Here is a 55,970-nt window from a genome sequence, read left to right as displayed (position 1 = left end):
TGCGCTGTTCCGGGCGCGCGCCGACGTGATCCATGTCTCACCACCTCTCGCTGCTCTCCGTGCTTCTCGCCACCACCGCTCTGGCCGGTCCCGCGGCGGCGCAGGGTGGCACCGTTCAGCTCAACGAGATCTCGGTCGAGGCGGCAGGACCCGGTAGCTCCGCCCCGGGGCCGGTCGGCTCCGGCGGCCTCAACGTCAGCGCCGGCGACGGTGGTACGGGCGCCACCAGCGGCGGTGGTGGTGGTCCGTCCGGGATTACAGGCTACACGGCGCGGGTCGTCACGACGGCAACGAAAACCAACACCCCGCTGATCGAAGTCCCACAGTCGGTCTCGGTGGTCACGCGCGAGCAGCTCAACGACCGCAACGTTCAGACCTTGAGCGATGCGATCAACTACGTCCCGGGCGCCATATCGGCCCGATCGGGCTTCGACCCACGCTTCGATCAGATCTTCATCCGCGGCTTCGACGTGCTCACCAATCAAGGCATCTACCGCGACGGCTTGCGCGTAATCGGCACCGGCTTCGCCTACCCGAAAAGCGAGCCCTACGGTGCAGAGTCGCTCACCATCCTGCGCGGGCCTGCCTCCGGCCTCTACGGCCTCGGCTCGCCTGGCGGCATTCTCGACATCACGAGCAAGCGTCCCGTCTTCGTGCCGTTTGGCGAGGTGCAGTTCCAAGCCGGCAACTTCGACCGCTTCCAGGGCAACTTCGACATCGGCGGTCCGATCGAGGGTTCCGGCGGCACCATGGCTTACCGTCTAACCGGCGTGCGCCGCGAGGCGGGCACCTTCATTGGTCTCGGCACAACCGACGACCAGCTCTACCTCGCTCCCGCCTTCACCTGGAAGCCGTCGGCCGACACCACATTTACGTTCCTGAGCGAGTTCCAGGTCACCAACACGCCGGCGGCGACGTTCTTCTACAACGACCCGGGCTTCCGGGTGTCCAAATTCTACCAGGGTGATCCGCGCTTCATTGGGCTTGACCAGACGCAGTACCGGGTTGGCTACGCCTTCGAGCACTTCATCACGCCAGACCTCGTGTTCCGTCAGAACTTCCGGCACTACGGGCTGTTCCTGAGCGGCAAGTACGTCGACATCAACAACATCAACGAAGCGCGCACGATCGGCACGCGTGACACCGGCTACATCCGTGAAGGCCTGGTGCAGCAGACGCTGGACAACCAGCTCGAGGCGCGTTTCGCCACCGGTCCGGTCGCCCACACTGTGGTCGGCGGCGTCGACTACGCTCGGTACAGCCTGAGCGCGCGCTTCGGCTTTGGCCTAGCCCCGGACCTGAACCTCATCACGCGCAACTACGGCCAGCAGTTTATCCCGACGCCTACCCTAGCGCCCGCTTCACGCCAGACCCAGGATCAGATCGGGGTCTACCTGCAGGATCAGGCCAAGTTCGGCGATTTCATCCTGACGCTCAACGGACGCCACGACTGGGTCTTCCAGGACAACTACGCCACCCCCGACAGCGCGGTCTCGCGCCAGGACAATAGCGCCTTCACCGGCCGCGTCGGCCTCGGTTACATCCTGGCGCCTGGGCTCGTGCCGTACGCGAGCTATGCCACGACTTTCACCCCGCAGGTCGGCCAAGACCGGAACGGCCAGGCGTTCAAGCCGGCGACCGGCGACCAGATCGAAGCGGGGGTGAAGTACCTGATCCCCGGCACCAACATCCAGACGGCGTTTGCCGGCTTCGACATCAACCAGTCGAGCATCCTGATCCCCGACGCGGGCAACCTCGCATTCCAGACCGCTGGCGGCGCCGTGCGCTCGAAGGGCTTCGAGGCCGAGGCGACTGCCAACCTCGCGCCCGGCACGAACCTGACCATCGCCTACACGCACGTCGACATCCGGTTCGTGAACTCGGTCTCGGCCACCGGTCAGTCGATTGCTGGGAACCGCGTGTCCGGTATCCCCAGCGACACCTACGCATCGTTCCTGACCTACGCGTTCCCGCCTTCCTCGCTCCTGCGCGGTCTTCAGATCGGCGGCGGCATCCGCTTCATCGGTACGAGCTTCGCCGACGACCAGAATACGGTGCGCAATACTGCAGTCACACTCTACGATGCGCTAGTGGCCTACGATTTTGCGGCGCTCGATCCGAAGTACAAAGGCTTCCGCGCGCAGATCAACGCCTACAATATCTTTGACCGGAACTACACGACCTGCTCGTTCGGTTTCTGCAATTTCAACCAGCCGGCGAGGGTCATAGGCAGCCTGATCTATCGGTGGTGAGAGGGTCCGTCTCCGGCGGCTGGGTGTTTGGGTGCCGAGCTGCCACACCGGCACGACGAACGTAGCCTGTTACATGGCAGGCTGCGGTTGAAACGCCATGGGCGTAAGAGGTCGACTTGCACGAAATTGATCTGGCTCCGACCTACCAAGATACCCTCCGACTTGCTCAACTTCGGAAACAGGCGAAGCGCCTCGGCCTGAAACTGTCGAGATCATGCTGGCATCAGCCTTATGTCTGGAACCGTCGTGGCTTGATCCTTCTCGACAACCGGGACGAAGTCGTCGCGGGTGCTGGTTACTTGTAGGTGAGCACCTCCATGGTGATGAGGCGATCCCCGGACGCCCGTGCGCTTCGGCGAGCCAGATGCCCGAGTAGCCGAAGGACGTGCCGAGTTCGAGGTTGGTCGGCGCCTGAGAGCTGCGCGCCAGGATGTTGAGAAGCTGACCGGTCTGCGACTCCACGGCCCGCATGCGCTGGTCCTGCCCACCATCCCGGACCCCAGGCGCCTGACGGGGCTGCATCCGTTCCTGCTGAATTGTCTGGTGGTAGGCGTCGAGTACCGCTGCGATCTTCTCGTCTATCAAGCGCGGTCCACGGACAGGGCTGCTGCATCAAGAGCAGCCGCGATCTTCTGCGCCGCCGCTTGATCGATCGATCCGCTTCTGAGGCGCAGGCACTGTCGGCAGCGACGGGTTCGAGACCGGCATCCGATGCCTCCTCGGTTCGGATGAGGATCAACGTGCGGAAGAACGATCCGACACCCTCAGCACCGAAAGTGCGGATAAACCAATGACTAACGCTGTTTGACAGCCTGAAGTCGCCCATCAAACTTCGAGGGCCGTGTCACCGCCTCTCGTTCCGTACCTGGATGGCCGAGGTCGCGATTTGGCCCGATTCGAGCGGGGGTGAGGCTTGTTACGAACGGCGTGTCAGCTCGCGATCAGCGATCGTAGCGCACGGACATCCGCCAGGTTTTCGAGGTCGTTGAGGCGGGCGATCAGTTCGTCCGCCCGCGACGCCCCGAGCACCGGCACGATCAGGTCGCGCACCTTCGCGTTGACACGCTCGGTGCTCAAGGGGTTCTCCTTCGTTCCAGGGGGGAACTTCGTGAAGTGCTCCAGCCTGCGACCGTCGGCGAGGATGACCTCGACCCGTGCGCTGCGCGGGGCATCCCGCGTCATCAGTGCCGGATCGCCCATGACCTCGACCTTTTCGCGAAGGGCGCGGATCGTGGGCTCCTGCAGCAGGCTCGCATCGTGGCTGTCGGCGAAGGAGACGGCTCCCCTCACGAGTGCCAAGGCGACGAGGTGCTGGCAGTTCACGTCCGGCATGGCACTGTGTCCGACGATACCGATCGCATCGGTCGGCAGATGCACCAACACCTGCCGGACATCTTCATCGCGCACGTCATGCCGGTTGCGTAGGGTCAGCACAGCGTCGAGCGGCGACTGGATCGGATAGCCGACCGAAAACGTCTTGATCGCCGTCTCGGTGACGAAGAAGCGGCTGCCGAGACCCTCCAGCATCGCCTCGGGCTTCGGATCGGTGGAGAGCGCGATGAAGAGGTTGTGCGTGCCGTCGAGGACGTCAGAGACGCCGGTCAGGCCGGCTTGGACCATGGAGACCGCGGTGACGCCGTTGCGGGCGCCCATGCCGGCGAAATCGAACGCCTTCTCGATGTGGTCCTCGTCCTTCACCCAACTCCATAGGCCGGAGACCTGCTGCGCGGCGTAGGACAGCGCGAAGCGCATGCCGCGTTCGTCGAAGCGCGCGAGCGCGGCGGCGGCACCGAGCGCTCCGAACGTAGAACTTGTCCCCTCGGCGCTCCGATGCGTGCCGCGTACGAGGTCCGGCCCGAGCGCCAGCAGCAGGCGGCAGCTGAGGTCGTATCCAAGAGCAACGGCGCGGATCATCTCAGCACCCGAGCGGCCTTCCTTCTCGGCCATGGCAAAGGCCGCGGGCACGGTCGCGGAGCCCGGATGCGCCTTGGTGACCGGCTCGAAGTCGTCCGTCTCGTCGGCATGGGCACACATTGCGTTGGCGAGTGCCGCGTCGATCGCAGTCGTACGCAGGTCCGACGCGACGACCGAGGCTTGGGCGACGCCCCCGATGCTGCGGACATACGACGTCGCCATCTCGCCTGGACGCATCCGGGCGCCGGAGACCATGGCACCGAAGGTGTCGAGGATGCGATGCTTGCAGGCCAGCAGGACCTCGGGCGGCAGGGGCCTGTCGCGTGCCTCGACCATGTAGCGGGCGAGCCGTCCGGTGACGTCGCTCCCGGCGGAAACGGCGTGGGCAGGGAAGGTGGAGGCGGCCAGCAGGCTGCCGCCCCCCTGAAGGAACCGGCGGCGATGGGTGGTACCCCCCAATGCTTCCCACATCATTCTCGTACTTCCCTTGGGCTACTCATTGCGCAGTCATGCTTCGGGGTCGAGCTTACGCCGAGGCGATCCTTGGCGACCTTTCATCCTGGCCTGCCATCATATCCTGGTCGATCCCCTTGCCGTGCAGGTCGGCTCCTGCCGTCTCCGGCAGGAACAGCGCCGCGCAGAAGGCCGTACCGTAGGCACACAGGGCGCAGATGCCCATCGCCGTCCCGAGCGGCACGGTCGCGGCCAGGATGCCCACCGTGGCGGGAACCACCGAGCCGAACCCACGCCCGCCACCGAGGCAGAAGCCCTGGCCGCTCGCCCGGATCGTGGTCGGGAATAGCTCCGCGAAGGTCGGCAGCATGCCAGAGGCGAGGGCTCCCTGGAACGCGCCGAGGAAGAAACTCAGTACGATGGTGGTATCGAGGCCGATCGGCGCGAGCAGGAGGATGGCGACGTTGCTCGATTGCAGGACGAGGAAGGTCATGAAGGCCGGGCGGCGCCCGATCCGGTCTGACAGCCAGCCGAAGAGCAACGGCCCGACGAGCGATCCTAGGATGTTCATCGCGAGGTAGCCCGTGCTCGACTTGATCGATAGACCGAGGGCGATCCGCAGGTAGCTCGGCAGCCAAGTGATCATCACGTAGGCACCGCCGAAGATGCCGGTCGACATGATCGCCGCCGCAATCGTGCGTCGCAGGTACGAGCCGGTGAAGATGGTCCAGAACGGCGGCGGGACGGTGCCGGCGAGCTCCGCCGCGCGGGCTTCGGTGTAGATGCCGGACTCCGGCACGAGCCTACGGATGAAGAACACGAGCACGGCTGGGATGATGCCGATGGCGAAGAACACCCGCCAGCCCATCTCCTCAGAGAACAGCGCGGCGATGACGGGTAAGAGGCTCACCGAGATCGCGTAACCCACCGCGTAGCTGCTCTGGACCGAGGCCGCGACCCGGCCGCGGAGCGCCGGGCGGATGACCTCGCTGATCAGCACCCCGCCGACGGCCGCTTCTCCGCCGTAGCCGAGGCCCTGGAGGAAGCGGACGGCGGCGAGCGACCAGAAATCGCTCATGAACGCGGCCAGGCAGGTGAAACCGGCGACCATGAGGATGGTGACCTGCAGGATACGCACCCGACCCAGCCGGTCGGCCAGGATGCCGGCAGCCCAGCCGCCGACCGCGGCGCCCGCAAGTGATGCGGTGGCGAGGTATCCGGCCTCGGCTTGGCTAAAGCCGAGGGTCGCGATCAGCGCCGGGATGACGAGGGCGTAGATCGTGGTGTCCATGGCGTCGAGGCCGAAGCCGGCAAAACAGGCCCAGTAGGTCCGCCGTTCCGTTTGGTCGAGTTTCGAGTACCATCCGAGCTTAATCATGGGGCGTTTCCTCCAGCCGTGCGGGATCGTGCCCGCGCGACGCCGCCGGGCGGGACGTGTCGGTCGGAGCCGCCTCTTTCCGGGTGGCTTGCCGACCGGGAACTCAGGCAGTGTCAGTCCGCGAGGTCGTCGAGGTATTCGAGCCCGGCCGCGGCCAGGGTCTCGCGCATCCGGTAGAGGTCGAGCCCGAGCTCACCCGACGCCAGGCGGTCGCGCTTGGCGATCTCGTTGGCGGCGCGGGCATCCGCCTTGGCGGCCACGTCCACGGCATCCCAATGGGGCACCACCACGACGCCGTCGTCGTCGGCCACGACAGCGTCACCCGGACGGATCAGAGCCCCGGCGCACACCACGGGAACGTTCACGCTGCCAAGCGTCGCCTTCACCGTGCCTTTGGCCGAGATCGCGCGCGACCAGACCGGGAAGTTCATCTCCTTGAGGGTGCGGACATCGCGGCAACCCGCGTCGATGACGAGGCCGATGCCGCCGCGCGCCTTGAGGGATGTCGCGAGAAGGTCACCAAACATGCCGTCCGTGTTGTCGGTCGTGCAGGCCACCACCAGCACGTCGCCGGGGCGGCATTGCTCGATGGCCACATGCAGCATCCAGTTGTCGCCCGGTTGCGCCAGGACGGTCACGGCGCTGCCGGCCACGCTCGCGCCGGGCCAGATCGGGCGCATGTAGGGCTTGAGCAGGCCGACGCGCCCTTGCGCTTCGTGGACGGTGGAGACGCCATGCTCGGCCAGTGTCGCCGCCACCTCGGGCGCGATCCTGGGTATGTTGCGGACGACGACGGTCCTCATGCCAGTTCCCCCACGGTCATCGGGAACAGCCGCTGGTAGGCCTCGCCGTAGGTCATCGTCGTCCCGGAGTTGCGGGCCCCCTGGACGCCGCGGTTGAGGGCGACGCGGTCGTAGTATTCCCAGAGGTGCTTCTGGGCGGCGAGCACCTGGAACGCGCGGAACTTGGTCTGCCAGACCGCGTCGATGTTCAGGATGACCTGGGGCTTGAAGTTGCACTGCTCCGGCTGGTGCGGCTCGAACAGGAAAACCGGCGGGGCGCTGTAGCTGCGGTCCGGGTCGGGCTTGTGCCCTGCGGCCTGGGCGATCACCCGGGCCTCCTGTGCGACGTGGGCGGCGACGGGATGGTCGAAGTTGTAGGGGTCCTCCAGCGCGTGCGTCAGCACAAAGGACGGCTTCGTCTCGCGATAGACATCGACCAGTCGGTCGAGAACCGCCTCTCCGACGCGCAAGGGATAGTCGCCGACGTCCAGGAACTCGATCTCGGCGCCGAGGATGCCGGCCGCTTCCTCTGCCTCGGCGCGGCGCTGCGCCTTGACGTCCTCGATGCGCACGCCGGCCTTCTTCCAGGCCCACTGGCTCTCGCCGCGCTCGCCGTAGGAGAGGCAGACGATCTTCATGCGGTAGCCCTTGCTGGCGTGCAGGGCGATGGCGCCGCCGGCGCGCCAGACGAAGTCGCCCGGGTGTGCCGTCACGACGAGGCCAGCTTTCGCTTGCGTTGTCATGTCCGTCCTGTCCTCCCAGTATTGCGGCGAGGCCCTCGGGCACACGCACTATTGTGCATTCATCGGTAGCTCCAACGCCAAACTGAAACAAATGAATAGATTGCGGCTTTTCATTCATTTTATCGAACAATTAGCTTGGCCGGGATCATGCGGTCTCATGGCCGCTGAACCGCATCGAGCCGCACATACCTCGATTGCCGAGGACGCTCAGAGGGTGCCGAAATAGTTCCGGATCGCCCGCGACAGGCTCTCGGCGAGAGGCGACAGCGTGTGGCCCCGCCGTGTGACGATGCCGATGGTGCGCGAGATGCTCGGTCCCCGGACTGGAACGGCGACGATCCCGCCTTCCTGCGCCGACTGGAATGCGAGGCGCGGAACGACGGTGACACCTAGCCCGCCCGACACCATGCCGATGGCCGTGGCGACGCGGTGCACCTCGTAGACCCAACGCATGTCCGCGTAGCGCCCACCCAAGCCGGCGGCGATGAGCAAGTTATTGCCGGTCTGCTCCCCGATCTTGATCATCACCTCGTCCTGCAACTCGGACCAAGTCACCGCCTTCGCAACCGACAGCCGGTGGCCGGCCGGGCACACCAGCACGAACGACTCCTGATGGATCGGCGCGATGTCGAGGTCGTAGTGCTGGGCCGACATGATGGTGATGCCGAACTCCGCATCGCCGGCCCTGACGCGCTCGACGATGGCGGTGGCCGAATGGTCGATGACGCGGAACAGGACGCCCGGGTGGGAGGCGTCGAAGCCCCGCAGGATGATCGGCAGGTGGTAGGTGGCGATCGTCGGTAGGCAGCCGAACCGGACGACATCCTGGTTCTCGCGTCCTTGCTTCCGCAACGTCCCGAATAGTTGGGACAGTTCCTCAACGATGCGTCGCGCGCTCGGGAGGAGTTCGACCCCGGCGGGCGTCAGGGTCACCTGCCGCGTCGTGCGGGCGACCAGCTTGACCCCGAGTTCGTCCTCCAGCTTCTTCAGGCGGTGGCTCAGCGCCGCCTGCGACAGGTTCAGGCTCGCGGCCGCACGGTTGAAGCTCCCCCAGTTGGCGATGCTCAGGAACGCCTGGAGCCCAAGAAACTCGATACGCTCCACGGCCTGGCCTCGCTCCCATCCGAGTGTCCGGGAAACGCCCGCCGGTGCCGAGGGTGGCTCCGGCGGTCGGACAATTCAATCCCGACCCGATGGGGGCGGCCTTCAGCGGGTGATGTCGTCTCCGACACGTTCGTCCCATGGACTGCCGAGATACGGATAGAGCGCCGAGCGGAAGCTCCGCACGTAATCCGCTTCGCCATGGCTGTCGTACGCGGCCCTGGTCGCGAACGCCTGGATCAGGATGAAGTGGTTGAGCGACCCGCTCTGCCGCACCAGCGTGGCCGAGAGGACGGTGGGGTCCTTGCGGACGCCCTGGATGTAGTCGGTCAGCATACGTGTGCCGTCGGCCTGCTTGCTAGGCATCAGATCGACGTTGACGACGGAATGCAGGATCTCCTCCGCCATCGCCGGCAGGGCGATGGCGAGCATGACGACTGCGGTAAGTACACGAAGGAGCATGGTCGGCCCTCAGGACTTCAGGAAAGCAAGGAGGTCGGACTTGAACCGGTCGGGCATTTCCAGATGTGGCACGTGACCGACATCCGGCAACGAGACGAAGCGCGCGGCGCCTGGTTCACCCATCGCTTCCTGGGCGGCTTGGTGGATGCCTGGCATCCGTGCCTTCACCAGCGTCTCGGTCTCCTGCGGTGCGATGTAGGCGCGGTAGTCGACCAGGCCAATCGGGTCTTCCAGCACGAGTTGTTCAACCCGTTCGGGAGCCATGGTCGCCAGGCGAACCGCGAGTGCGCCTCCTGTCGAGTGGCCCGGCACGGTGATACGCCCGAGCGAGAGCGCGTCCGCCAGGGCGAGGGTGTTCCGGGCAATGGCTTCGAAGGAGCAGTCGACGTCGGGCTCGGACGATTCGTCGAATCCGATCTGGTCCGGCACGATCACGGCGCTTTCAACCCGATGAGCATGGCTGAGAGTGGAAGCAAGCCGTGCCCTTTCCTCCGCAGGGGTTTGGTGCTGACATCAATTAAGTGCCCCCATCCCACGCGGAGCGGGTCCACCTTCCGCCGATAGTTTCCTGGAGCGTTCGATCTGATGCCGGGCCGCATTCCGGCTGCGTGCCGTCAGAGGCCATTCCGAGCGGTGAATGAGCTAGAGGGTATCCACGACGGGCTCGTCCCATTCGACGACACGGATCGCTTCCGGCTTGCCGAAGGCGCGTCGGGCATAGCGTGGGATCACCGTGAAGCCGAAGCCACGGGCGACCGGCTCCAGGATCAGGCCGACCTGATTGCTGAAGCCGCGAAGGGGTAGGCCACGAACGTCACGGTGACCGGCGAAGCGGCGGCTCAGCAGGCGGGATGCCATGGCGTGACAGTCCGGATGGTCGACGAAGCCGATCCGCTCCACGTCCGACCACTTCCGAACCTCCTCGCCGACCGGGACGACGAGTTCGAGGGCTTCCTCTGCGAACTCGCTTGCCGCCAGGCGCGGATCGTCCGGTCTCACCGTTGTGACGCCAAGCTCGAACCAGTTGTTCAGCACGGCGTCCAGCACCTCGTGGTCGGGTGCGAAGCGGTGCCATATGACGAGGCCGCGCTCGGCCGCCTGCATGTCGAGAAGCAGGGGATTGAGGAACAGTCCGATGCTTCCCGGTGTGATCAGGCCGACCTCGCCTGTCGCCGCATCCGCATCTGCGAGGCGGGCTCGCATGCGTCGGTCGGATTGCTCGACCTCCCGACAGTAGTCGAGGAGGGCCGAGCCCGCCGGAGTAAGTTCGAGACGGCGTGGACGGCGGAGGAGTAGAGGCCCGAGTTCCGCCTCCAGGTACCGGACGTGCTGCCTAACCGCGGCCTGGGTCAGGCCCAGGCTCTCCCCCGCGCGGGTGAAGCTCCCGAGGTCGGCCAGGACCGCGATGGTCCGCGCCCATTGAGCGTTCAGCATTACGATAATTTATCATCGTGATAAGTTGGGCCCGCTTCACCTTATGCGGTTGCATCCTCCACGTAGGCGCGGGTGTCCTCCCGGTCCGGGCGGACATTGTCCGCGACCAGCATTGCGCCGGGATTGAGCTTGAGCATCACCGCCTCCAGGCACGGTACGTAGAGTTCCTTCCAGAGGTCCATCAGGAAGAAGTCGATGCCCTCGAGCAGCTCGCTGATTATGCGCACGGCGTCACCGACCCGGAAGTCAATATGCTCGGCGAGTCCCGCCTTTTCCCGCGTGAAGGCGGACTTGTAGGCGTGCAGCTCCATGGTGATGAGCCGGACCGCCCGCCTGTGCTCCGGCAAAGCTATCCGTGAGCGCCGCGGCCAGCCCAGGACGACATCACGAAAGGGAGAGTGACGAACGTCCCAATCGCCTTCTCCCGGTGCAGCCGCGCCCAGGAGGCCGCCTTCTGCAAACGGCAACCGGTCAAATGATGCGATGTCGGGTCGCAACCAAACGACTTAACCTGTGTTGCGATCCCATGACGACGAAACGCTCCATGGAAGCATCGGCCGTCCTCGTCGTCGAGGATGACGACCTCGTGCGCCTGTGCGCCGTCGAAATGCTGGAGGATGCCGGTTTCGAGATCGTCGAGGCACGCCATGCCGACGAGGCTTGGTTCATCCTGCACGAGCGCTCCGACATCGGTGTCCTGTTCACCGACGTCGACATGCCGGGCTCGATGTGCGGAGTGACCCTGGCCGGACGCGTACACGATGCCTGGCCTGACATCCGCCTGGTCGTGACCTCGGGTCGGCAACGTCTGGGCGACGGGGATATCCCGGACCACGGCCTGTTCGTGTCCAAGCCGTACAGCGTGGATCAGGTCGTCGACGCCATCCACGACGCTACCTGATCGGGTCGGCCCGACACGGTGCCTCTTCGCGTTGGGCGAGATTAAAATGTTTTCGGTCTGACTTGCATTCGAATCGGCCTGATCGGCTCGGGGCGGGATCTCGCGGATCGTTCCGCATAATTCCACCCCGTCGCCTGTCCTTGGTCATTGCGACCCAAGAGGGGCCCCTAGCAGTCCCTTCGGATCACATGCGGTGGTGGCGATGACCATGGCCATGGCGCATCATGTAACCGCGGTGATGATGGTGCCGCATCATGTGACCGCGGTGATGGTGATGGCGCATGTGATGACCGCTGTGGCCATGCATGCCGTCCATGCGGACGTCGACGATGTTGGTGGTGGCATCGACGGCGCCGATTATGCCGGGGGCGGCCGAGGCGGGGGCGGCGATGCCGATGGCGCCGAGCGCGGCCAGGGCTGCGGCGGCGATAAGGGACTTCCTCATGGGGGCTTCCTCGTGAATTATTGGTGGCCTGGACCGGGTCGGAGACCGATCCGGCGGCATCGAGGAACGGCCATGCTTCCAAGACCGTTCCGCGGGGTGCGTACTTCCAAGCCGGGCATGGATAAGGAAATGCCCTTCCGTGGTGCCGGCTCGGTCGGGGGCACGGCACGACCCGGCGTTCGCATGGGCACCCCGTGGGATCCCTTATGGCGGTGGGCGAGCGATAGCATCGCCGGCCATCCTTAATCCGGGCCGGGCGCACGCCGAAGCAAGCTTCCGAGGCGGCGCGGCGAACCGAGATCATGGCGCCCGCTGGATGACGTAGGTCATGACAATCGCGTCGTTGAGGCAGGTGCTCATTACGTTCGTCGAGGCGAGCTAATGGGACACAACATGCTGACGTTATGGCCCCCCCCGCTAATCAACGGCTTCAGGCTTTAGATGAGCCTCTGGAAGTTGTGACGCGCTACGTCGGCAACCGGTTATTCATCCGCGGTGGATTAGAACTCAAGCCTACGTCCGCTTTTGGGCTTCTTTCGTAGTAAATTATATGACTAGGTTGGGTCGCAACAGGACTGTCCTGTGTGGATGGCTCCCGCATTGCAAGCGGCGAATTGAGCTTCTGACGCTTTGGTCGGGTGCAGTCTTGTGTCCGGCCTGTTGATGCAGTCGTTCATGTTGACCGCTGGCCCTGATGGTATCCGCGAGCTGGGTCCCACTCTGCTTTGCGGGCTATGATGCCCTGGACATTCAGCGGGGTGTCCCGGCTCCCGGTCTGACCGGTTCGCCATCAACTCTCATCGTCCTCGCAACCTGGAAAAACCTCCGCGCCGTGCGGTCAGGCGGCCGTGGCCGCGGGTGCGCGGTAGGTGCCGCCGCGTGTCATGATCGCCCAGGCGACCCGCGCCGTGCGATTGGCGGCCGCAACGGTCACGACGCGCACCGGCTTGCGCTGGAGAAGGGCCGGCAGCCGCGAGTCGACCGACGTCGGCGCGGCCTTCGCGCGCCGGACCAGAGAAGTCATGCCGACTACGAGCAGGCGGCGCAGGTAGCGGTCGCCCATGCGCGAGATCCGACCCAGGCGCTCCTTGCCGCCGCTACAGTTCTGCAGCGGTGTCAGTCCCAACGAGGCGGCGAACTGCCGACCGGAGCGGAAGCGCTCGGGCTCGCTCACCGAGGCGGCCAGCGCCGTTGCCGAGACGATACCGACACCGGGGATCGTCGCCAGGCGCTGCGACAGGTCGTTTTCCCGATGCCAAGCGAGCAACTCCTTCTCCAGGCGGGTGAGCTGGATCTGCAAGGCGCCGATCTGGTCGGCCAGCCCGGTCACCACGCGTTGCGCCAGTGGTGGCACCTCGGCTGCGTCTCCGGCCGAGAGCCGGGCTGCCAGTTCGAGCGCGTGCCGCAGGCCCCGCGCCATCTCGATCCCGAACTCGGCGAGCAGGCCGCGGATCATGTTCACCAACTGCGTGCGTTGCTTGACCAGCAGGTCGCGCGTCCGGTGCAGCGCCAGCGCCGCCTGCTGCTCGGTCGACTTCACCGGCACGAAGCGCATGCTCGGGCGCGTCACCGCCTCGCAGATGGCAGCGGCGTCGTTCGCATCGGTCTTACCGCGCTTCACATACGGCTTCACGTAAGCGGGCGGCATCAGCCGAACCTCATGGCCGAGCTTCGTCAGTTCCCGGGCCCAGTGATGGGACGTGCCGCACTGGCCTGCCCCCATTCGGTGGCCCAGGTTCGAAGTTAGTGCATCGTCGGTCGCGTGACGATGGCGGGGTGAGCGAGCGGCCCTGAGCCGCTCGGTTCGGTTGGCCAGATGACGACCTCGGGCGCAGGTGGCTGGTAGCCGAGTGAGGAGTGTGGCCGGATGCTGTTGTAGTGCCTCCGCCATTGCTCGATCACGACGCTGGCCTCTTTGAGGGTGTAGAACACCTCGCCGTTGAGAAGTTCATCCCGCAGCTTCGCGTTGAAGCTCTCGCAATAGCCGTTCTCCCACGGACTGCCCGGCTCGATGTAGGCGGTCGCTGATCCAACCGCCGCGATCCAGTCCTGAACGGCCTTGGCGATGAACTCCGGCCCGTTGTCCGAGCGGATATGCCCTGGCACCCCGCGCAGGCTGAACAGGTCCGAGAGTACATCGATCACGTCCAATGCCTTCAGCTTACGAGATACGCGGATGGCCAGGCACTCGCGTGTGAACTCGTCGATGACGTTCAGCATCCGGTACTTGCGTCCATTGTGCGTGCGGTGCTCGACGAAGTCGTAGGACCAGACGTGGTCGGGACGCTCGGGCCGTAAGCGAAGGCAGGAGCCGTCGTTGAGCCAGAGGCGCGACCGCTTCGGCTGGCGAGCGGGAACCTTGAGGCCCTCGCGGCGCCAGATCCGTTCGACCCGCTTCACGTTCACCGTCCAGCCATCGCGCCGGAGCATCGCGGTGATCCGACGGTAGCCGTAGCGCCCATACTGCAGAGCCAGGGCGACGATAGCAGCCGTCAAAGCAGCCTCGTCCTCGACCATCACGGCGACTTTGCGCTGCGTCGAACGATGCTGACCCAGGACACGGCAAGCGAAGCGTTCGGACACACCGTGCTCGGCAACGACGTAGTCGACACAAGCCCGGCGGCGAGCCGGGCTCAGAAGTTTCCCGAAGCTGCCTCCTTCAAAATGAGCTTCTCCAGCGTCAGGTCCGAGATCGCCCGACGCAGACGCAGGTTCTCCGTCTCCAAGGACTTCAGCCGCTTGACCTGATCACCCTTCAGACCGCCGTACTCGGAACGCCAACGGTAATACGTAACCTCGGTCACCTCGATCGACCGGATTGCTTCAGCAACCTTGCGACCCTGCGAGACCAGGACATCGACCTGCCGCAGCTTAGCGACGATCTCTTCAGCCGTATGCTTCTTCCGTCCCATAAAAACATCCTCCAAATGGCCCAAAGCCATACATCAGGGAGGACCACTTTTCAGGGGGCAGGCCATCCTTAGCGCCGCCGAGCAGACGTGCGCAATGGATCCCACGCATACGGAGCAGATCCAAGATCGAGTACCCCCTATTGCCGGGAGCACTCGCGTGGTCTGGCAGCTAACTTGCTTCATACAGTGGCCGGCGGCGGCAATCGTACGATCGTGAACCGACGCCATCGCACGTCTGCGGCAATCGACCGATCGCCTCCTCGCGTCTCGCGGAGTTCGTATGCCTCAATCCTGGTCGCCACTGCTTGGTAGGCGCTCGATCCTGAAAGGTCTGGCCGGCCTAGCGGTCGGTGCGCCGCTGGCGCCGACGGCCGCGCGCGCCGCGGGCCTCAAGACCGTCCGCTTCAGCGAGGCCGTCCACAACCTCGGCTACATCAATCTCTACGTCGGAATGCACGCCGGCATCTTCGAGAAGAACGGCCTCGACATGCAGGTGAGTGCTGCCGGCGGCGACACGCAGACCTTCGCGGCCGTGCTCGGCGGCTCGTCAGATTTCGCCATCGGCGATCCGACGATGGCGGTGATCTCGCGCGAGAACGGCGGTCCCGGGATGGTCGTCGGCACCGTCGTTCAGCGGGCCCACTACTTTGCAGTCTCGAAGACGGTCGAGGCCTTCACCGATCCGAAGGGCTTCAAGGGCAAGCGGATCGCCACATCGCCGGAGCCCAACACCAACTTCAGCGTCACCAAGCGTCTCGTCGAGAGCAACGGGATGAAGCTCGGCGTCGACGCGACGATCGTGCCGGTAAGTCCCGGATCCGAGATCGCCGCCATGCTCGCGGGCGCGGCCGATATCGCGGTCGCCTTCCAGCCCGGCGTGGCGCAGGCCGTGGCGCAGGGCGCCAAGATCGTGTTCGATTTCTCGAACTATGTCGGGCCCTTCTGCAACACCGGGATCATGGTCCTACCCACAACCATGCAGAAGGATCCCACGACCGTCCAGGCCCTAGTGACGGCCTTTGAGGAGGCTGGGCGCAGGACCTACAGCGATCCCGACTACGCCAAGAAGGTCGCGCGGCTGGAGTTTCCGGACCTGCCTGAGAATGTAGTTGACGCGGCAATCGATGCCGAGCTGAAGTACAAGATCCCAGCCTCCAGCGTCGTGACGGAGAAGGACGCCTGGGAAAGCCTAATGGACATGCAAAAGTATCTTGGAAATATCAAGGGCACGCTCTCTTTCGATCAGATCGTCGACAATACGTTTGCCGACAAGGCCGCGAAGCGCGCCGGTTGACTGGTGCCCTGTGTCCGAAGGCCTCCTGCACGCCGCGACCAACCCCACGCCTCCTCTCGCCGTCGAGCGCCTCGCCAAGGCGTATCGGACGGGCAGTCACGTCCTGCCCGTCGTCGGCGATCTCACCTTCGCGCTCGCTCGCCGGGAGATCGTCGCGATTGTCGGGCCCTCTGGCTGCGGGAAGACCACGCTCCTCAATGCCGTCTGCGGTCTGACACCGGTGGATGCCGGGCGCATCCTCTGGAATGGCTTGCCCCTCGACCGACGTGGTCGGCCGCCGAGCGGGATCGGCTACATGCTGCAGAAGGATCTCCTGCTGCCCTGGCGCACGGCCCTCGACAACGTGAAACTCGGGACCGAACTGCGCGGGATGCCCCGTGGGTTAGCGGATGAGCGGGCACGCGCGCTCCTTGACCAGCTCGGTCTGCACGGGTTCGCCGGTGCCTATCCCGCGACCCTATCCGGCGGCATGCGCCAGCGCGTGGCCCTCGCACGCACACTGATCAACGATCCGGACGTCCTGCTGTTCGACGAGCCCTTCGCGGCGCTCGACTTCCAGACGAAGCTGCTGATCGAGGCCGACACGGTGCGGCTCGTGCGCGACGGCGGCAAATCCGTGCTTCTGATCACGCATGACATTGAGGAAGCCGTCTCGGTGGCCGACCGCGTCCTCGTGCTGAGCGGGCGGCCGACCACCGTCAAGGCCTCCTACACGATCGACCTCGACTGCGCGCCCGATGACATGATCGGGGCCCGGGAGAGCGTCGGGTTTGGCGACTACGTCCGCCAGATCTGGGCCGATCTCGATATCCCACGCACTACGATCGGCGGCGCAGGTCGTGGGATCAGCCGCGCTGCAGCGAGGTCCTGAAATGTCGGATGCTGTGACCGGACCGGCAACGGAGGCCGGGACGAGCTGGGCTGTCCCATCTGCACCGCTGCGCGACGGCCCACGCCTGCGCTCGGGCGCGCTCGTCCTGCTCGTGCAGATCACACTGCTCGCGGCCCTGTTGGCGGCCTGGGAATGGCAGACGCGCCAAAGCCCGCAATCGTCTTTCCTGTTCGGCTCGCCCTCGGCGATCGGCCGGTTCCTCTGGCAGGGTCTTGCCGACGGCACGCTCTTGCGCGACGCGGGCGTCACCGCCCTCGAAACGGGGCTCGGGTTCCTCATCGGCAACGTCGTGGGCACGCTCGCCGGTCTTTCTCTCTGGTACTCGACCTTCGTCTCGCGGGTCGTCCAGCCCTTCATCGTTGCGGTAGGCTCGATCCCGATCATCGCGCTCGCCCCGATCATCATCATCTGGTTCGGCACGGGGCTCGCCTCGAAGGTCGCGATGTCGACGCTGTCCGTCGTCGTGGTCGCCCTCGTGACCTCCTACAAGGGCGCGCTCGGCGTCGACCCGGACCAGATCAACCTCCTGCGGACTCTCGGTGCACGAAAGCCGCAGATCTTCACCAAGCTCGTCGTGCCGTCGAGCCTCGCCGACATCTTCGCCGGCTTGAAGCTCACTGTCGGCTTCGCGCTGATCGGCGCCATCGTCGGCGAGTTCATGTCGTCGTCCGTGGGGCTGGGCCACGCAATCTTCCAAGCGGGATCCCTCTACGCGATCCCGAAGGTCTTCGCCGCGCTGGTCGGCACGATCGCGCTGGCCCTCGTTCTGACTTTCCTAGTCGGCCGGGCCGAACGGGCGCTCATGCCTTGGCGGGATCATCTCTGACCCACGCCCCCTCGATACCACCGACATCGCCAAAGGAGTTCCATGTGACGCAGCGCATCAGCAAACAAGGAACGATCAAATACGCCCTCTCGGGCGACGAGCCCTTCGTCGCGACGATCGCACCCGGCGAGATCGTCACGGTTGAATGCGTGATCAACATTGGTGACGGGGTCATAAAGGAACTCGGGCAGAACCTGACCGAGGCCGACGTTACCTTCCCGTTCGTGAATGGGGCGACGGGGCCGATCGAAGTCGCGGGCGCGAAGCCGGGCGACATGCTGAAGGTCGAAATCCTCGACATGGAACTGGGCCAACGCGGCTACAGCTCCCTCTGGCCCGGGCACGGCATGTTTCCGGACTGGGTGCGCCGCAAGGAATGGGGCATCCGGACAAAGATCGTCGATGTAAACGACGGTCATGTCATCTGGAATGACCGTCTCCGGCTGCCGGTGAAGCCGATGGCCGGCGTCATCGGCGTCGCGCCCGTCCATGGTGCAGTCCTCACGGTCGACAACGGCACGCATGGCGGCAACCTCGACGTTCAGGAGGTCACTACCGGCAACATGGTGATGCTGCGGGTCGAGAAGGCCGGCGCGCATTTCTTCATCGGCGATTGTCACGCGCTCCAGGGCGACGGCGAAGCGGTTGGGATGGGGGCGATCGAAATCGGTGCGAACGTGACCCTGCGGGTGAGCCTCGTGCCCGCGCCGGCGCGGCTCGGCCACCCGCGGATCGAGACGCCCACGCATATCTGCACGCTCGGCTGCGCCCGTCCGCTTGAGGACGCGATGCGCATCGCGTTCGCCGACATGATCTACTGGCTTGCGGACGAGTGGAACATCCCCGAACCGGAGGGTTACCTTCTGCTCGCACAGATCGCCGAGGCGCGCTGCACGCAGATGGTCAATCCGAAATACACGTACATCTGCAAGGTGCCGAAGGTGATCCTCGCGGCTTTCCAGTGAGTCGAGCCGCAGACCTGCAATCCGGTCAATCGCCGGATCCGATCCTACCGAGCCAAGCAGTTCGGCCTGTAGATGCCGGCGTCGCCCTCGATGTCCGTCGAGATCAGGTCGCACATCAATCAGGCCCCGAGGATGTCGGCCCAGCTGGGCAGAAGTTCGGTCAGCGCGTGTCGCGTGTGGCCGGCTCGACCCGTCACCGTCTCGGCCCGCCACAGGGCATGGATGATCGCCTGCTCGATTCCGTCGGCGGCGGCCTCGAACAACGGATCGAGCTCCGCGTCGTGAAGCAGGACGGGCATGGGCGCTGGGCGTGTGGGATCGTGCGGCACGGTGTAGGCGGTCGTGAAAGCGAGAGCGATGTCGCCGCTACCGTGGCCGAACACCGACCCGGTCCGGGCAAGGCCCGCGCCGGCGCGCCGGGCGACCCGACGCAACTGGCGCGCGTCGAGCGGCGCATCGGTGGCGACGATCATGATGATCGATCCCTTCTCCGGGGTTTCCGCGCCTGCTACCTCGTCCTCTGAAGCGGTCCTGAGGTAGGGCGCAAGCGGCTTGCCGCAGACTCGGATCTGAGACGGCTTGCCGAAGTTCGACAAGACGAGCGTGCCCACAGTGAATCGGCCGCGCGCTGGCGTGCGGATCCGCCGGGAGGCGGTACCGATGCCACCCTTGAACCCGAAACTCGACATCCCGCGCCCGGCACCGACCGACCCTTCCGCCACGGTGGTCCCGGCCGCGCCGACCGCGTCGCGATAATGAGCCGGTTCGACCGCCATGCGCTGGATGTCGTTGAGATGGCCGTCGTTGCACTCGAACACGAGCGGGTTGACGGTTGGCAACCCGCGCCCGATCTCAGGATTGGCAGTGATCGCGATCCGGATCTGGGCGGCCGCCACCGCCGGCACGCTGAAGGTGTTGGTCAGGGCGACGGGCGTCTCCAGCACACCGAGTTCCTCGACCTGCATGAGGCCGACGGACTTGCCGAATCCGTTGAGCACCACGCCGGCCGCCGGGACCCGGTCCCGGTATAGATCGCCACCGTGCGGCAGGACGACCGTCACCCCGGTCTGCACCTCCCCGTCGGCCAGCGTGCAATGGCCGACAGTCACGCCCGCCACATCGGTGATGGCGTCGCGGGCGCCCCGCGGCAGGCGCCCGACCCGCGGCGCCGGGCGAGGAGAGGCGGGCGCCGTCATTGGCGATCGATCTTCGGGTCAAGGGCGTCCCGAAGACCATCCCCGAGGAGGTTGAAGGCGAGCACCGTGAAGAAGATCGCCAGGCTCGGGAACAGGGCTACGTGCGGCGCCGAGACCATGTCGGCCCGGGCTTCGTTCAGCATGGCCCCCCATTCGGGCGTCGGCGGCTGCGCGCCCATCCCGAGGAAGGACAGGCTCGCCGCCGTGATGATCGAGGTGCCCAGCCGCATCGTGAAGTAGACGACGATACCCGAGATCGTACCCGGGAGGATGTGCCGAAAGAGGATTGTCCGGTCGGGAGCACCGATGCTGTGCGCGGCCTCGATATAGGTGGTGTTCTTCAGGACCAAGGTCGTGCCGCGCACGAGCCGCGCGAAGGCCGGAACGCTGAAAACGGACACGGCTACGACGACGTTGACGAGCCCCGAACCGAGTATCGCCACGACGCCGAGGGCGAGTAGGATTCCCGGGAAGGCGAACAGGACGTCTGACATGCGCATGACCAGCCGGTCCCACCAGCCGCCGTAGTAGCCCGCCAGCAGACCGAGAAGCGTACCGACGAAGCCGCCGACGGCGACCGAAAGGAAGCCTGTAGCGAGGGAGATCCGCGCACCCTCGATGATGCGACTAAGGATATCCCGCCCGAGGGGATCGACGCCCAACCAGTGTGCGACCGAGGGGCCCTCGTTGATCCGGTCGTAGTCAAAGTCGTTGACGGCGTCGTAGGGGACGATCCAGGGAGCCAGAACGGCGATCACGACCAAGAGGGCGATGAAGCCGAGCGCAGCGACGGCGACACGCTGGCGCCGGAACTTGCGCAGGAACTCGGACCACGGCGTGCGCACGCCGCTGGGGACGGATGCAATCGCGGCGGGGACGACGGTTTCGATCACGGCCAGCTCAGCTGTAGCGAATGGTCGGGTTGATGAGACCGTAGAGCACGTCCACGACCAGATTGATCAGGATGAACTCCAGGGAGAACAGCAGGACCAAGGCCTGGATCACCGGATAGTCGCGCTGATTTACGGCATCGACGAGCAGACGGCCGATGCCGGGCCAGTTGAACACCGCCTCCACGACGATTGAGCCGCCGAGGAGGAAACCGAACTGCAGGCCCATCATGGTGACGACGGGGATCAGGGCGTTGCGCAGGCAGTGCTTGGCGATGACGCTTCGCTCCTTCAGCCCCTTCGCTCGAGCCGTGCGCACGAAATCCTCGCCGATCACCTCGATGAAGGCGGCGCGCGTGAAGCGAGCCATCACGGCGGCGACGGCGGCGCCGAGGGTCAGCGAAGGCAGGATGTAGTGCCACCACGTCGCCGCACCGACGGTGGGCAGCCACCCGAGCTCCACCGAGAAGATCTGCATCAGGAGGATGCCCAGCGCGAAGGCGGGGAACGAGATGCCGGAGACGGCGAGCGTCATGCCGAACCGGTCGGGCCACTCGTTCCGGTAGACCGCGGAGACGATGCCGATCATGAGGCCGAAGGCGACGGCCCAGGCCATGCTGGTGAGCGTCAGCAGCAGCGTCGGCATGAAGCGCTCGCCGATCTCGACGGCGACCGGGCGGCGAGTGCGGATCGAGACGCCGAAATCGCCCTGCGCGAGGTGGGCGAAATAGCGGACGAACTGCTCGGGCAGCGACCGGTCAAGGCCGAGTTCGGTGCGCACCAGCGCCACCGTCTGGGCGTCGGCATCCTGTCCGGCCGCCAGGCGTGCCGGATCGCCCGGAAGCAGATGGACGAACAGGAACACCAGCACCGCGACGATCAGCAGCGTGGGCAGCAGCCCGAGGAGCCGCTTGAGCAGGAAGGTCAACATAGGCTCGCGCCTGCGATCGAAGGTTTTCGTGAGGAATGCGTGAACGCCTGCAGCGCGAGGCGGTCAGCCTTGAATGCCGCCTCGCGTCGGGTCCGGGGCCGGACGCGTCTAGGGCGTGACGGCGATCTCACCGGAATCGATGTTGCCGTCAGGCATGACGTAGACACCAGAGAGCCGCGCCGAGGTTGCGTAGAGGTTCTGCTCGGTCACGAGGGGCGCCCAGGGCGCATCCTTCATGACGATCTCCTGGGCCTTGGCGTACAGGTCGGTCTTCTCCGCGTCGCTGGTCGAGACCAGGGCCTTGGCCAGGAGAGAGTCGAATTCAGGGTTGCTGTAATAGGCCGTGTTGTTGAGCTTGGGCGGCCAGGCCTCCGTCGCCAGAAGCGGCCGTAGACCCCAGTCGGCCTCACCTGTCGAGGACGACCAACCGGCATAGTACAGACGGACCCGGGCCGTCTTCGGGTCGGGAGCGGTCTGAACCCACTCGGTGCGCTGGCCGGGCTCAAGCGCCTGGGTCTGCACCTTGATGCCGACCTGACCGAGCTGCTGCTGGATGAACTGGATCGCCTTCTGGGCGGTGGTCGTGGTGTAGGCGCTCCAGAGGCTTGCCTCGAAGCCGTTGGGGTAGCCCGCGTCCTTGAGCAGCTGGCGCGCCTTGGCGGGGTCGTAGGGCCACGGATTCATAGCGTGGGCATAGAGCACGCCCTGCGGGACGATGCCCTGCGCGGGGAAGGCGTAGCCGCTGAAGGCGACCTTGGCGAGCGCATCCTTGTTGATGGCGTAGTTGATCGCCTGACGCACCCTCAGGTCGTCAAACGGCTTCTGCAGCACGTTCATGCTGAGGTATCTCTCGATGATCGAGGCGTGCGCCTCGACCCTCAGCTTCTTGTTGGTCTCAAGCATCTTAGCCTGCTCGTAGGGGAGCGGGAAGGCGAAGTCGGCCTCTCCCGTCTGCAGCATGGCCGCGCGGGTGCCGTTCTCCGGGACAGGCTTCCAGGTGACGGTGTCGACCTTCGGGAGCCCGGCCTGCCAGTACGCGGCGAACTTTGCGCCCTTGACGTAATCGGTCTGCTTCCAGTCCACGAAGGTGAAGGGTCCGGTGCCGACCGGGTGGAAGGCGATGTCCTTGCCGTATTTCTTCAAGGCCGTCGGAGAGATGATCGCCGCCGAGGCGTGGGCGAGGGAATTGATGAACGGCCCGAAGGGCTCCTTCAGGGTGATGCGCAGGCTCGCGGGCGAGAGCACCTCGACCATCTTGATGCGGTTGAACTGATTGAAGCGGGCGAGGTGGTTCTCCGGATCGAGGACACGGTCGAGATTGGCTTTGACCGCTGCCGCGTCGAACGCCGTGCCGTCGTGGAATTTCACGCCTTCGCGCAGCGTGAACGTGTAGACGAGACCGTCCGGAGACATCTCGTAGTTCTGGGCAAGAACGTTGCGGACCTTGAGGTCCTTATCAAACCCGAAGAGCCCCTCGTAGAACGACTTGGTGACGGCCGTCGTGAGCGTCGTGTTTGTATTGTACGGGTCGAGCGTCTCGGGCTGGCCGCTGATCGCCAGGATCGGATCGCCCGCCGCCGTTGCGGGAGATACCGCTACGGTCAGGAGAGTGGAAGCAAGGAGCATACGCTCGAACACGGTCAGACCTCGGGGCATGGGGGCGATCCTACTGGCGGGATTGAGGCGGGGTCAGGCGGCAAGGCCACCGACCATGTGGCGGGCGACGAAATGGCCGGGACCGACCGCTACGAGGGGCGCCACGGGCGGCTCGTCGCCAAGCGACCGGATCGGGCTCGGGATCTCGTCGGTCATGAGCCGGCCAGCACGCAGGTGGCGGCGTGCTGGGTCGGCGACCGGTACCGCCGCCATCAGCTTGCGGGTGTAGGGATGCTGCGGGTTCTCGAAGATCGCCCGGCGCGGGCCGATCTCGACGATCTGACCGAGATACATGACCGCGACCCGGTGGCTGATCCGCTCGACTACGGCCATGTCGTGGCTGATGAAGAGGTAGGCGAGGCCGAACTCCTGCTGGAGGTCGAGCATCAGGTTGACGATCTGGGCTTGGATCGACACGTCGAGAGCCGACACCGCCTCATCGGCGACGATGACCTTCGGGTTCAGGGCGAGCGCCCGGGCGATGGCGATTCGCTGGCGCTGGCCACCCGAGAACTCGTGCGGGTAGCGCTGGGCTTGGTCGGGGGTGAGACCAACGCGCTCAAGGAGCCAAGCCCCGCGGGCTTCGGCCGCCCGGCGGGTCGCGATCCGGTGAACGAGAAGCGGCTCCATGATCGAGAAGCCCACCGTCAGGCGTGGGTCGAGGGACGCGTAGGGGTCCTGAAAGATGAACTGGATATTCCGCCGCAGGCCGCGCAGCTGTCCGGCAGGCAGGTCGCGGACGTTTCCGCCATCGAACTCGATCAGGCCACTCTGGCTCTCGACCAGACGCAGGAGCGAGCGGCCCGTCGTCGACTTGCCGCACCCGGATTCGCCGACCAGAGCGAGAGTCTCTCCGGGATGGAGATCGAAGCTGACCCGCTCGACCGCGTGGACCCGGCGGCGAACGCGGTCGAGTAGGCCGGCGCGAATGTCGAACCGGGTGACGAGGTCGCGCACCCGCAGGATCGGTGCGGCGCCGGGGCGAATGGTGTCGTGGGGCGGCGCCTCGTCCGGCGGGGCCATATCCGCCGGAAGCTCGGCTCGCAGCAGATCGAATTTTTTCGGCAGATCGCTTCCTGCCATCGCTCCGAGCCGCGGGACGGCGGCCAGGAGAGCACGGGTATAGCCGTGGCGAGGGTCTGCGAAGAGTGCCGGGGCCGGCCCCTCCTCGACCTTGTCGCCGCGGTACATCACCAGCACGCGGTCGGCGATCTCGGCCACGACGCCCATGTCATGGGTGATGAAGACGACACCCATCTTCATCTCGGCCTGAAGGCTGCGGATAAGTTCGAGGATCTGCGCTTGGATGGTGACGTCGAGGGCGGTGGTCGGCTCGTCGGCGATGAGCAACTGGGGCTTGCAGGCCAGGGCCATGGCGATCATCACGCGTTGGCGCATCCCGCCGGAGAGCTGATGCGGATAGCGCCCGAGCACGTTGCGCGCCTCGGGGATACGCACGAGATCGAGCATGCGCAGCGCCTCGGCCCGAGCAGTTGACGCGCTCTTCCCTTGATGGACGCGAATCGACTCCGCGATCTGATCCCCAGCCGTGAAGACCGGGTTCAGCGAGGTCATCGGTTCCTGGAAGATCATCGCGATCTCGGCGCCGCGGATCGCGCGCATCCGAGCGTTCGAGGCACCCGCCAAGTCGACGATTTCGCCCGAGCGCCGCCGAAACGGCATCCGCCCGGCCGCGATCCGGCCGCCGCCGTGTTCGACGAGACGCATCAAGCTCAGCGAGGTCACGGACTTACCGGAGCCGGACTCGCCGACGATCGCCAAGGTCTCGCCCGCGTCGACATGGAACGATAGGTCGCGGACCGCCTCCACGACGCGTTCGGAGGTGGCGAAGCGGACTGTCAGGCCCTCGACGGCGACGACTTGGCGGTCCGGCAGAACGGAATGGGAAGCGGTCCCGGATGCGGTGGCCAGCATGACGGACCTCAGCGCAAGGGGGGCGATATGTGACGGGAATCACTGAAGATCGCCGTGACCGGCGTCTCGCCCGGATGGACAAGGCCACGATACATGCCCTCAGTATTGAACGGCATCGCGACTTGCCCATGGGCGTCGACCGCGATCAGCCCGCCACGGCCACCGACCGCCGCAAGGGCCTCGTGGACCACCGCACGGGCCGCCGTCTCGAGATCTTGCCCCCCGTAGGCCATGCGCGCGCAGACGTCGTGCGCCGCCGCGATGCGAATGAAAGCCTCGCCCGTGCCGGTGCAGGACACGGCGGCGGTCCGGTCATCCGCATAGGTCCCCGCGCCGATCAGGGGTGAGTCGCCGACCCGGCCGGGACGCTTGTTGGTCATGCCCCCGGTCGAGGTCATGGCAGCGAGATGGCCGTTCCGGTCGAGCGCAACGGCGCCGATCGTCCCGAACTTGCGCGTCTCGTCGAGCGGGCCGGACGCCACGTCATGGTCGAGGGCGACCTTTCCGGCGGCCTGGGCGCGGTGGAGCTGGTCGCGGCGGGCATCCGTGGAGAAGAAGTCCGGTTCGACCATCTCAAGGCCTCGCCCCTCAGCAAATGCATCGGCACCGCCACCGGCTATGAGGACGTGCTCGCCCCCATCCATCACGGCCCGGGCCGCCCGACCGGGCCGGCGCACCCGCGTGACACTCGCGACGGCGCCCGCGCGCAGCGTGGCGCCGTCCATGACGGCGGCGTCGAGCTCGTGCGTGCCGGCGCTGGTGAAGACGGCGCCGTGGCCCGCGTTGAAGAGCGGACACTCTTCCAAGAGGTCGACGGCGAGGCCCACGACATCGAGGGCGCTGCCACCGCGCGCGAGGCAGTCCGCTCCAGCCGCCAGGATGCCGGCGAGGGCCGCGTGATAGTGTGCCGCGCCAGCATCTGCCTGGCCCTGCGCGATCGTCCCAGCACCACCGTGGATCACGAGAACGGGGCGGCGGTCGCTCATGAGGCAGCTCCGGATTGCGGGGTCTCTGACAGGTCGTCGGCTCCACCCTGGGGCGGCCAAGCGGCATAGTCGCGATCGAGCCAGGGCAGCACCGCTTCCGTGACCCGCGTCGCGGCCGGGACGAGGTCCCCGGCGGCGAACGCGAAGGCGCTTGCCAAGGCCTCCACGAGCGCTGTCAGGCTGGCATCCGAGGCAGCGAAGTAATGGCAGTCGGTCTGCGCGTAGAGCGCGAGGGTGGCGGTCGCGACGAGGGGGGAATGCGGCCCGTCGGTCAGCGCCAGCACCGTGGCCCCGTGCCTCCGGGCGATCTGGGCCAGCCTCACCGTATCGGCGAAGTATCGCGGCGTGGCGAGGACGACGACGAGGTCATCGGGGGTCAGTCGGCGCAGGGTCCGCGCGGCGAAGCCGGGGCCTTCCAGCGTCGCCAGCAGATGGACGTCCTCGCGGTTGACGTCGAGGTTGCGCGCGAGGATCCCGGCCGGCCAGCTGCTGCTGCCCAAACCTACGACGTACACCCTCCGGGCCTGATGGATCGCCTGGACCGCTTGGGTACACGTCGCGCCGTCGAGCGTCCGCCGGGTCGCTTCGATGTTGCGGATGATGTCGGCGAGGGCCCCGTCGAGGATTTCAGGGACGGTCGCAGGCTGATCCCGGCCGACGCGCAGCTTCTCGACCGGTGCCAGGGCCTTTTCGTAACTGAGGACCAGGGCAGCGCGGAACTTCGCATAGCCCTCGTAGCCGACGGCGCGGGCGAACCGGTTAGCCGTGGCGACGGAGACGCCGACGAGGTCGGCAAGCTCGTTCGCCGGCAGGGTAGCCACCTTCAACGGATGATCCAGGACGAATCGTGCGACCTGCCGATGGGCCGCGCTGAGCGCCGGGAAAGCCTTCGCGATGCGGTGTGTTACAGACGCGTCCTCAGATTGTAGGGCCACGGCGTCTCAACCGATCAAAAATTCTCTTCCGTTGCGTTTTTGAGAAATTTTCCGATCATACGCAAGCGGCCGTCTGCCGCTTTTGAGTGCGCCGGATGCACAAATCTTCGCGCTGTCGAGGGCAGGGCGAACGCGCCTGACACTTGAAGACATGACTTTCCAAGTGCCAACCGGATGCCGGTGGGCTGCGTTCAGGTGACAATCGATCGGTCAATCATCGCAATCTGGGGGTATCGGCTCGCACGGATCAGACACTGGGTTCTTAAATATTGACAGAAAAGAAATTTTTCAGCTAAAATCTTGGTCTACCCCCAAACATCAGTCGACAAAAATATCCGAAACTCATCATAATGCTTATTTAGCGATTGAACGATAAGATATAGACGAATAAACGTTGTGCTATTTTATAATATCAGTATCCGGCATGGGCGCTGCCCCAACTCATACCCTGACATCCACTGCTATGAATTTCGCTTCAACCGTATCGCGGCAATGAACAACGCTGCGATTGGACAGCCATCGGCGCGCCTCGAAGCGATGGTAGTCTGCGATCGACCACCCAATACGGAAGGACTGATGCTACGATGCGAACGATCGTTTATGCCGATGGCGGTTGCGACCCTAACCCCGGGCCAGGCGGTTGGGGGGTCGTCGTCGCCGCTCCGGACGGCACGGTCGAGCTGTGCGGCGGAGAGCCCGGCACAACGACCAACAACCGCATGGAGCTGACGGCGGCGATCAAGGGTCTTGAGCATTTCCCGGCCGGGGCCGCGATCGAGATGCGGTGCGACAGCCAGTACGTCGTCAAATCGGTGACCGAGTGGATGCGCGGTTGGAAGGCGAAGGGCTGGCGCACGACGACGGGTGACGTGAAGAACGTCGACCTCATGAAGCGCCTCGACGAACTGAACGCGGCGCGCGACGTGAAATGGACCTGGGTCCGGGGGCATGCCGGCGACCGTCTTAATGAGCGCGCAGACGCTCTCGTCCACCGGGGCCGTCGCGAAGCGAAGCTCGGCAAGCTCGAGTCGCGGAACAGTGCTGCGCCCATACCTGCCCCTGCGGCCGCACCAGCGTCGCCGAGCCAAGGCGCCGCCCTGCGCGTCGATCTGGCGCTCGGCCTCCAGGTCGCTCAGGCCGCGAAGGCGGCGGGTGTTACGCCCGACGCTCTGATCGACGATGCGATCCGGTTCTACCTCGAAATCGGACCGAGCGAGGTCGCCCGCCTGCGATCGAGCCGAGCAAAGTAGACGAGGCCGGTTGCGACGCCGATTGGTCGCCGGCTCGATCCCGACTTTATCACATGCGTCGGCCGCTCGGACACCAGAAGCTTTTTGGGCAAGTAGCGGCCAGTCGGCGAAGCTTCCATGAGGGGCTGCTGCATGTCGTGAGGGGAGGGCCGCGACGTCCTCTTTCAGGCACCACCGCCCGAAGGAGGACCAGTGGACATCCACCCGTTTCGATCGCGGCTCTCATCAAGTGCCTGGAGCGGGCCTTCGGGCTTTCTGCAACGAGTCGGGTCGGGACACAGAAAACCTGGCAGGAGAGCGGCTGCTGCAGCTACGGCGAGCTACAGCGCTTCGGTCGCCGCGTAGCCCGTTCGTCAGCCGACTCGGGTCCCTTCGACCTCCCGGGGTTCAACCACTTGGCGGGGCCGCGAAGTGCCACAGAACGCCTTCGCGGGAATGGCCGTACCGCCCGGAGAAGATGAGCACGGCCGGCATTCGGCCAGGAGACCGTGATGTTGGCGCCGCGCAGCGTCTGGTCGGCAGCCGGCACCGCGGGGCGGACAGAGCCGCACCGGCCCCGCACAGATCCGTCCGGTCGCGGCGAGCGGGTGCGGCTCCAGCCCGGAAAAGAGCGAAGTTTCTGGTGGTGGCAGAGGGGCGGGCGCGGGAGCTTCAGCGGCGAGCCGGCCTCGATCAGCCGGCGCAGGAGACTTCCCCGATGCCGTTCTTCACTCCACGATCCGCAGCCGAGCCCAGGCACATCGCCACGCTGTCGCCGCTCTTCCTCGCGCTGCTGGCGCTCCTCGTCATGCTCGCCTCGGCTCAGGCGGCGCCCGGACCGCGCCGGGGCGGCCTGACGCTGCGCGGGTCGGCCGGCACCGCGCAGGTCGAGGCCGTCCAGCTCGCGACCGACATCGGCGTCGATGTCAGCGGCCCGACCGCCCGGACCGTCGTCACCCAAGCCTTCCGCAACACGAGTACGAACTGGGTCGAGGGCACCTACGTGTATCCCCTGCCGGAGGACGCCGCCGTGGATGGCATGAAGCTCGTCGTCGGCTCCCGCGTGATCGTCGCCGACATTCGCGAGCGGGCGGCGGCCAAGCGCGCCTACGAGGCCGCGCGGGCGGCGGGGCAGTCGGCAGCCCTGACCACGCAGGAGCGGCCCAACATCTTCACCAACGCGGTCGCCAATATCGGCCCCGGCGAGACGGTGCTTGTCCAGATCACCTATCAGCAGACGATCCCCGTCTCCGGCGAGACGCGGATGCTGCGCCTGCCCCTGGTGGTCGCGCCCCGCTACAATCCCACCCCTGCCTCGGTGGCGGCAGTCTCCCTCGACGGCGTGGTCGAGGCGGCCCGCGACCCGGTTCCGGATCGCGCCCGGATCAGCCCGCCGGTGCTCGACCCGTCGATCTCCCGATCGACCAACCCCGTCGCCGTCACGGTTCGGCTTCGGGCGGGTTTCGCCGTCGGAGCCGTTCGCAGCGCGACCCACGCGATCAGCGTGACAGAGACCAGCCCGGAGGCCCGGACCATCACCCTGGCCAACGGCGTCGCGCCGGCCGACCGTGACCTCGAGCTGACCTGGGCGCCGGTCCCGGGCCGGATGCCCGGCCTCGGCCTGTTCCGCGAGACCGTCGCCGGCCGGACTTACCTGCTGGCCGCCGTGAACCCGCCCGCGATCGAGGCCGACACGGCCTCCCGGCCGGCGCGCGACGTCATATTCGTCATCGACAATTCCGGCTCGATGTCCGGCGCCTCGATGCGGCAGGCTAAGGCCGGGCTGCTGGCCGGCCTCGGGCGCCTGACCTCGCAGGACCGCTTCAACGTCATCCGCTTCGACGACACCTGGGACGCGCTGCATCCCGTACCCGTGCCGGCGACGCCGGATGCCCTGGCAGGGGCCGAACGCTTCGTCGCCGCCTTGGAGGCTCGCGGCGGCACCGAGATGCTGGCGCCACTCAAGGCCGCCCTGGCCGATCCCCATGCGGAGGACGGGCGCGTGCGCCAAGTCGTGTTCCTCACCGACGGAGCCGTCGGTGACGAGGAGCAGATCTTCGCGGCGATCCACGCGAATCTTGGGCGCTCGCGCCTGTTCATGGTCGGCATCGGCTCGGCGCCCAACGGCCACCTGATGCGCCACGCCGCCGGGATCGGACGCGGCAGCTTTACCGAGATCCGCGACCTCGCGCAGGTCGGCGAACGGACCCGCGCACTCTACGAGAAGCTTGAATCTCCCGCCGTCACCGACCTGACCGCGACCTTCTCGGTTCCGGGCGTCGAGGTCACGCCGGGTGCGCTGCCCGACCTGTACCGCGGCGAGCCTCTGGTCTTCGCCGCGCGGCTGCCGAGGACTGCCGAGGGGACCGTGACCGTCGCGGGCCGGGTGGGCGGCCGGACCTGGAGCCGGACGCTGCCGCTCGCCGAGGCGGACGCGGGCGCCGGCATCTCCAAGGTTTGGGCGCGCTCCCGGATCGGCGAGACCGAGACAACGCGCCTGACCGGGCGACTCGGCGCGGACGCGGCCGACGCCACCATCCTGGCCCTCGCCCTGGAGCACGGCCTGACGACGCGGCTGACTGCTCTCGTAGCCATCGACGCCACCCCGCGCCGGGCGCCGGGCACGCCCCTCGTCGCCGCCGACCTGCCGCTGAACCTGCCGGCGGGCTGGGACTTCGCCAGTGTGTTCGGCACGGACCGGCCCGACGACGCGCCAGCCGACGAAAAGGCGGCCCGAATCGTGCCGATCAGTGCCGATGGCGCGGCCGTTGACTTGCCGCAGACGGGGGCCGGTATCCTGGCGGAGCTTAGCCTGGGCCTTCTCCTCGCTCTTCTGGGCCTCCTGCTGGGCGCCGGTCATCGGTCCGGCGGCCGGCGGACCGGGGAAATATGATGCGCCGTCATCTCGGACCCGGGCGGGGGAGAGCCCTCGCGACCCTCCTCACCCTTGCGGGCCTCGCGCTGACAGCGCAGGCCGCCTGGATACCCGTCAAGGCCATTCTGGCGCAGGTGCTGCTGGAGCGTGCCTTCGTCCGCAGCCTGGCCGGGCGGCAGCCCGCCAAGCCATGGCCCTGGGCCGACACCGAGCCGATCGCCCGGCTCACCGTCGCGGGCCGCAGCTTCGTGGTCCTGCGGGGCGGGAGCGGGCAGGCCCTGGCCTTCGGCCCCGGCCATCTGGACGGCACCCCGGAGGCCGGCGAACCCGGTACTGCGGTCTTCGCCGCGCACCGCGACACGCAGTTCGCGGGACTGGGGCAGATCGGCCCCGGCGATTCGGTCACGGTGACGGGCCGGGACGGCCGAACCTTGCGCTTCCGCGTCACCGGCACGCGGGTTGCGCGCTGGGACGCCTCGGGCATCGACCCACACGCCCCGGGACGGCATCTCGACCTCGTCACCTGCTGGCCCCTGGAGGCTCTGCAGGCCGGTCCGCTGCGGCTGATCGTCGAGACCGAGTTGGCGTCGGAGGCAGGGCGTTCCTGATGGGTCGGCGTGGCTGGCCAGCTTGGCCGCGCTTGCGCAAATGTGCGGTTTCATGCGGATCTGTACGGATCGAGCCTGCGCGAGCCTTGTCCGTGAACGAAGTTGAACTGTCCGCAGCGCAGAGCCGCGCCATCGCCCAGAATGTGCGCGAGGCGCTGGCCCGCCGACGCATTTCTCGGCAGACGCTGGCCGATGAGGCCCGGATCAGCATCTCGACCCTGGAGAAAGCGCTCGCCGGCCGCCGGCCGTTCACCCTGGCAACCACGATCCGGCTGGAGGAGGCGTTGGGCCAATCCCTGCGGCAGCCGGCGGGGCAGACACCGGTTCCGGAACTGCCCCGTCACGCCCCCGACGAACTCGGGGCCTACGCGCGTCAGGGTGTGTCTTGGCTGGAGGGCTGTTACCTCACCCTACGCCCCTCGTTCGAGACGGCGGGAGTGATTTTCGCCTACCGAACCGAGATTGCCTGGGACACGGACAGCGCGCGCTTGGTATTCCGTGAGGCCGAGCGGATCGATGCGCCGTTCGCACAGTCCGGCAGTGTCGCCGTTCCCAGCCAATCAGGCATGGTATACTTAACGACCAACTGGCACGGGCAGCATCGTCTCGCGGTGCTAGGCCGTCCCAATATTCGAGGCGAGATGTACGGGATTCTCACCACGCTGCACGCGGGCCGCGGCATGCAGCTCACGCCCGCTGCTGCCCCGCTCGCCCTGCTGCCGGAGCGCGTTGCGGCTGAACTCCGTTACGGCCGCATCGCTCCGCATGAGGCGACTTACGCAGCCTATCGAGCGCATCTGGATCGTGTCCACGCGGACGGCTACGCCACTTTCTTCGTAAGCGTTTCCTAGCTGGAACGGCACCAGCCTAATTCACGTACCCGATCGCTTCCAACGGGGTGATCCAACATGAACGTTACTGCATCGCCGATCTGGAGTTGACCCCGTTTGTGGTTCACGACCTATGGGAGCTCTCGGGCGGTGACGGCTTTGTTGGCGAAAGCTCGGGGCGTAAAGCCATCCGGGGCTGTGTGGGGTCGATCTTCGGTGTCGTGGTACCTCCATTCCTCGACGCGCTCGCGAGCATCCGCCAACGACAGGAACAACGAGACGTTCAGGCACTCCGCCGGTAGACGGCCGTTGACCGACGCGATGTCGGCGTTGTCGGTCGGTCTGCCTGGTCGGGAGAAGTCGAACTCGACCCTGTTGAAGTAGGTCCACCGGTCAAGCATGTGGCCGGCAGAATTGGGGTGTGCAGCCGCCGGTAGGCATAGAGCACGTGCGCTACGGCCAACTCCTTCAGCCGCATCCGCAGCGCGACCTGAGGGTCGGATCGCTTCCTGTAGCGCTGCGACAGACGACAGGCGACCGACGCCGGTGGCCTGGCAGGCCCGACGCTCGGCTCGAGCCTCGGGCCACCTTGCAGGTGACCGGCGACTTCACGGCGAGCGCAGGGCCTTACCGCTGTCGCGTCAGGACATCCTGCAACATCGAGCGGTCCAGCGTCAGGTCGGCCACCAACCTCTTGAGCTTGCCGTTCTCCTCTTCCAGCTTCTTGAGCCGCCGGATCTCCGGCAACCCATGCCGACGAACTGTTTCTTTCACTGGTGGAACGTAGGCTCGGACCACCCCCCTTCCGGCAGACCTCGTCCACCGTCGCACCGTTCTGCGCCTGCCGCAGGGCAAAGGCGCCCCGTTCGTTCGTGAAGCGCTTGCGGGGCATGGCATCCCCCGTCCGGGGTTCGGGATGCCCGAAAAACTCGCGCTCAGCCGTGGATCAGTTTGCTGGGTCAGGGTCCCGACAACCAGCTAGCCCAGGCTCTACCGAACGCGGCGTATCGTCGTGGGGGCCGGCGCACAATCCGCCTCAAGCTCAAGCCCGGGAGCCTTCACTTCTCCTGGGGCTCCCGCTCGCCGCACACCGACGAAGCGTGTGATGCCGACGCGATCCGCGCCATCGTGCTGCTGCACTACGCCGATCCGCACGCTGACAGCCGGATCAAGCAGGTGCTCCGCTGGCGATGACTCCGCAGTCGCCCGTCACGCCGCTGCCATGCGCGTCGTGGCGCCCTCCCAGTCGGCGCCCCAATCCTGCACCACGTGGCCTGGGGAGACCTCACGGTACAGCCGCTCAGGCGGCGCGTAGTCCGGTGCCCGGATCGGGCTGCGGATCTCGTCGTCCGGCAGCGCGTGACGGTCCCGGCGGCGGGCAGGGTCGGGGACCGGGACGGCGGCCAGCAGCTTCTTCGTATAAGGGTGCTGGGGGTCGCCGAACACGGCCGCGCGGGGGCCGATCTCCACGATCTCGCCGAGATACATCACGGCGACCCGGTGACTCACCCGCTCGACCACTGCCATGTCGTGGGAGATGAAGAGATAGGCGAGCCCCATCTCGGCCTGCAGGTCGAGCATCAGGTTGACCACCTGTGCCTTCACCGAGACGTCGAGCGCCGAGACCGCCTCGTCGGCCACGATCAGGCGGGGGCGCAAGGCCAGCGCCCGGGCGATGCAGATCCGCTGGCGCTGGCCGCCGGAGAACTCGTGCGGGAAGCGCCCGCGGCCTCGGCCGGCAGCCCGACCCGGGTCAGCAGCGCTTCCGCCCGCGCGCGCGCCTCGCGACCCGTGGCTAGGCGGTTGATCAGCAGGGGCTCGGCCACCGCGGCGCCGACGCTCATGCGCGGGTCGAGACTGGCGAACGGGTCCTGGAAGATCATCTGCATCCGCTGGCGCCGCAGGCGCAGGGCCTTGGGGTCGAGGGCGGCGACGTCCTCGCCGTCGAGCAGGACCGAGCCGGAGAGCGGCTCGACCAGTCGCAGGATCGAACGGCCGGTGGTGGACTTGCCGCAGCCGGATTCCCCGACCAGCGCCAGAGTCTCGCCGGCCGCCAAGCTGAACGAGACCCGCTCGACCGCGTGGACGCGCCCGGTCACCCGGCCGAACAGGCCGCCGCGCATCTCGAACCGGGTGGTCAGGTCGCGCACCTCCAGGATCGGGCGCTCGGCCGCCTTGACGGTGTCGGGGGTTTCGGGCGTCGGCTCGGCGACGCCGGTGGCGCGGTCGATCACGGGGAAGCGCATCGGCCGGGCCCGCCCCGCCATGGCGCCGAGCCGCGGCACGGCCGCCAGCAAGGCCCGGGTGTAAGGATCCTCGGGCGCGGCAAAGATCCGGGCGGTGGGGCCGGCCTCCACGGCGCGGCCACGATACATCACCACCGTGCGGTCGGCGATCTCGGCGACCACGCCCATGTCGTGGGTGATGAACAGGACCGACATGCCCTCCTCGTCCTGGAGGCTCTTGATCAGGTCGAGGATCTGGGCCTGGATCGTCACGTCGAGCGCCGTGGTCGGCTCGTCGGCGATCAGGAGCTTGGGCCGGCAGGCCAGCGCCATGGCGATCATCACCCGCTGGCGCATGCCGCCGGAGAACAGGTGCGGGTATTGATGGATCCGCGACCGGGCGCCCGGGATCCGGACCTTGTCGAGCAGCCGGACCACCTCGGCCTCGGCGCCAGCCCGCGACAGGCCCCGGTGCCGAATCAGCGCCTCGGCGATCTGGAAGCCGACGGTCAGGACCGGGTTCAGGGAGGTCATCGGCTCCTGGAAGATCATGGCGATGGCATCGCCCCGGACCTGGCGCATCTCGGCCTCGGAGGCGGTGAGCAGTTCCCGGCCCTCGAACCGCACGCTGCCGCCGACGCGGCTGGCGTCCCGGGCGAGCAGCCGCATGATCGACATCGCGCTCACACTCTTGCCGGAGCCGGATTCGCCCACCAGCGCCACGGTCTCCCGGGGGCCGATATCGAATGAGACGCCATGCACCACCTCGCGCCACTGCCCGTCGGAACGAAAGGCGGCGGTGAGGTCGCGCACCGAGAGGATCGGATCCGTCACGGGCTCAGCTCCTTGACCAGTCCTGGTTTCAAAAGGTCCGGGACCTTTCGCGGGTGCAGGGCGGAGCCCTACGGCGGAGGTGCCCGTTAGAAAACCCGGCGCGGGTCGAGGGCGTCGCGCAGGCCGTCGCCGATGAAGTTGATCGCCAGCACGGTCAGGAAGATCGCGCCGCCGGGGAACAGCGCCCAGTGCGGGGCGACGTCGAGATGGTCCTTGGCGTCGAACAGCAGCCTGCCCCAGGTCGGGATGTCCGGGGGGAAGCCGAGGCCCAGGAACGAGAGCGTCGATTCCGCGATGATCGCCGCCGAGACCTCGATGGAGGCGGCCACGATCACCGGCCCCAGGGCGTTGGGCAGGATGTGGCGGCGGACGAGGTGTCCGGTGGTGGCGCCCTGCGAGCGGGCCGCCTCGACGAACTCCTTCTCGCGCAGCGTGAGGAACTGCGCCCGCACCAGCCGGGCGACCGGCATCCAGCGCAGGCCGCCGATCACCGCGACGATCATGAGAAAGACGCCGCCCTGGACCCCGAACACGGCCTTCAGGCTGTCGCGGAACAAGTAGATCACCAAGAGCAGCAGCGGCAGCTGCGGCAGCGACAGGAACAGGTCGGTCAACCACATCAGCGCCGGATCGAGCAGGCGGCGCGACATGCCGGCCAGCGCCCCGACCACGACCCCGATCAGGCTTGCCACCGCCATGGCGGCGAAGCCGACCGCGAGCGAGATCCGGCCGCCGTAGATCATCCGGGCGAGCAGGTCCTGGCCGAGGTCGTCGGTGCCGAACGGGTGCGCCCAGGACGGCCCCTGGAGCTGAGCCGAGAAGTCGATGTCGTCGATGGCCAGCGGCCAGATCAGGCCGCCGAACAGCACGCCGCCGACCAGCACCGCCAGCACGGCGACGCTGGCCAGCGCCAGCCGGTGCCGGCGGAAGCGCCGCCAGGTCTCCCGCGCGGGCGAGGCCGGGGCGCGGGCCAGGGGGGGCGCCTCAACGGAGGGCGATGCGAGGGTCGAGCCAGCCATAGAGCAGGTCCGCGACGAGGTTGAACAGGACGACGAGGCCGGCGAACACGAAGGTCACGGCCATCACCACCGGGGTGTCGTTGGCCAGCATCGCGTCGATCAGCAGGGAGCCGATGCCGGGGATCCGGAAGATCTGCTCGGTGACGATGGCGCCGCCGAACACCGCCGGGATCTGGAGGGCGACCAGGGTCACCACCGGGATCAGGGCGTTGCGGGCGATGTGCCGGCGGGTCACCGTGCCCTCGGTCAGCCCCTTGGCCCGGGCCGTGGTGACGTAATCGAGGCGGGCGACGTCCAGCGCCGAGGCGCGCACGTAGCGGGTGTAGGAGGCGGCCTGGAAGAAGCCCAGCACCGCCACCGGCATGATCGCCTGCCGCACGCTCTCCCAGGCCCAGGCCAGCCCGGTGCCGGGCAGGTCGGCCTGGTAGACGAAGGGCAGCCAGCCGAGCTTGATCGAGAACAGCAGGATGAACAGCAGGCCGGTGAAGAAGGTCGGCAGCGAGAAGCCCACGAAGGCCAGGGTGTTGGCGACCTGGTCGGCCAGGGAGTAGGGCCGCCGGGCGGCGTAGAGGCCGACCGGCACCGCCACCAGCAGGGCCAGGACCTGCGAGGACCCGACCACGAACAGGGTGGTCGGCAGCCGCTGCAGGATCAGCGTGTCGACGTTCACCCGGCTGGCGAAGGAGAAGCCCCAGTCGCCGTGCAGCATCGCCCAGAGCCAGCGCAGGTAGCGGGTGAAGATCGGGTCATCGAGCCCGAACTTGAGCCGCAGGGCCGCGCGCACCTCCGGGGGCACGTTCGGGTTGGCGGCGAGCTCGCCGAACGGGTCGCCCGGCGCCAGCGCCAGGACGACGAACAGGATCAGGCTGATCCCGAGCAGGCTCGGGATCGCGATCAGCAGCCTGCGCAGGATGTAGGCGCCCATTGGTGTGCCTCGACTCTCGGCGCGCGTCTCCCGCTCAGGCCTCCCGGCTCCATTCGGGCAGGAACGCCAGGTCGTTGTCCCAGCCGCTGCGCGGCGCCACCAGCTTGGCGGCGGCCCCCGAGACCTCGGCCCGGTGGATCAGCGGCAGGATGTTCTCCGAGACCGCGAGGTCGTTGGCCTTGATCAGCAGGGCGGCGCGCTTGACCGGGTCGAGCTCGGCCTGGGCGGCCTTGTAGGCCGCGTCGTACTCCGCGTTGCGCCAGCGCGCGATGTTGCGGCCCTGCCACTTGTTCTCCTTGGTGGCGGCCTCCCACGAGACGTACTGGAGCAGCCAGGTCGAGGGGTCGGCCTGGGCCATGCTGATCGCGTACATCTCCATGTCCGCGTAGAAATGCGGGAACGTGTCCGGGTTGGCGGTGTCGGAGGAGAAGAACACCGAGCCGGTGACCGATTTCAGCTCGATCTCGATGCCGGCCTTGGCCGCCGCCTGCTTGATGATCGCCTGGGTCTTCTGGCGCGGGGCGTTGATCGAGGTCTGGAACAGCAGCTTCAGGCGCTTGCCGTCCTTGGCCCGCACGCCGTCCGAGCCCTTCGTCCAGCCGGCCTCGTCGAGGAGCGCGTTGGCCTTGGCCGGGTCGAACGCGAAGCTGGTGTTCTTCGAGACGAAGCGCTCCGGGCCGTTGACCGAGTTGGCCGTGGCCCGGCCGGTCCGGCCGTAGATGTAGTCCTGGATCGACTTGCGATCGACCAGCAGGTTCATCGCGTGGCAGACCTTCGGATCCGAGAAGGCGGGGTGCTTGGTCTTGAGCGAGGAGCGCTCGCCGTCGACCTCGACGTTCGGATCGGTGGTGTTGAGCAGCAGGAACTCGAGCTTGCCGCCGTAGACGACGTCGACCCGGCCCTTGCCGCCGGTCTCCAGGCGCTTGAGCACCTCGTCCTCGACGAGCAGGTTCCAGGCGTAGTCGTACTCGCCGGTCTGCAGCACCGCGCGGGCGGCCGAGACCGCGTCGCCGCCGCCCTTCATCTCGATGGTGTCGAAGTAGGGCCGGTTGGGCAGGTGGTAGTTCGGGTTGCGCTCGCCCCGGACGATGTCGCCGGGCCGGAACTCGAGGAACCGGTACGGGCCGGTGCCCACGGGGGCGAGGTTCTGCGGCGCCTCCCGCGACTTGGCGCCGGTATAGGCGGCGAACAGGTGTTTCGGAATCACCATGCCGACGGTGCCCACGAAGGCATCGCTCCAGTACGGCGTCGGCTTGTCGAACAGGACCCGGACGCTGTGGTCGTCGACCTTCTCGACCGTGCAATCCTTGTAGGAGCCGATCGTGACCGCCGCGGTGGCGGGGTCGCGGGCATAGGCCCAGGTGAACACGAGGTCGTCGGCGGTGAGCGGCTTGCCGTCGTGCCAGGTGACGCCCGGCTTGATCTTCCAGAGCACCGAGCGGCCGTCCGGGGCCAGCCCGCCATTCTCCTTGGACGGGATCTCGGCGGCCAGCACCGGCACGAGGTTGCCGTCCGCGTCCCAGGCGGCCAGCGGCTCGTAGAAGATCCGCGAGGCCTCCTGGTCCTTCGTGCCGATGGCGAAATGCGGGTTGATCAGGGTCGGCGCCTGCCACCAGAGCAGGCGCAACGCGCCGCCGCCGCCGGCCTTGGCCGACTTGTAGCCGGCGCGGATGTCGGCGGCCATCGCCACCCCGTTCCCGGCCAGCATCAGCCCCGCCATCGGCGCGGAGAGGCCGACGGCCAGCATCCGCTGCACGAAGCCGCGCCGCGACAGCGCCCCCGACTTCACCTGCCCGATGAGCCCGCGCAGATCCCGCTCGTCCATGCATCGATCCCTGATTGCCGCCGCGACCCGCACAGCATCCTTCTGGGTGCGGCTTTGGCAAGGCCCTTGGCAAGGGGCGCGCCAGTTACGCTTGGGGCGAAACGTCGTCGCCGGGGCTCGGCAGCCTGGCCCCGGGCCTGCATGACGGGGCCCGACACGCAGGCCGCCGCACCCGCTATGGGTGCGCATCGACGCGAGACACGCTCGGAGACGACGAGATGGACAACCGCAACACCGTGTGGCGCCACGTGGACACGCAGAAGGCGCGGCTGATCGCCCTGTCCGAGCGCGTCTGGGGCATGCCGGAGGTCTGCTACACGGAGGAGCGCTCCTGCGCCGAGCACGCGGCGGAGCTGCGCCATCAAGGCTTCCGCGTCACCGAGCAGGTCGCGGGCATCCCCACCGCCGTGATGGGCGAGGCGGGAGAGGGCGGTCCGGTCATCGCCTTCCTGGGCGAGTACGACGCGCTGCCGGGCCTGTCGCAGGAGGCGGGCGTGGCCGAGCACCGGCCCGTGGAGCCGGGCGGCCACGGCCATGGCTGCGGCCACAACCTGCTCGGGGCGGCGGCGTTGCTGGCCGCGACCGCCGTGAAGGACTGGCTCGCCGAGACCGGCACCCCCGGCCGCGTGCGCTATTACGGCTGCCCGGCCGAGGAGGGCGGGGCCGCCAAGGCGTTCATGGTCCGCGCCGGCGCCTTCGCGGATGCCGACATCGCGATCTCCTGGCACCCCGGCAGCTTCTGGGAGGTGGCGCCCCCGGTGGCGCTCGCCAACACCCGGGCGGACTTCATCTTCACCGGCCGGACCGCCCACGCGGCGGCCGCGCCGCATCTCGGCCGCTCGGCGCTGGACGCGGTGGAGCTGATGAGCGTCGGCGTGAACTACATGCGCGAGCACATGCCCTCCGACGCGCGGGTGCACTACGCCTATCTCGACGCCGGCGGCATCGCCCCCAACGTCGTCCAGGCGAGCGCCCGGGTGCGGTACTCGATCCGGGCGCGGGACCTCCCGGGCATGCTCGCCCTGGTTGAGCGGGTGAAGAAGGTGGCTGAGGGCGCCGCCCAGATGACCGAGACCGGCGTCGAGGTGCGGATCGTCAGCGCCGTCTCGAACCTGCTCGGCAACGACCCGCTGGAGCGGGCGCTCCACGGCGTCATGGAGGACCTCGGGCCGCCCCATTTCGACGCGGCCGACCGGGCCTTCGCCGACGCGATCCGGGGGACGCTCAGCGACGGCGACATCGATGCCGTGTTCCGCGCCATCGGGCTGCCCCGTACGGAGGCACCGCTGGCCGATTTCCTGGTCCCGCGCGACGCCCCGCGCAACCCGGCGGTGGGCTCCACCGATGTCGGCGACGTGAGCTGGGTGGTGCCGACCGTGCAGGCCCATGCGCCCACGGTGGCGATCGGAACCCCGTTCCACACCTGGCAGGTGGTCGCCCAGGGCCGCAGCCCGGCCGCCCACAAGGCGATGGTTCAGGTCGCCAAGGCGATGGCCGCCACCGGCGCCCTGGCGCTCACCGATCCCGCCCTGCGGGAGGCCGCCAAGGCCGACCTCGCCCGCCGGGTCGGCGCCGCCGGCTACGTCTCGCCCCTGCCGCCGGAGGTGGCGCCGCCGCTGCGGATGTCGGTGGGGTGAGGGCGGTCGCACGTCCTCGATGACGAGTGCGCCGCAGCCGGTGACGCGCACCTCTCCCTCCCCCGCAGAGGGGGGAGGGAAGGCGCCTGCCATGAAGGCGATGCGCCGTCACCGCCTGCCCCCGCATACCGAAACCCGCCCGGAGCAGGTATGACCCGATCCGGGCGGCACGCGCCCCGCACGGCATCACGATGGACGTCACCCCCTCCGAAGAAACCTGCGTGGCCATCGTCGGCCTGGGCTATGTCGGGCTGCCGCTCGCCCTGGCGTTCGGGCAGGGCCTGCGCACGATCGGCTACGAGCGCGCGACCGCCAAGGTCGCGGCCTACCGGGACGGGATCGACCCGGCCGGGGAGATCGAGCCGGGGGCGTTCCGGGCGGCCCTGCACCTGTCGATCACCGACGACCCGGCCGCCCTGTCGGAGGCCGACGTGATCATCGTCACGGTGCCGACGCCGGTGGACGACGCCCAGAGCCCGGATTTCGGCCTGCTCACCGAGGCCTCCGCGCTGGTCGGGCGGCACATGCGGCCCGGGGCGACCGTGGTGTTCGAATCCACGGTCTATCCGGGCGCCACCGAGGAGGTCTGCGTGCCCGTGCTGGAGCGGCATTCCGGCCTGCGCTGGAAAACTGACTTCTGGGTCGGCTACTCGCCGGAGCGGATCAATCCCGGCGACCGGGAGCACAGCCTCGCCAAGGTCGTGAAGATCGTGGCCGGCGACACACCCGAAACCCTGGACCGGCTCACCGCGCTCTACGGGACGATCATCGAGGCCGGGATCCACGCGACCTCGTCGATCCGGGTGGCGGAGGCCGCCAAGGTGATCGAGAACACCCAGCGCGACCTGAACATCGCGCTAATGAACGAGCTGTCGCAGATCTTCGACAAGCTCGACCTCGACACCCTGGAGGTGCTGCGGGCCGCCAGCACCAAGTGGAACTTTATGCCGTTCCGCCCGGGGCTGGTCGGGGGCCACTGCATCGGGGTCGATCCCTATTACCTGACCCACAAGGCCGCGATGGTCGGCCACCACCCGCAGGTGATCCTGGCCGGGCGTCGCATCAACGACAGCATGGCGGCCCATGTCGCCCGCAAGACCGTCAAGCTGATCGTCCGGCAGGGGGCCCGCGATGGCGGCGGTGCCCGGGGCGCCAAGGTCATCGTGCTGGGTTTGACCTTCAAGGAGAATTGCTCGGACCTGCGCAACTCCAAGGTGGCCGACCTGGTCCGGGAGCTGGCGGAGTTCGGCTGCGCCGTCTCGGTCCACGATCCCCGCGCGCGCAAGGACGAGGCCAGGGCCGCGTACGGCATCGACCTGATCGACTGGGCCGATCTGCCCGACCAGGCCGACGCCGTCGTGGTGGCGGTGCCGCACCGGGACTATGCCGAGCGCCCCCCGGAGGAGATCGCCGCCCGGCTCAAGGCCGGGGGCCTGATCGTGGACGTGAAGGCGCTCTACGACCCGGCCGCGTTCCGGGCGCTGGGGCACGAAGTCTGGCGGTTATAGAGAGATGTGAACCCGCACGGCCGCCGGCCCTGCGATGATGCGGCGGGAGCGGATCCGCGACATGCAAGAGACCAGCGTCACCGAGGAGCCGGGGTCGGATTTCGCCGGCCGGCACACGCGCTATCCCGAGGCGCAGATCCGCAGGATCCTGAACGACACGCGCACGATCGCGCTGGTCGGCGCCTCCGCGAACCCGGCCCGCCCGAGCTGGATCGTGCTGAAATACCTGCTCGACCGGGGCTATGCGGTCATCCCGGTCAATCCCGGGCTCGCCGGGCAGGAGCTGCTCGGGCGGCGGGTGGCGGCCGCGCTCGCCGAGATCCGTGAGCCGATCGACATGGTCGAGATCTTCCGCAGCTCTGCCGCCGCCGGCCCGCTGGTGGACGAGGCGCTCGCCCTCGACCCGCCGCCGAAGGTGATCTGGATGCAGCTCGGCGTGCGCGACGACGCCGCCGCCGCCCGGGCCGAGGCCCGCGGCCTCGCGGTGATCATGAACCGCTGCCCGAAGATCGAGTACGGCCGGCTCTCGGGGGAGATCGGCTGGACCGGGGTGAACTCCCGCATCATCACCGCGAAGAAACCGGTTCTGGCGGGCCGGGGCGTCCAGAGGCTCACCATCGCCGAGCGAGGCAAACGCCCGGAGTGAGGGACGCGGTATCATGATACCGCTAAGGCGAAGTCATTCCAGAGAAAGGCGTTTTCGGGATTTCGATTTTATTGGTTGACGGAGCGGGCATCCCCGGCTATCCACCGGCCGTCGCCGCCGCGTGCTCCCCACGCGGCGGCTCGTTTTTCGGCACCCCGAGGCTGTCCGCGTCCCGATCCGTCGGGGTTCCGGCGCATCGGAACCCTGGGATCTCACCATGAAGACCACCTCACTAAAGCCCGCCGAGGTCGACAAGAAGTGGATCGTGATCGACGCGGAGGGCCTCGTCGTCGGCCGCCTCGCCTCGATCGTCGCGATGCGCCTGCGCGGCAAGCACAAGGCCGCCTACACGCCCCACGTCGATTGCGGTGACCACGTGATTGTCGTCAACGCGGACAAGGTGAAGTTCACCGGCCGCAAGTACGTCCAGAAGCGCTACTACTACCACACCGGCTACCCGGGCGGGATCAAGGACCGCACGGCCAAGTTCATCCTCGAAGGGCGCTTCCCCGAGCGCGTGGTCGAGAAGGCCGTCGAGCGCATGCTGCCCCGCGGCCCGCTCTTCCGGCAGATCCTCGGCAACCTCCGCGTCTACAAGGGCGCCGAGCACCCGCACGTGGCCCAGCAGCCGCAGGCGCTCGACGTCGGCGCCCTCAACCGCAAGAACGTGAGCGCTTGATCATGGCGACCCTCCAGTCCCTCGCCGACCTCAACCGGGCGAACACCGGCGCGGTGGATCCCGCCAACGAGGCGCCGGTCCACGTCCAGAAGCTGGACACCCAGGGCCGCGCCTACGCCACCGGCAAGCGCAAGGACGCGGTCGCCCGCGTCTGGATCAAGCCGGGCAACGGAACGGTCACGATCAACAAGCGTCCGGTCGAGGTCTACTTCGCCCGTCCGGTGCTGCGCATGATCCTGCGCCAGCCGCTGGAGATCGCCGGCCGCGTCGACCAGTACGACATCAACGTCACGGTCGCCGGCGGCGGCCTCTCGGGCCAGGCCGGCGCGGTGCGCCACGGCCTCTCGAAGGCGCTGACCTACTACGAGCCGGAGCTGCGCGCCCCGCTCAAGCGCGAAGGCTTCCTCACCCGCGACGCCCGCGTCGTCGAGCGCAAGAAGTACGGCCGCAAGAAGGCCCGCCGCAGCTTCCAGTTCTCGAAGCGCTAATCCGCGGTCTCATCGACGGTTTGGAAGAGGGCGGTTCCTGCGGGAGCCGCCCTTTTTCGTGTTTGGACGCAGCGAGGGAAACCGGAATCTGACCGCGATCGGATTGGCTGTCGCGATGTCCGAGTTGGGTGGATTGCGGTCTGTCCGCTGATTGGCGGCAGATCGACAAAGCGGTCATCCAGCATTGCCGATCTACCCCGGGATGAAGAACCCCGGCGGAGACCAGCCAGGCCCACGTAATTATGAGGAAAGGCATCGCCGAGGAGGGTTCGGACCATCTCCTCGGCTACAATCCCGACTTGATCGATGCAACGAGGTCCATGTCGCCATCCGCAATCCCTAGCGTCGTCGTTCCATGACCAAGCGCTTCAACTTCGAGGACCAGAATGCGCAGCACAGCCTCCACGAGAAAGCTCGGCATGTCTCACCGTTCGGCCTGTGCGCTGGCCCTCCTGTCGGGGATCTCGGCCACACCCGTGGTGGCGGTCACGCCGGTGACACCGGTGGGTGTCGAGAGCTGCGACGCCTTCCTGGAAGCCTATGGCCAATGCGCGGCCAGCCCCGGCGTACCGGAAGCCGCTCGCCCCGGCATCCGCCAGGGCATCAACACGATGCGCGAGAGCTTCCGCGACTCGGTCCTGCGCAACGAGGCGGCGCGTCCGACCGTGGCCTATCAGTGCGCCCAGGCTCATGAGGCCGTGCGCAAAAGCTTGGTCGACGCATTCAAATGCGATTTTCCCGCCGCACCCGCGGCCTCACAGGCCCTGTTGCAGAGCCCGCCGCCACCGCCGGGCTCGCCTCGGGCGACCGCCCGCCCGGCGCCGGCGCCGACGCCCGAGGCTCAGGCGCTGGCAAAGGCCAATGCTTACACCGAGGCCCAGAACCACCTCGTCCGGTCGCATCCCCTGGAGCAGCAGTTGGCCGACTACCGGCGCGACAACGAGCGGGTGCTCAAGCTCGGAACGAAGTTCGGCGCCAACGCCTGGTACCACTTCGGCATCGTGGATTTCGATGGGGTCATCGACGAGTTGGAGAAGGCCGTTGCCTTGCCGGGCGTCGTGCCAGAGGTGGATGCTCAGGCCTCCCGGCTGCTGGCAGCCCTGCGTGAGGTCAATCCCATCCTGAAGGCGCTCACGCGCTATCAGACCACACGCGAGTTCAAAGAGGATGGCTTCAAGTTCGCCCGCGAGCAGCACGCGATCCTCGTTCCCAGAGTCGACGCGGCCGCCAAGGCGATGGACGCGTATGGCACGGCCCTGTTCGAGCGCGAGATCGCCCGGGATGAGCTCCGCCTGGCGGCGCTGCCGGAGGATGCGCCGGCACGGCGCCTCCTCTCCACCAGCCTCACCCTGCGCCGCGCAGTCCGGCGGTTCGAGGCACTGGGACCGAAGGCGGATGTCGCTCCCTTCCTGGCCGCACTCGGCGAGGTCTCGAACGCCAACCGCCACCTCGGCACGGTTCTCGACGGCATGAGCCCGAAGGCGAACTCATCCTGCACCGGCTACACCGACACGGTTGCAAGCGTGATTGGGCATGGCCGGGACGTCGCCCGGGACATTCGCGCCAAGAGTGATCCGAGCCAACCGGCGCAACGCTTCAACGAGACCTACAACCGCTCGGTACGCGATCTAGAATCTTGCCATAAGAATGAGAGTCGGGTGCGTCCAGGCTGAGGTCAGCCGAAGATCGCTTAAGACAGGACTGATGTCTCCTTCAAGGTAAACGCTCGTCCTTACGCCTCCGTAAGTCTGCGGGGAGACGAGCAGGTTGACGTCAAGGAGCGTACGTTCCACGGGTAGCACCGGCGTCTATTAATGAGGACGGACGGAGAGCGGTCGCTAAACCTTTGCGCGGGATCGCGATCGCGTCGTCCGCTCCTCATCGGGGCCAGTCGAAGTAGCGCCGGGCGGCGCCTCGGCCTTCCGCCAACGGCCTCGTCAGCCGGCCGCGCCGGTCGATCAACCCCCATCGGCCCCCGACCATGGCGGATGGCTCGCGCCCGTCCGAGCGGCAGCCCTGGCAAACCAGGGCCTCGCCGCGGGCGTTGAACGGGAACGACCAGTCGAAATTCGTGGCCAGCACCCGGCGCAGGCGCCGATCGTGAAACGCGACCTTGCCGGCGTGACGAGCGCGCACCAACCCCTGCGCGAAGGGATCCGGCCCGTTGTCGAGGGGGAACACCGGCAGCGCCAGCCCGTCGCGGCGCGCCCAGAGCGAGCCGACTCCATCGACGACGATCTCCGTCACCCCACCCCGGAACGGCATGCGCGCGAAGCGGACGGGGTCGATGCGGACGAAGTCCCACGCGCGGCGGGCGCAGTGCTCCGTGCGGGCGAAATCCGCGTGGACGTCACGGCAGGCCAGTGGGTAGGCGCCCCCGGCGCGCGCCTGCACGGCCTGCGGCGCGAGGCCGGCCGCAAGCCCCAGGAGGGCGAGCGCACCGAGCACTCTTCCCCGTGCCCTCGGGCTCACCTGAGGCCCCAGCGCCCGAGCGGGCCGGGCGCCCGTGGCGTCGTCCACGAACACGCGCCAGCCGCTGCCGTAGGCGACCTCGCAAACCTCCCAGACGAGGCCGGTGTCCGTCCGGGTCGGCACGGCCGTGCCGGTGGTGGCTGTGCCTGTTCCCGCCGCGGCGCACGCCGCGATCGCCGCCGCCTGCTCGGGCTTGAGGCGGCCCGTCGCGGGGGCAGGTCTGGCGGATCGGGAGAACAAGCGGTCCAGGATCGCCAGCACGGTTCGGGCTCCTCGCATCGGCGAACGAGCATGGGCGTCCGGCCCCGGGATGTCACCCGCCCCGGTGCCGGTTGCGGGGCGGCCGCCCGTCAGCCACACCTCCCGGACCGGATCAGGCGGAAGAACCGCATGTGAGGAACCTGGATGTCCTTGAAGCTCGACCACTCCTCCGTGGAGGAACTAGACTTGGCCCTGCGCCTGTATCGGCGCCTGCTGGTCCGCCTGCTCCTGATCCTCGTCCTGGGCTTTGCCGGGGTGATCGGCTTGGCCAAGCTCAGCACGATCCTGTCGCCGCCCTACGGCGTCTACTTCCTCGGGCAGGGCCTGGTGACCTGGGGGCTACTCGGCCTCCTCGCCCTGCTCTTCGCGGAATTCTGGTGGGAGGGCCGCCAGATCGGCAAGGCCCTCAACCATCCCGGCCTGCTCGATTCCCCTGTCGCCGGGCTGCTGGGCGGCCTCGCCGTGATCGGTGAGCGCGCCGCTGCCATCGGGATGGAGCCCGGCTTCTTCCACAGCCCCCTGCAGCCGATCCGCCGGCGCTGACGGGTCCGTGGCGCTCAGCGCGCCGGCCCCTCGCGGGCGACCAGGCTGTCGCGGTGGACCGCGAGGCTCGCACACGCGCTCGCGAGGGTGACGGCGCAGCCGAGGGCGGGCAGCGTCCAATCCTCCGCCCGCCACAGGGCCGCCGCGAGGCCCGCGCCGGCGCCGAGGCAGGCCAGGGACAGGGCGGCCCGCCAGCACCGCACCGCGCGCGGCTCGAACCGCACCAGGCCGTTCGCCCACCAGACCAGGGGCAGCATCGACAGCCAGTAGAGCGGCTGGGCACGGGCGGCGCCGTGCGGTCCCGGCACGAGGCAGGCGGTGACCGAGACGGCGGCGGCGACGCCCGCCACGACGGCGAGCCCGGCCGCCACGTTCGAGGGACGGTCCTTACGCAGGCGCTGCCGGTAGGCCGGGTCGCGGCGGATCATAGAGCCTCCTCCCGGGCCGGTGCCGGACGCTTCCAGGCCGCGAGGCGCGCCAGGACGTAGGCCGGCACGCGGTCGGCCACGGCGAGATTCTCCGGGCGCAGGGAGAAATCGTAGGTCAGGCCATCGCGGTGGACGAGGTAGGTGCAGGTGGAGACCTCGCGCCCGTCCGAGGTGTCCGAGGCGAGGCAGCTGGGCGGCGTCTGGTCGGCCGGCCGTGCCGCTTGCCGGGACGGGAGGCGGTAGAAGCGCCGGTGGTCGACGCCTTCGGAATGGACGAGGCGCTCGCCGCCGGACGGGTCGGGCCGCCACGGTGCGCCCTCGGCCAGCCGCGCATCGAAAGTGCCCCATTGCCGGGCGTGGAGGAATGCGAAGTGGCGACCGTCCGGGTCGCCCACGACGTGGACCACGAGGTCGGTGGCGAACGGGCCGGCATGGCCGTGGCTGAGGGGGCTGTAGCCGGCGAGGCCCGCCGCGACCTCGGTGGCGGGCAGCATCAGCCAGAGCGCGTCCGCCGGCTCCCGGCCGAGCCCCGGGAGCGCGTCGAGCCAGGGTAGGCGGAAGTTTCGGGAAAACTCGTAGGCGTGCGGCACGGCGTACGCGGTCCCGATGAGGCGGTACCGCGTGGTGCCGAACTGGCCCTCTGCCGCAAAGGCCGCGAGCACGAGGGGCAGGTCGAGGAGCGCAACGAGGAGCGCCACGCGGCGCGAGGGACGCATGCGGGACGTCCCTATTCCGGGGAGCCGGCACGGAGCCCGGCCGCTTCCGCCGCAACGTTGGCGCGGGCGGCGGCCTCCAAGCGGTCGTGGAAGAGGTCAGTCTGGTAGAGGCGCGGCCGGGCGAGGAAACGGTCGAGGACCTGGGCGCGCCCGAGCCGCCAAACCGCCTCGGGAACGGCGGCGTATTCCCGGCGGATCGCCGCCGCGTAGGCCGCGTAGACGGCGCGCGGCGCACCGAGCACGGCGAGATCGAGATCGAGGAGGAGCCGGGTCGCCGGTTCCGCGCTCGGGCCGTGCGCCGCCGTCGCGTGGATCATCGCGATCGCGGCACGGACGTGCGCATCCCCGGACGCCGGCCCCGCCTCGGCACGCAGCAGGTCGGCGCTGCGGGTTTCGTTGTCGTCACGAGCGGTGTCGTAGACGGCGTCGTGGAAGACGATGGCGAGATCGATGGCGTCGCCGTCGAGGCCGGCGAAATCGGGATGCGCCCGCACGGAATCGTGCCCCGCGAGCAGCGCCGCGACGTGGGGCCAGCCGTGATAGTGCCGGTCCGCCGCGCCGTAGCCCGCGTCGAGGGCCCGCCACGCCGCCGCGCCGGGCGTGCCGACGGTACGCGCCCACAGGGCGTCGAACCGCGCGCGAAGGGAGGCGTCCCTGACTTCCATCGCACCGGCCTCAGTTCACGCGGTGGCAGGTCGAGGTGGTCTCGGATGCCCCGCGCATCCCACCCGCCGGCCGCACCTCGCAGACCACGTACTTGCCGCCCCGCTCGAGGGTGAAACTCGGACCGGAGGCGGAGACGATGCGGTGGCCGCCGTTGAGGAGCGCGCTCATGGGCTCCTCCACCGGCACCCAGGTCGTGGCCGGGCGCGGCGGCGCGGCCGGGGCCTGGGCGACGGCCGGGCCGGTCACGAGGATCAGCGGGAGGAGGGTGTGGGACAGCGTTCGGCGCATGGGACATCCTGTGGTCGGGGGCGGGCCTTCGGCCCGTTCGAGCGGCGAGGGGGTCAGGGAGTCACCACGGCGAGGTCAGCCGCCGGCAGCCAGCCGATGACCGGGGCCTTCTCCCCCCGGTAGCGCACGCGCACCCAGGCGCCCCGCCGCTCCAGCACCGCGACGGGATCGAGCCGGACGAGGTAGGGCGCTCGGGCCGGAGCCGGGCCGGGTTCCGGCCGGAAGGCCGTGCGCTCGGCCGTCACGAGGCCGACGCCGATCCATCCGGACGGGGTCGCTGCCGCACGCCGCGAGAGCGCGTAGGGGGTCCCCACCATGGTTCCCGTGGTCATCGAACAACCGCCGTGATCCTCCACGAGGGTCAGGGCGGCGCCGTCGGGGGTAAAGGCGAGGTCCCCCGGGATGCGCTCCGGCTCGTCGGGAAACCACGTCTCGACCTTGGCCCGGTCGCCCGCGAGGGTGCCGCGCAGGAGGAAGACGCAGGCGAATTGCGGGCTACCGGCATCGACCGCCCCCCGCTGCTCGGCGAAGACCCCCGCCACCGCATCGCCGGAGATCGCCAGCGTCAGGCTGTCGTAGGTGCCGGACCGGGCGGCCGGCTCACCCGCCGCCGCGCCGCAGGCGGCGAGCAGGGCGGCGAGGCTCAGGGCGGTGCCACGCACCGTCAGAGGCCCTTCTCCAGCAGCTTCACCACGGCCTCGACCCGGTCCTTCGAGTCGGCGACGTTGGTGAACGGCCGCCAGTTCACGTCGAGGACCCCGCCGTCGAACGTGAGGCGCTTGGCGTAGTTCGAGGCCGGCGCGGTGTTCTCGTCGAAGCGGACGCGGATGGTCTTGAGCTTCGCGGCCAGGGCGTCGCGGCCCATTTTGTCCTTGGCCACCTCCTTCAGCCCAACGGCCAGGGGCTCGAAGATCGTCTTCTCGAAATAGTCCGGGTCGGAATAGTACTTGGCGTCGCCCGGGAGCGTGAGGTCGTCCCACGCCACCTCCACCGGCACGGCGAAGCCCGCCGCTTCCTGGATCGCCTTCTCCTGCGCGCGGTAGCGGTCCTGGCGGTAGGCCGCGATCGCCCGGCGCTCGGCGAGGCCGATGGTCGGCTCGGCCATGGCCGAGGGGGCGGACAGGACCGACAGGGCGAGCGCAGCGGCGAGGGCGTGACGGCGAGAGATCATACGGCGGTTCCTTGGTAGGACGGCCCCGGATGCGGGCTTGGCGTGACGGTTCAATGACGGGGCGGGCACGCTGTCAAAGTGAGACCCGCCCTCACGGGAAGATCGCTTTCACGGTGTCGGGGCGCAGCGCACCGGGCCGCCGGCCTCGACGGTGGGTGGGGCGGTCCCCGTTAGTTGTACGGGAAACGAGACGATGCTGGGCGTGTCCTTCGGGGCCTTTCCGGCCCGATAGCTCCCGGCGCAGGCCTTCACGGGCGCCGGCAGCGCCGCGACGGCGGGTGGAAGCGGCCCGTCGCGGGCGATCCGCGCCCAGCACGCGGCGCCGTGCTTCGGGATCGAGCAGGCCCCCTGCACGCCGCGCTGGAACCCGAGCCGCAGGGTCCCGTCCGCAACCGCGAAGGTGTCGATGCTGGCCTCGGCGGTCGTGTCCCGGATCAGGGTGCGGCCCGTGCCCGCGTCGAGCACCGCGAACGGGACGGTGCCGTTGGTGCTCGCCTGCTCGAAGACGAGGAACCCGCCCGTGCGGCCGAGGAAGCGCTGGCCGGCGGTCGCCAGGATGCGCGCACCCGGCCCCGGCGCGGTGGCGCAGGCGGGGGCGGCGCCGTTCGCGAGGGGCACGAGGGTCGCGTCCTCGGGGTCCGGCGTGTCGGCGTCGCTCTCGCGCACCATGAGATCGCGGTAGGTGGTGCAGGTGATCTGCTTGCCCTCCCCCGACATCTTGCCCTCTCCAGACGTCGCGGTCTCGGTCTTCGCGGGCGACTCGAACCGCGCCGCCTCCCATCCCGCCGCCACTGACGGGGCGGGGAGGCACGCTGCGAGGAGCGCGAGGCGGGCGGCGGCGAAGCGGGCGGCGGGGAGAAGGCTGCGTCTCATGCGGGTTCCCTGTATACGGCGCGGGACGCCCGAAGAAAGGCAGGATGGAGAGCCATGCGGACCGTTCTCTCCAAGGTAGCCAAGCGTTCTGCCGGGCCGGTCGCAACGCTTCTCGCCGCGCCGCTCCTCGGGCCGCTCGCCGTCCGGGCCGAGCCCGCTCTGCCGGGCGACGTGACGGCGTACGTGACGCGGCTGCGGGACTGCAACCACTGGGGCGGGGAGGATGCCACGGACGCGGCGCGCGGCCGGGCCATCGCGGCGGCCGTGAAGCGCCTGCGCTGCGACGACGCCGAGGCGGACGAGCGGACCCTGCGACGGCGCTACCGGGGCGACCCCGCCGTCCTGAAGGCCCTCGACCGGGCGCGCGATGCGGACAGCTGAGCGGGGGCCCGACGCCGGCGATCCGGTCCGCCGACGCGTCTTGCGGCTGCTGCACGTTCCGCTCCTCGGATTGCTGCTGGCGCTCGGCCTCGCCCCGGTCTTCCTGCTGTTTCCCCTCCTGCCCGCCGAACCCGGAACCGATCCGACCTTGCGGCCCGTCGAACTCTGGCTCGGCACGGCCCTCGTCGGCGGCCTCGTCGGCACCGTGGAGGGCGCGGCGCGGCCCCTCTACCGGGCGGCCGGCCTCGTCCTCGCCGTCGGCCTGCTCTCGATCCCGGTCCTGCGCGTCTTCATCTGGACCGACCTTCCGGTCCCGCACGGGCTCGCGCGCTGGCTCGGCCTCGATGGGGAAGCCGCCCTCGACGCCCACCTGTACGAGATCTGGCTCGCGGCGTGGTTTTCGGCCTGGGTTTTGGCTTGGGTTTTGGCTTGGGTTTTGGCTTGGCTCGGCCTCGTGCTCCTGGGCCGGCACCTCCCGGCGCGACGCGCCCGCATCGACCGTGCGGCCGTTCGATGACGGCGCCGTTCGAGGATTCTGGTCGGGGATTCTCGGCGATGATCGTCCCGCCATGATTGCCCCTCGGTCCGACTGGACGCGAAGGGCGGCCCTCATCGTCGGCGGCTGCGGTGTCGTCGTGTTCGGCTGGGCCCTCGTCGCCTACGCGCCGGCCCGGGGATCGCCGCGGCCGTCGTCGCGGTGCCGGCGTTCGCCCGCGCGGCGAAGCGCCGGGTCGCGGCCTTCCTGGCCCTGGCGGTCTTCTCTGCTGCCGTGATCTGGGCGGCGTTCGGAACGACGACGGGCTACTTCGTTCTGAACCGATCGCGGCTCGACGCCGTGGTGGCGGAGATCGCGGCCATGCCCACCCTGGTGTCCTTCGAACGCGGGCGGGACGATCCTCCGGCGGAGGCGGAGCGAACGGCGTGGTGGGAGAGCACCCGCCTCGTCAACGGCCAGCGCGTCACCCCGTACCGCCCGCAAGGCGCGCGCGACACGGACAGCCTGCGGGAGATCGACGTCCTGCGGGAACTCGGGGTTCCCTACGACCGCTACCGCGCCATCTGCGACGCCCTCGAACGCCTCGGGCTCGCGGGGTTCACCCGCGGTCCCGGCGGCGAGATCGGCCTGGACGAACCGATCCCGGGGGGCACGCCCTGGGGCACGTCGTTCGTGTACCGGCCGGACGACGTGTTTCCGGCCGCCTCCGGGGCCGAGAGCGACCGCCGCCTCGCGCCGAACTGGTTTTTCGTGTCGCGGGGCTGAGATTTACCGAACAACGCCGCCGGGTTCTTGGAGGGAAGGGCGGGCGCGCGAGGCCTCCGCCGTGGTGATGGTGCCGGTCCCGAGCAGGGCCGCGAACACGAGCATCGGCACGGCCCAGACCTGCATCGGCAGCCCCCAAAAGGCGTGGTCGCGCCCGGCCGGCCCGAAGGTCGTGCCGTGGTTCCAGCGCCATCCGAGACCGAGGACGGCGAGCGCCGCGAGACTCATGGTGAGGCAGACCGCCCTGTCAACTTCCGGCCCGTCGACCTGCCGCAGGACGATCAGGGGCAGGAACATCGCCAGCGCCACGAAGAGGACGACCCAGTAGCCGCGCCCGGTCCAGAAGACGATCATGTGCTGGTCCTTATCCCTCGTGTTTCGGAGCGATCCGCCCGGGCCGCGACCGCGTTAGCCCATCGCGCCGGCGCGCCGGTTGCGCACCATCGCGGCGAGGGCCGCGACGATGATGACCGCCAGCGCCCCGGCGATGACTAGAAGCGTGACGGTGCGGTTCCACAGGCGGTCGAGGGCGAGATCGGTAGTGACGAGGTCGGGCCGGGCCGGATCAGCCAGCACCCGGACGCTGTAATCGCCCACGTGCATGCCCGTGAACACGGTATTGATCCGGCGCACCACCGTGCCCGTCGGCGTGGGCAGGGTGAGGGTCATGTCGCAGAGGTGGAGCACGATCTTGGCGCTGCACTTGCCGTCGCTCACCCGCGCGGCGGCGACGGGGCGCGCCGTGTCCCGGATTTGCCAATCCGAGATCACGGGCGGGGCCGTGTAGACGGCGCATGCGACGAGGAGGGCCGCTAGCGCCACGAGGCCGAATAGGGTCCAGAAGATGTTGCCCCAGCCCTGGCGGGGCGGCGGCAGGCGCAGGGGCTCGGGGCGGTCGGCGGCGGTGTTCATGCTCGGAACCTCACGGGATCACGGGAGTCTGGGAGGATTCGGAGGCCGCCGCGGTCTCGGCCAGGACACGGCGCGCCTGCGCCGCCTGCCGGTAGCGGCCGATGAGGCCGGCGAAGTCCTGTACAGACATCCGGTACGGCAGGCCCGCCGTGATGGTGACTATACGCCGGCCCGCATCGAGCTTCACCTTGCGGCCGCCCGGCACCCGTTGCGGGAACGGCGCCTCCGGCGGCAGCAGCACGCGGGTGACGACGCCGTTCTGCCGGGTCGTCATGTCGAGGTCGGCGATGCTGTCCCAGGGGATCGGCCGGTCGAGGCCGAGCACCGCCACGGAATTGGGGCTCAGGATCATCGTCGTGCGCTCGCCCCGCCACAGCCGGAAACCGCCAATGCCGCCGAGGACCGCCCCGCAGGCCAGCGCCACCCCCATAACGGCCCCCGCCTGGCTGGCGGACAGGCCGGGCAGGCCGGCGGCGAGCCACAGGAGGGCGACCCCGATGAAGAAGCCGCCGGCGACCAGGAGGGCGATGGCCCCCGGGCGGGTGCTTTCGCGCAGCACCCGTGCCTCGGTGCCGATCTCCGCCACCGTCGCCTCCAGGTGCGCGCGGAACGCCGCGTCGCGGGTCCGCACCGCGTCGAGGAAGTCGTGCGTCGCCGCGCGGCAGAGGCCGGTGGGGTCGGCGAAGTAGGCGGCGAGCTGGCCGAGCGCGTGCGGGGGTGGCACCGCGGCCGCGGCGGCCAGGAGTTCGGTATCGAGGGTCCGTCCCAAAGCTGCCACGCGCTCGCGGGTCGGCGGATGGGTGTCGGTGGGGTGGGCCTGCTCCGCCTCGAGATGCGTCGCCGGATCGTCGAGGCCGCGCGCGATGGCGTGGTCGAGGCTCGCCGCCACGAGGTCGGCCGGGGCGGACCCGGGCGCTTCGGCGGCGGCGTCCAAGGTCTCGGCGATGCGGGGGCCACGGCCCCGGTGCGCAGGAGCGCCCGCGCGGCGGCGTCGACGGAGACCGGGCCGGCGCCCGCCGCGTCGGCAGCGAACTCGCGGGTCCGGCTCCAGTGGCGCACGGCGAGGTGGAAGTTCTCCATGACGAAGACGCCGAGGCGCAGGGACGGACCGAGCAGCCCGAAGGACCCGGCATGTCCCTCCGCCACCGCGTCGAGGGAGCGCCCGACGCCGGCGTAGATGGGCAGGAATCGCTGACTGTAGACGGTGTCGCCCCCGGCGTAGTGGGCGAGTTCGTGGCCGATGATCGCCGCCACCTCGTCGCCCCGCAGGAGGGCAAGGTAGGGCAGCGGCAGGTAGAGGATCCGGCCCGTCAGCGGCGCGCCGCCGGGCTCGACCACGGCAGGACCGGCGCTGACGAAGAAGCCGCCCGTGAGGCCGACCACCACG

The 55,970-nt window shown here is 68.3% G+C and carries 53 protein-coding genes and 6 pseudogenes (1 of these 59 cut by a window edge); 21 read left to right on the top strand and 38 right to left on the bottom strand.

The genetic code is table 11. From position 1 onward, the window contains the following. The first annotated feature begins 32 nt into the window (after positions 1–32). Complete coding sequence (locus FVA80_RS09410; protein ID WP_147909022.1) at positions 33–2,252, top strand: TonB-dependent siderophore receptor; 2,220 nt, start codon at positions 33–35, stop codon at positions 2,250–2,252. Positions 2,253–2,550: 298 nt separating this feature from the next. On the opposite strand, the pseudogene FVA80_RS31165 reads toward FVA80_RS09410, so the two are convergent. From FVA80_RS31165 to FVA80_RS09360, 10 genes and pseudogenes are all read right to left on the bottom strand, one after another. After that, positions 2,551–2,834: pseudogene (locus FVA80_RS31165) on the bottom strand (methyltransferase); the annotation flags it as partial. A gap of 348 nt (positions 2,835–3,182) precedes the next feature. Then, positions 3,183–4,640 (bottom strand): MmgE/PrpD family protein, encoded by a 1,458-nt coding sequence (locus FVA80_RS09400; protein ID WP_147909023.1) that lies wholly within the window; start codon positions 4,638–4,640, stop codon positions 3,183–3,185. Positions 4,641–4,692: 52 nt separating this feature from the next. Next, positions 4,693–5,997 carry an MFS transporter gene (locus FVA80_RS09395; protein WP_147909024.1) on the bottom strand — a complete coding sequence of 435 codons (1,305 nt, stop codon included), beginning with the start codon at positions 5,995–5,997 and terminating at the stop codon, positions 4,693–4,695. Between the two features lie 113 nt (positions 5,998–6,110). After that, complete coding sequence (locus FVA80_RS09390; protein ID WP_147909025.1) at positions 6,111–6,800, bottom strand: 4-carboxy-4-hydroxy-2-oxoadipate aldolase/oxaloacetate decarboxylase; 690 nt, start codon at positions 6,798–6,800, stop codon at positions 6,111–6,113. Beyond that, positions 6,797–7,522 (bottom strand): PIG-L deacetylase family protein, encoded by a 726-nt coding sequence (locus FVA80_RS09385; protein WP_147909026.1) that lies wholly within the window; start codon positions 7,520–7,522, stop codon positions 6,797–6,799. Before FVA80_RS09385 ends, FVA80_RS09390 begins: the two co-directional genes overlap by 4 nt. Positions 7,523–7,729: 207 nt before the next feature. Next, positions 7,730–8,626 (bottom strand): LysR family transcriptional regulator, encoded by an 897-nt coding sequence (locus FVA80_RS09380; RefSeq protein ID WP_147909027.1) that lies wholly within the window; start codon positions 8,624–8,626, stop codon positions 7,730–7,732. A 102-nt stretch (positions 8,627–8,728) separates the two neighbouring features. After that, positions 8,729–9,085, bottom strand: a complete 357-nt coding sequence (locus tag FVA80_RS09375; RefSeq protein ID WP_147909028.1) for a hypothetical protein — start codon at positions 9,083–9,085, stop codon at positions 8,729–8,731. A gap of 9 nt (positions 9,086–9,094) precedes the next feature. Further along, positions 9,095–9,520 (bottom strand): alpha/beta hydrolase, encoded by a 426-nt coding sequence (locus FVA80_RS09370; protein ID WP_147909029.1) that lies wholly within the window; start codon positions 9,518–9,520, stop codon positions 9,095–9,097. 207 nt (positions 9,521–9,727) lie between these two features. Then, complete coding sequence (locus FVA80_RS09365; RefSeq protein WP_147909030.1) at positions 9,728–10,519, bottom strand: LysR family transcriptional regulator; 792 nt, start codon at positions 10,517–10,519, stop codon at positions 9,728–9,730. Positions 10,520–10,581: 62 nt separating this feature from the next. Further along, a pseudogene (locus FVA80_RS09360) lies at positions 10,582–10,842 on the bottom strand (methyltransferase); the annotation flags it as partial. Between the two features lie 203 nt (positions 10,843–11,045). On the opposite strand from FVA80_RS09360, the gene FVA80_RS09355 reads away from it, so the two are divergent. Beyond that, positions 11,046–11,420 (top strand): response regulator, encoded by a 375-nt coding sequence (locus tag FVA80_RS09355; protein ID WP_147909031.1) that lies wholly within the window; start codon positions 11,046–11,048, stop codon positions 11,418–11,420. A gap of 184 nt (positions 11,421–11,604) precedes the next feature. Here the strand turns inward: FVA80_RS09355 and FVA80_RS09350 are convergent, their stop codons facing one another. The 3 genes and pseudogenes from FVA80_RS09350 to FVA80_RS09340 form a co-directional block, all read right to left on the bottom strand. Then, on the bottom strand, positions 11,605–11,865 hold the full coding sequence (locus tag FVA80_RS09350) for a hypothetical protein (protein WP_147909032.1): 261 nt from the start codon (positions 11,863–11,865) through the stop codon (positions 11,605–11,607). 838 nt (positions 11,866–12,703) lie between these two features. Next, positions 12,704–13,573 (bottom strand): annotated as a pseudogene (locus tag FVA80_RS09345) (IS110 family transposase); the annotation flags it as partial. A 35-nt stretch (positions 13,574–13,608) separates the two neighbouring features. Continuing rightward, positions 13,609–14,777 (bottom strand): IS3 family transposase gene (locus tag FVA80_RS09340; protein ID WP_147911033.1). Its coding sequence is split into 2 segments (ribosomal slippage): positions 13,609–14,513 and positions 14,513–14,777, totalling 1,170 coding nucleotides; the frame shifts between segments, so codons are not numbered across the junction. A 280-nt stretch (positions 14,778–15,057) separates the two neighbouring features. Here FVA80_RS09340 and FVA80_RS09335 point away from each other — a divergent pair. Genes FVA80_RS09335 through FVA80_RS09320 form a run of 4 tightly spaced genes read left to right on the top strand, consistent with a single transcriptional unit; the run spans position 15,058 to position 18,754 of the window. Continuing rightward, a complete protein-coding gene (locus FVA80_RS09335; RefSeq protein ID WP_147910372.1) occupies positions 15,058–16,071 on the top strand; it encodes an ABC transporter substrate-binding protein in 1,014 nt (337 codons plus the stop codon). Between the two features lie 10 nt (positions 16,072–16,081). Further along, positions 16,082–16,942: an ABC transporter ATP-binding protein gene (locus tag FVA80_RS09330; RefSeq protein ID WP_246692331.1), complete on the top strand. Its 861-nt coding sequence runs from the start codon at positions 16,082–16,084 to the stop codon at positions 16,940–16,942. 1 nt (position 16,943) lies between these two features. Next, entirely contained in the window at positions 16,944–17,789 is an 846-nt protein-coding gene (locus FVA80_RS09325; protein WP_147910373.1) for an ABC transporter permease, read from the top strand. Positions 17,790–17,833: 44 nt separating this feature from the next. Then, a complete protein-coding gene (locus tag FVA80_RS09320; RefSeq protein ID WP_147910374.1) occupies positions 17,834–18,754 on the top strand; it encodes an acetamidase/formamidase family protein in 921 nt (306 codons plus the stop codon). A gap of 119 nt (positions 18,755–18,873) precedes the next feature. On the opposite strand, the gene FVA80_RS09315 is transcribed toward FVA80_RS09320, so the two are convergent. From FVA80_RS09315 to FVA80_RS09285, 7 genes are all read right to left on the bottom strand, one after another. Next, positions 18,874–19,950, bottom strand: coding sequence for a P1 family peptidase (locus tag FVA80_RS09315; RefSeq protein ID WP_147910375.1), 1,077 nt, complete (start codon positions 19,948–19,950; stop codon positions 18,874–18,876). Then, entirely contained in the window at positions 19,947–20,843 is an 897-nt protein-coding gene (gene gsiD / locus FVA80_RS09310) for a glutathione ABC transporter permease GsiD (RefSeq protein WP_147910376.1), read from the bottom strand. Before gsiD ends, FVA80_RS09315 begins: the two co-directional genes overlap by 4 nt. A 7-nt stretch (positions 20,844–20,850) precedes the next feature. Further along, entirely contained in the window at positions 20,851–21,771 is a 921-nt protein-coding gene (gsiC, locus tag FVA80_RS09305) for a glutathione ABC transporter permease GsiC (RefSeq protein ID WP_147910377.1), read from the bottom strand. 108 nt (positions 21,772–21,879) lie between these two features. Next, the gene (gene gsiB / locus FVA80_RS09300; RefSeq protein ID WP_246692330.1) at positions 21,880–23,427 is read right to left on the bottom strand and encodes a glutathione ABC transporter substrate-binding protein GsiB; all 1,548 of its coding nucleotides are present in this window, start codon (positions 23,425–23,427) and stop codon (positions 21,880–21,882) included. 33 nt (positions 23,428–23,460) lie between these two features. After that, positions 23,461–25,362 carry a dipeptide ABC transporter ATP-binding protein gene (locus tag FVA80_RS09295; RefSeq protein WP_147910378.1) on the bottom strand — a complete coding sequence of 634 codons (1,902 nt, stop codon included), beginning with the start codon at positions 25,360–25,362 and terminating at the stop codon, positions 23,461–23,463. Between the two features lie 8 nt (positions 25,363–25,370). Further along, a complete protein-coding gene (locus FVA80_RS09290) occupies positions 25,371–26,348 on the bottom strand; it encodes an isoaspartyl peptidase/L-asparaginase (RefSeq protein WP_147910379.1) in 978 nt (325 codons plus the stop codon). Next, entirely contained in the window at positions 26,345–27,283 is a 939-nt protein-coding gene (locus FVA80_RS09285; protein WP_147910380.1) for a MurR/RpiR family transcriptional regulator, read from the bottom strand. Before FVA80_RS09285 ends, FVA80_RS09290 begins: the two co-directional genes overlap by 4 nt. Positions 27,284–27,867: 584 nt before the next feature. On the opposite strand from FVA80_RS09285, the gene rnhA reads away from it, so the two are divergent. The 4 genes from rnhA to FVA80_RS09265 all read left to right on the top strand — a co-directional run bounded on the left by rnhA (position 27,868) and on the right by FVA80_RS09265 (position 32,846). Then, the gene (rnhA, locus tag FVA80_RS09280; protein WP_147910381.1) at positions 27,868–28,533 is read left to right on the top strand and encodes a ribonuclease HI; all 666 of its coding nucleotides are present in this window, start codon (positions 27,868–27,870) and stop codon (positions 28,531–28,533) included. A gap of 697 nt (positions 28,534–29,230) precedes the next feature. Further along, positions 29,231–31,405: a marine proteobacterial sortase target protein gene (locus tag FVA80_RS09275; RefSeq protein WP_147908952.1), complete on the top strand. Its 2,175-nt coding sequence runs from the start codon at positions 29,231–29,233 to the stop codon at positions 31,403–31,405. After that, on the top strand, positions 31,405–31,995 hold the full coding sequence (locus FVA80_RS09270) for a class GN sortase (protein WP_147908953.1): 591 nt from the start codon (positions 31,405–31,407) through the stop codon (positions 31,993–31,995). Before FVA80_RS09275 ends, FVA80_RS09270 begins: the two co-directional genes overlap by 1 nt. 92 nt (positions 31,996–32,087) lie before the next feature. Next, entirely contained in the window at positions 32,088–32,846 is a 759-nt protein-coding gene (locus tag FVA80_RS09265; protein ID WP_147908954.1) for a helix-turn-helix transcriptional regulator, read from the top strand. 110 nt (positions 32,847–32,956) lie between these two features. Here the strand turns inward: FVA80_RS09265 and FVA80_RS31160 are convergent. Beyond that, positions 32,957–33,187, bottom strand: a pseudogene (locus tag FVA80_RS31160) (transposase); the annotation flags it as partial. A gap of 265 nt (positions 33,188–33,452) precedes the next feature. After that, positions 33,453–33,623 carry a hypothetical protein gene (locus FVA80_RS31155; RefSeq protein ID WP_246692329.1) on the bottom strand — a complete coding sequence of 57 codons (171 nt, stop codon included), beginning with the start codon at positions 33,621–33,623 and terminating at the stop codon, positions 33,453–33,455. Positions 33,624–33,776: 153 nt separating this feature from the next. On the opposite strand from FVA80_RS31155, the gene FVA80_RS09255 reads away from it, so the two are divergent. Then, positions 33,777–34,019 (top strand): hypothetical protein, encoded by a 243-nt coding sequence (locus tag FVA80_RS09255; protein ID WP_187193636.1) that lies wholly within the window; start codon positions 33,777–33,779, stop codon positions 34,017–34,019. A gap of 15 nt (positions 34,020–34,034) precedes the next feature. On the opposite strand, the pseudogene FVA80_RS31150 reads toward FVA80_RS09255, so the two are convergent. The 4 genes and pseudogenes from FVA80_RS31150 to FVA80_RS09235 form a co-directional block, all read right to left on the bottom strand. Further along, a pseudogene (locus FVA80_RS31150) lies at positions 34,035–35,884 on the bottom strand (ABC transporter ATP-binding protein). 86 nt (positions 35,885–35,970) lie between these two features. Next, positions 35,971–36,903, bottom strand: a complete 933-nt coding sequence (locus FVA80_RS09245; protein ID WP_147908956.1) for an ABC transporter permease — start codon at positions 36,901–36,903, stop codon at positions 35,971–35,973. Then, positions 36,869–37,828 (bottom strand): ABC transporter permease, encoded by a 960-nt coding sequence (locus tag FVA80_RS09240; RefSeq protein WP_147855769.1) that lies wholly within the window; start codon positions 37,826–37,828, stop codon positions 36,869–36,871. The genes FVA80_RS09245 and FVA80_RS09240 overlap by 35 nt, the downstream gene beginning before the upstream one ends. Before the next feature lie 34 nt (positions 37,829–37,862). Continuing rightward, positions 37,863–39,653 carry a peptide ABC transporter substrate-binding protein gene (locus FVA80_RS09235; protein WP_147908957.1) on the bottom strand — a complete coding sequence of 597 codons (1,791 nt, stop codon included), beginning with the start codon at positions 39,651–39,653 and terminating at the stop codon, positions 37,863–37,865. 218 nt (positions 39,654–39,871) lie between these two features. On the opposite strand from FVA80_RS09235, the gene FVA80_RS09230 reads away from it, so the two are divergent. From FVA80_RS09230 to rpsI, 5 genes are all read left to right on the top strand, one after another. Then, positions 39,872–41,290 (top strand): amidohydrolase, encoded by a 1,419-nt coding sequence (locus FVA80_RS09230; protein ID WP_147908958.1) that lies wholly within the window; start codon positions 39,872–39,874, stop codon positions 41,288–41,290. A gap of 191 nt (positions 41,291–41,481) precedes the next feature. Next, complete coding sequence (locus FVA80_RS09225) at positions 41,482–42,798, top strand: nucleotide sugar dehydrogenase (RefSeq protein WP_147908959.1); 1,317 nt, start codon at positions 41,482–41,484, stop codon at positions 42,796–42,798. A gap of 61 nt (positions 42,799–42,859) precedes the next feature. Continuing rightward, on the top strand, positions 42,860–43,444 hold the full coding sequence (locus tag FVA80_RS09220; protein ID WP_147908960.1) for a CoA-binding protein: 585 nt from the start codon (positions 42,860–42,862) through the stop codon (positions 43,442–43,444). A 217-nt stretch (positions 43,445–43,661) separates the two neighbouring features. Beyond that, positions 43,662–44,123: a 50S ribosomal protein L13 gene (gene rplM / locus FVA80_RS09215; RefSeq protein WP_147855873.1), complete on the top strand. Its 462-nt coding sequence runs from the start codon at positions 43,662–43,664 to the stop codon at positions 44,121–44,123. A 2-nt stretch (positions 44,124–44,125) separates the two neighbouring features. Further along, positions 44,126–44,611: a 30S ribosomal protein S9 gene (gene rpsI, locus FVA80_RS09210; protein ID WP_147908961.1), complete on the top strand. Its 486-nt coding sequence runs from the start codon at positions 44,126–44,128 to the stop codon at positions 44,609–44,611. A gap of 286 nt (positions 44,612–44,897) precedes the next feature. Here the strand turns inward: rpsI and FVA80_RS31880 are convergent, their stop codons facing one another. Continuing rightward, positions 44,898–45,032 carry a hypothetical protein gene (locus FVA80_RS31880; RefSeq protein WP_274533107.1) on the bottom strand — a complete coding sequence of 45 codons (135 nt, stop codon included), beginning with the start codon at positions 45,030–45,032 and terminating at the stop codon, positions 44,898–44,900. On the opposite strand from FVA80_RS31880, the gene FVA80_RS09205 reads away from it, so the two are divergent. Further along, a complete protein-coding gene (locus FVA80_RS09205; RefSeq protein ID WP_147908962.1) occupies positions 45,031–46,284 on the top strand; it encodes a DUF3829 domain-containing protein in 1,254 nt (417 codons plus the stop codon). The two genes, FVA80_RS31880 and FVA80_RS09205, sit on opposite strands and share 2 nt — an antisense overlap. A 205-nt stretch (positions 46,285–46,489) precedes the next feature. Here FVA80_RS09205 and FVA80_RS09200 read toward each other — a convergent pair whose 3' ends face one another. Further along, on the bottom strand, positions 46,490–47,344 hold the full coding sequence (locus tag FVA80_RS09200; protein WP_246692328.1) for a hypothetical protein: 855 nt from the start codon (positions 47,342–47,344) through the stop codon (positions 46,490–46,492). Positions 47,345–47,488: 144 nt separating this feature from the next. Here FVA80_RS09200 and FVA80_RS09195 point away from each other — a divergent pair, with 144 nt between their 5' ends. Then, the gene (locus FVA80_RS09195) at positions 47,489–47,887 is read left to right on the top strand and encodes an ABC transporter ATP-binding protein (RefSeq protein WP_147908963.1); all 399 of its coding nucleotides are present in this window, start codon (positions 47,489–47,491) and stop codon (positions 47,885–47,887) included. Positions 47,888–47,901: 14 nt separating this feature from the next. Here FVA80_RS09195 and FVA80_RS09190 read toward each other — a convergent pair whose 3' ends face one another. The 7 genes from FVA80_RS09190 to FVA80_RS09160 form a co-directional block, all read right to left on the bottom strand. Further along, positions 47,902–48,315 (bottom strand): hypothetical protein, encoded by a 414-nt coding sequence (locus FVA80_RS09190; protein ID WP_147908964.1) that lies wholly within the window; start codon positions 48,313–48,315, stop codon positions 47,902–47,904. Further along, complete coding sequence (locus FVA80_RS09185) at positions 48,312–49,031, bottom strand: hypothetical protein (RefSeq protein WP_147908965.1); 720 nt, start codon at positions 49,029–49,031, stop codon at positions 48,312–48,314. The genes FVA80_RS09190 and FVA80_RS09185 overlap by 4 nt, the downstream gene beginning before the upstream one ends. An 11-nt stretch (positions 49,032–49,042) precedes the next feature. After that, positions 49,043–49,696, bottom strand: coding sequence for a hypothetical protein (locus FVA80_RS09180; protein ID WP_147908966.1), 654 nt, complete (start codon positions 49,694–49,696; stop codon positions 49,043–49,045). 10 nt (positions 49,697–49,706) lie between these two features. Further along, positions 49,707–49,985 (bottom strand): hypothetical protein, encoded by a 279-nt coding sequence (locus FVA80_RS09175; protein ID WP_147908967.1) that lies wholly within the window; start codon positions 49,983–49,985, stop codon positions 49,707–49,709. Between the two features lie 53 nt (positions 49,986–50,038). Next, positions 50,039–50,647, bottom strand: a complete 609-nt coding sequence (locus tag FVA80_RS30425; RefSeq protein WP_187193635.1) for a hypothetical protein — start codon at positions 50,645–50,647, stop codon at positions 50,039–50,041. Between the two features lie 2 nt (positions 50,648–50,649). Next, positions 50,650–51,156: a hypothetical protein gene (locus FVA80_RS09165; protein WP_147908968.1), complete on the bottom strand. Its 507-nt coding sequence runs from the start codon at positions 51,154–51,156 to the stop codon at positions 50,650–50,652. A gap of 108 nt (positions 51,157–51,264) precedes the next feature. Then, positions 51,265–52,029 carry a hypothetical protein gene (locus tag FVA80_RS09160; protein WP_147908969.1) on the bottom strand — a complete coding sequence of 255 codons (765 nt, stop codon included), beginning with the start codon at positions 52,027–52,029 and terminating at the stop codon, positions 51,265–51,267. A gap of 54 nt (positions 52,030–52,083) precedes the next feature. On the opposite strand from FVA80_RS09160, the gene FVA80_RS09155 reads away from it, so the two are divergent. From FVA80_RS09155 to FVA80_RS09145, 3 genes are all read left to right on the top strand, one after another. Then, the gene (locus FVA80_RS09155; protein ID WP_147908970.1) at positions 52,084–52,410 is read left to right on the top strand and encodes a hypothetical protein; all 327 of its coding nucleotides are present in this window, start codon (positions 52,084–52,086) and stop codon (positions 52,408–52,410) included. Beyond that, positions 52,397–52,927, top strand: coding sequence for a hypothetical protein (locus FVA80_RS09150; protein WP_147908971.1), 531 nt, complete (start codon positions 52,397–52,399; stop codon positions 52,925–52,927). The genes FVA80_RS09155 and FVA80_RS09150 overlap by 14 nt, the downstream gene beginning before the upstream one ends. A gap of 180 nt (positions 52,928–53,107) precedes the next feature. Next, the gene (locus FVA80_RS09145) at positions 53,108–53,671 is read left to right on the top strand and encodes a hypothetical protein (protein ID WP_147957823.1); all 564 of its coding nucleotides are present in this window, start codon (positions 53,108–53,110) and stop codon (positions 53,669–53,671) included. 3 nt (positions 53,672–53,674) lie between these two features. Here FVA80_RS09145 and FVA80_RS09140 read toward each other — a convergent pair whose 3' ends face one another. The 3 genes and pseudogenes from FVA80_RS09140 to FVA80_RS09130 form a co-directional block, all read right to left on the bottom strand. Then, positions 53,675–54,025: a hypothetical protein gene (locus tag FVA80_RS09140; protein ID WP_147830653.1), complete on the bottom strand. Its 351-nt coding sequence runs from the start codon at positions 54,023–54,025 to the stop codon at positions 53,675–53,677. Between the two features lie 54 nt (positions 54,026–54,079). Further along, complete coding sequence (locus FVA80_RS09135; protein WP_056186785.1) at positions 54,080–54,583, bottom strand: hypothetical protein; 504 nt, start codon at positions 54,581–54,583, stop codon at positions 54,080–54,082. A 10-nt stretch (positions 54,584–54,593) separates the two neighbouring features. Further along, a pseudogene (locus FVA80_RS09130) lies at positions 54,594–55,970 on the bottom strand (M48 family metalloprotease) (it continues 773 nt past the right edge of the window).

It is taken from the genome of Methylobacterium sp. WL1 (genome assembly GCF_008000895.1).
Taxonomy (GTDB): domain Bacteria; phylum Pseudomonadota; class Alphaproteobacteria; order Rhizobiales; family Beijerinckiaceae; genus Methylobacterium.
This window is presented reverse-complemented; position numbering and strand designations above follow the sequence as displayed.

Bases quoted from the DNA above. Each gene is read 5' to 3' on its own strand.
- FVA80_RS09195 (WP_147908963.1), top strand. From the start codon at position 47,489: ATGTCCTTGAAGCTCGACCACTCCTCCGTGGAGGAACTAGACTTGGCC.
- rpsI (WP_147908961.1), top strand. From the start codon at position 44,126: ATGGCGACCCTCCAGTCCCTCGCCGACCTCAACCGGGCGAACACCGGC.
- gsiB (WP_246692330.1), bottom strand. From the start codon at position 23,427: ATGCCCCGAGGTCTGACCGTGTTCGAGCGTATGCTCCTTGCTTCCACT.
- FVA80_RS09190 (WP_147908964.1), bottom strand. From the start codon at position 48,315: ATGATCCGCCGCGACCCGGCCTACCGGCAGCGCCTGCGTAAGGACCGT.
- FVA80_RS09235 (WP_147908957.1), bottom strand. From the start codon at position 39,653: ATGGACGAGCGGGATCTGCGCGGGCTCATCGGGCAGGTGAAGTCGGGG.
- FVA80_RS09140 (WP_147830653.1), bottom strand. From the start codon at position 54,025: ATGATCGTCTTCTGGACCGGGCGCGGCTACTGGGTCGTCCTCTTCGTG.
- FVA80_RS09335 (WP_147910372.1), top strand. From the start codon at position 15,058: ATGCCTCAATCCTGGTCGCCACTGCTTGGTAGGCGCTCGATCCTGAAA.
- FVA80_RS09185 (WP_147908965.1), bottom strand. From the start codon at position 49,031: ATGCGTCCCTCGCGCCGCGTGGCGCTCCTCGTTGCGCTCCTCGACCTG.
- FVA80_RS09400 (WP_147909023.1), bottom strand. From the start codon at position 4,640: ATGATGTGGGAAGCATTGGGGGGTACCACCCATCGCCGCCGGTTCCTT.
- rplM (WP_147855873.1), top strand. From the start codon at position 43,662: ATGAAGACCACCTCACTAAAGCCCGCCGAGGTCGACAAGAAGTGGATC.
- FVA80_RS09160 (WP_147908969.1), bottom strand. From the start codon at position 52,029: ATGAGACGCAGCCTTCTCCCCGCCGCCCGCTTCGCCGCCGCCCGCCTC.
- FVA80_RS09275 (WP_147908952.1), top strand. From the start codon at position 29,231: ATGCCGTTCTTCACTCCACGATCCGCAGCCGAGCCCAGGCACATCGCC.
- FVA80_RS09270 (WP_147908953.1), top strand. From the start codon at position 31,405: ATGCGCCGTCATCTCGGACCCGGGCGGGGGAGAGCCCTCGCGACCCTC.
- FVA80_RS09295 (WP_147910378.1), bottom strand. From the start codon at position 25,362: ATGCTGGCCACCGCATCCGGGACCGCTTCCCATTCCGTTCTGCCGGAC.
- FVA80_RS09375 (WP_147909028.1), bottom strand. From the start codon at position 9,085: ATGCTCCTTCGTGTACTTACCGCAGTCGTCATGCTCGCCATCGCCCTG.
- FVA80_RS31880 (WP_274533107.1), bottom strand. From the start codon at position 45,032: ATGCCGAGCTTTCTCGTGGAGGCTGTGCTGCGCATTCTGGTCCTCGAA.
- FVA80_RS09315 (WP_147910375.1), bottom strand. From the start codon at position 19,950: ATGACGGCGCCCGCCTCTCCTCGCCCGGCGCCGCGGGTCGGGCGCCTG.
- FVA80_RS09230 (WP_147908958.1), top strand. From the start codon at position 39,872: ATGGACAACCGCAACACCGTGTGGCGCCACGTGGACACGCAGAAGGCG.
- FVA80_RS09150 (WP_147908971.1), top strand. From the start codon at position 52,397: ATGCGGACAGCTGAGCGGGGGCCCGACGCCGGCGATCCGGTCCGCCGA.
- FVA80_RS09385 (WP_147909026.1), bottom strand. From the start codon at position 7,522: ATGACAACGCAAGCGAAAGCTGGCCTCGTCGTGACGGCACACCCGGGC.
- FVA80_RS09325 (WP_147910373.1), top strand. From the start codon at position 16,944: ATGTCGGATGCTGTGACCGGACCGGCAACGGAGGCCGGGACGAGCTGG.
- FVA80_RS09220 (WP_147908960.1), top strand. From the start codon at position 42,860: ATGCAAGAGACCAGCGTCACCGAGGAGCCGGGGTCGGATTTCGCCGGC.
- gsiC (WP_147910377.1), bottom strand. From the start codon at position 21,771: ATGTTGACCTTCCTGCTCAAGCGGCTCCTCGGGCTGCTGCCCACGCTG.
- FVA80_RS09165 (WP_147908968.1), bottom strand. From the start codon at position 51,156: ATGATCTCTCGCCGTCACGCCCTCGCCGCTGCGCTCGCCCTGTCGGTC.
- FVA80_RS09205 (WP_147908962.1), top strand. From the start codon at position 45,031: ATGTCTCACCGTTCGGCCTGTGCGCTGGCCCTCCTGTCGGGGATCTCG.
- FVA80_RS09240 (WP_147855769.1), bottom strand. From the start codon at position 37,828: ATGGGCGCCTACATCCTGCGCAGGCTGCTGATCGCGATCCCGAGCCTG.
- FVA80_RS09390 (WP_147909025.1), bottom strand. From the start codon at position 6,800: ATGAGGACCGTCGTCGTCCGCAACATACCCAGGATCGCGCCCGAGGTG.
- FVA80_RS09290 (WP_147910379.1), bottom strand. From the start codon at position 26,348: ATGAGCGACCGCCGCCCCGTTCTCGTGATCCACGGTGGTGCTGGGACG.
- FVA80_RS09180 (WP_147908966.1), bottom strand. From the start codon at position 49,696: ATGGAAGTCAGGGACGCCTCCCTTCGCGCGCGGTTCGACGCCCTGTGG.
- FVA80_RS09395 (WP_147909024.1), bottom strand. From the start codon at position 5,997: ATGATTAAGCTCGGATGGTACTCGAAACTCGACCAAACGGAACGGCGG.
- FVA80_RS09175 (WP_147908967.1), bottom strand. From the start codon at position 49,985: ATGCGCCGAACGCTGTCCCACACCCTCCTCCCGCTGATCCTCGTGACC.
- FVA80_RS09135 (WP_056186785.1), bottom strand. From the start codon at position 54,583: ATGAACACCGCCGCCGACCGCCCCGAGCCCCTGCGCCTGCCGCCGCCC.
- FVA80_RS09410 (WP_147909022.1), top strand. From the start codon at position 33: ATGTCTCACCACCTCTCGCTGCTCTCCGTGCTTCTCGCCACCACCGCT.
- FVA80_RS09350 (WP_147909032.1), bottom strand. From the start codon at position 11,865: ATGAGGAAGTCCCTTATCGCCGCCGCAGCCCTGGCCGCGCTCGGCGCC.
- FVA80_RS09245 (WP_147908956.1), bottom strand. From the start codon at position 36,903: ATGGCTGGCTCGACCCTCGCATCGCCCTCCGTTGAGGCGCCCCCCCTG.
- rnhA (WP_147910381.1), top strand. From the start codon at position 27,868: ATGCGAACGATCGTTTATGCCGATGGCGGTTGCGACCCTAACCCCGGG.
- FVA80_RS09355 (WP_147909031.1), top strand. From the start codon at position 11,046: ATGACGACGAAACGCTCCATGGAAGCATCGGCCGTCCTCGTCGTCGAG.
- FVA80_RS09225 (WP_147908959.1), top strand. From the start codon at position 41,482: ATGGACGTCACCCCCTCCGAAGAAACCTGCGTGGCCATCGTCGGCCTG.
- FVA80_RS09365 (WP_147909030.1), bottom strand. From the start codon at position 10,519: ATGCTGAACGCTCAATGGGCGCGGACCATCGCGGTCCTGGCCGACCTC.
- FVA80_RS09155 (WP_147908970.1), top strand. From the start codon at position 52,084: ATGCGGACCGTTCTCTCCAAGGTAGCCAAGCGTTCTGCCGGGCCGGTC.